This is a genomic window from Azospirillum himalayense (assembly GCF_042657465.1).
Taxonomy (GTDB): domain Bacteria; phylum Pseudomonadota; class Alphaproteobacteria; order Azospirillales; family Azospirillaceae; genus Azospirillum; species Azospirillum himalayense.
This window is the reverse complement of sequence record NZ_JBHSLC010000019.1, coordinates 1-49,048: the sequence shown is the minus strand read 5'-3', so window position 1 is coordinate 49,048 and position 49,048 is coordinate 1. Positions and strand designations below refer to the sequence as shown.

Sequence of the window (49,048 nt, the reverse complement as noted above, 5' to 3'; positions counted from 1 at the left end):
CGCGGCGACCGGCGGCGCCGCCCTGCCGGCGACCGGCCCGGCCGCGGCGCTGGGCGGCGCGCTGGGCGCGGCGGCGGGTGGCGCGATGGGCCGCCCGCTCGACCAGCCGATGGATTAAGCGAAGATCACCCTTTCCAGAACGGCTTGTCCATCTCCTCCCGCGCCGCCGCCTCGTCGAATCCGAGGTCGGCCCAGAGATGCGCGTCCATGCGGGCCAGGGCGCGGCGCAGCGCCCGCCGCTCCCGCCAGCCGGTCAGGCGGTTGAGCCAGGAGCGGGCGGTGGAACCGGCGGCCGCTCCGCCGCTCCGCTTGTCGTGCGTTCCGCTCATGCTCGTCATGCGGCCCTCCCGCCGGTCGGTCATTCCTCGAAGCCGGAAAGTCGCGCGTCGGTGCGTGGACGACAAACCATGCTTTCTCATAAGATGGATGAGCGAAAGTCATCCATGGAGCCTTCCATGCGGCGTGCCCTGCCGCCCCTTCACGCCCTGCGCGCCTTCGAGGCGGCGGCCCGCCACGAGAGCTTCTCCAAGGCGGCGGACGAGCTGTGCGTGACGCAAGGCGCCGTCAGCCGGCAGATCATGGGGCTGGAGGAGTGGCTGGGCGTGCCGCTGTTCCGGCGGCTGACCCGCCGGGTCGAACTGACCGACGACGGGCGCGCCCTGCTGCCGGTGCTGTCGGAATCTTTCGACCGCATCGCCGGGACGGCGGCGCGGCTGGCCGCGCGGGGAAGGGACCTGCGGATCAAGGTGGCCTTCTCCTTCGGCATCCGCTGGCTGATGCCGCGGCTGGTCCGCTTCCAGGCGCGGCACCCCGACGTGCAGGTGCGGGTGACCGTGGCCTGGAGCAGCGGGCTGGAGTTCGACCCGCAGGAATTCGACGCCGCCATCCCCTATTGCCGGGAGGTGCCGCCGGGCTTCTCCGCCGTGGAGGTGCTGCCGGAGCGCCTGACCGTGGTCTGCCCGCCGGCCCTGGCGGAGCGGTTGCGGGTGCCGATGGACCTCGGCGCCATCCCGCTGCTGCACGGCTGTTCGGAGGGGCAGGACTGGCGGGCTTGGCTGGCCGCGGCGGGGCTGCCCTTCTTCGAGGCGCTGCGCCAAGGCGCGGTGTTCGACGCCATGGACCCGGCGATGCAGGCCGCCGCCGCCGGGATGGGCGCCACCGTCGCCGACCGCATGCTGTGCGCCGAGGACGTGGCGGCGGCGCGGCTCGTCCTGCCCTTTCCGGAGATCGAGGCGTCGTCCGGCAGCTACTGGTTCGTCTGCCCGGAAGGGATGCAGGACCGCCCGGCCGTCGCCGCCTTCCGCGGCTGGCTGCTGGAGGAAGCGCGCGGCGAGATGGCGCAACAAAGCGCTGCGGCGGTTGTTTCCCCGGTTTGAGCCGAAATCTTGACCGGAGGGAGCGCCGCCATGGAAGCGCAGGGGGAGCCTGGTCGGGAAGTGCGCCCGGAACTCGACGAGGACACCATCGCCTTCGCCGGCAAGCTGTTCCACTGGGCGCGCTCCGGCGGCACCGCCGAACTGACGGAACTGCTGGAGATGGGCCTGCCGGCCAACCTGCGCAACGACAAGGGCGACAGCCTGCTGATGCTGGCCAGCTACCACGGCCATGCCGAGCTGGCCCGAAACCTGATGCGCCACGGCGCCGATCCGGAGCTGGCGAACGACCGCGGGCAAACGCCGCTGGCCGCCGCCGCCTTCAAGGGGGATGAGGCGGTGCTGCGCGTCCTGCTGGAGGAGGGGGCCTTGGTGAACGGCTGCGGGCCGGACGGGCGGACGGCGCTGATGACCGCCGCCATGTTCGACCGCGTCGCGATGGTGGACCTTCTGCTGGCCCGCGGCGCCGATCCCGACGCGCGGGACGCCCGCGGCCTGACCGCCCGCGAAGCGGCGCTCGCCATGGGCGCCGCGAACGCCGCCGCCCGGTTGGCGCCCGGTGGGAGAGCCGTCTGAGCCGGTCTTCCACGAGACAAACCCGGTTTATCCTGACGATATCGACGCATTCGTACCCGCGGCGGCGCGGGCGCGCTACACTGCGCGTCCCGACGCCCTGTCCATGGGCCAGCCGAACGGATTGTTATGAGCGCCAGCCGCGATTTCTCCCCTGCCACGCTCCAGGAGGCGTTGGCGCAGGCCGTCGTTCACCACCAGAACGGTCGGCTGGCGGAGGCGCGGCCCCTCTACGAGCGGGTGCTGCACGAGATGCCGGAGCAGAGCGACGCGCTGCATCTGCTGGGCCTGTTGACGGCGCAGACTGGCGATCCGGAGTCCGGGATCGTGCTGATCCGCAAGGCCGTGGCGAAGGACGGAACCCAGCCGGTCTTCCGCCTCAACCTCGGCCGCGTGCTGGAGGCGGCGGGGCGCTGGGGGGAGGCTGCGGACGCCTACGGCGACGCCGCCCGCCTCGACCCGCTGACCCTTGATCATCACCGGCTGGAGGCCGCCGCGCACGCCAAGTTGGGCCGGACGGAGGCCGCGGCGCGGGCGTTCCGCCGCCTGCTGGCGGTGGCGCCGGAAGATGGCGAGGCCGCCAACGCGCTGGCCGACGCGCTGTACGATCTGGGGCGCCCAGGCCCGGCGGCGGACTGGTACGGGCGGGCGTCGGCGCTCGCCCCCGGAGACGTGCTGGCTGTCTACAACCAGGGGGCTGCGCTGCGCGACGCCGGGCGCCCGCGCGACGCCCTTACCGCCTTTCGCCGCGCCGCCGCTCTGGCGCCGCTGCTGGTCCAAGCGCAGGAGCAGGTGACCGGCCTGTGCCACGCGCTGGGCGATAGGACGGGCGTGGCGGAGGCGGGGCGGCGGCTGATGGCGCTGGAACCGGGCCACGGCGAGGGCGCGAAGATCCTGGGCGCGGCGCTGGCCGCGGCGGGACCCTGGCGCGAGGGGGCGGCGTGGCTGGAGCGGGCGGCGGTGCTGGCCCCGGCCCCCGACGCCCTGCTGGTGCTCGGCAATCTGTGGCAGGAGCGGGAACATCCCGCGGTGGCGCCGCGCTGCTACCGGCGCGCCCTGGCGCTGGCCCCGGACTCCGCGGCGGCGCTGACCGGGCTTGGCATGGCGCTGTCGGCTTTGGGCCGGGTGGACGGGGCCGCGACCGCCGCCCGCCGCGCCGTCCGCGCCGACCCTGAGGAGGCGGGCCACGCTCTCAACGCCGGGGCCGTCCAGCACCGGGCCAAGCGCCCCGGGGAGGCACGGGCGTGGTTCCGCCGCGCGCTGGTCCTGCAGCCCGACGGCGCCGCCGGCTGGACCAACCTCGGCACCCACGCTATCGACGCGGGCGCCTTCGACGATGCGCTGCCCCTGCTGCGGCGGGCGCTGGCCCTGCGCACGGCGGAGCGGGAGGCGCTGGCCAGCTCCAACCTGGGCGTCGCGCTGATGGCGCTCGGCCGCCATGGCGAGGCGGTGGCCGCCCTGCGCGCCGCGTTGGACCGCGCGCCGCAGGACGCGGAGGTGCGCTCCAACCTGCTGTTCTGCCTGTGCTTCGCCGAAGAGGCGGACCTTGGCGCGGTGTTCGACGAGCACCGGCGGTTCGAGCGCGCCGTGATGCCGCTGCCGCCCGCCGCCCCGCGCTTCGACGCGGTGAATCGCGATCCGGAGCGCCGCCTGCGCGTCGGTTACCTGTCGCCGGATTTCCAGCGCTATCCGGGGCCGGGCTATCATTTCCTGCTGCCGCTGATCGAGCGTCATGACCGGTCGGCGGTGGAGGTGACCTGCTATTACGTGGACCTGCCGAAGGACGCGGCGACGGACCGTTTCGCGGCTCTGGCCGACCGCTGGCGCCCCGTCGCCGCCCTGCCGGACGGCGAGCTGGAACGGCTGATCCGGGCGGACGGCATCGACGTGCTGGTGGACTGCGGCGGGCACATGTCGCGCAACCGCATGCCGCTGTTCATCCGCCGCCCGGCGCCGGTCCAGGTCAGTCTGCCGCTCTACCCGAACACGACGGGGCTGACGGCGATGGACTACCAGTTTTCCGACCACCGCTTCGCCGCGGCGAGCGCCGACGCCCTGCACACCGAGACGCTGATCCGCCTGCCGGGGAGCGTGCTGTGCTACCGCCCCGCGGAGTCCGCCGTCGCGCCGTCCGCCCGGCCACCGGTGGAGACGGCGGGGGTGTTCACCTTCGGCTCCTTCAACAATCTGACGAAGCTGAACGCCTCGACGCTCGCTCTGTGGGGCCGGGTGCTGGCCGCGGTGCCTGAGGCGCGGCTGATGCTGAAATGGCGGGGGCTGTCCGGCGGCGGGGTGGCGCGGCGGGTGCTGGACGCCTTCGCCGCTCATGGAGTCGAGGAGTCGCGGCTGCTGCTGCGCGGCACCGCCCCGGACCCCTACGAGGATTATCGGCTGCTCGATTGCGCGCTGGACCCCGTCTTCGCCAACGGTGGCACGACGACCTGCGACGCGCTGTGGATGGGGGTGCCCGTGCTGTCGATCGCGGGGGAGGCGATGATCTCGCGCTGGGGCGCTACCATGCTGGGCAGCGTCGGGCTGGGCGGGCTCGTGGTGGAGCGCGAGGACGACTACGTGGCGCTCGCCGTCCGGCTGGCCACCGACCGCGCCTTCCTGGCGGCGCAGCGCGCGGGCTTGCGCGAGCGCATGGCGCGCTCCCCGCTGATGGACGAGGCGGGGTACGTCCGGGCGGTCGAGGCCGGCTACCGCATGGCGTGGCGGCGCTGGTGCGCCGGTCTGCCGCCCGCCCGCATCGACATGAGCGCGGTATGACGGACGCCGTCTTCGACCTTTCGTCCGCCCGGCGCATCCTGGTGGTGAAGCTGGACGAGGCGGGCGACTTCGTGCTCGCCACACCCTTCCTGCGTGGTCTGCGAGCCTCGGCGCCGCGGGCGCGCATCGTGCTGGCGGTGCGCCCCGCCGTGGCAGACCTTGCCGAGACCTGCCCGCATGTCGACGCGGTGGTGGCGCCGCATCCAAAGCCGGGCGGCGGCATCGATCTGCGCGGCGTCACGCCGGGCGGCGCGGCGGCCTTCGCGGAGGCGTTCCGCGCCGGCTTCGACCTGACGCTGGTCCCGCGCTACGATTTCGACCGGCATGGCGCCACCGCGCTCGCCGCGGCCAGCCGGGCCCGCGCCGTCCTGGGATTTTCGGAGGCGGTCACGCCCTGGAAGGCGTCGGGCAACGCCGGCTTCGACCGCGCCTACACCCACCGGCTGACGCCCCCGCCGGGGCACCACGAGGTGGAGCAGAACCTCGCTTTGCTGCGCTTCGCCGGCGGTGAACCGGACGGCGACGGGGTGGAACTGCACCTGACCGCGGAGGACCGGGCGGAGGCTGCCCGTCGGCTGGCCGACGCGGCGGGGGAACGGATCATCGCCGTGGCGCCGGGGGCCGCCGCTGCGCGCCGCGAATACCCGCCGGAGCGGCTGGCGGCGGTGGTCGCCGTGGTGGCGATCGCGCTCGGCGCGCGGGTGGCGGTTCTCGGCACGGAGCTGGAGCGGGCGGTGGCGGAGCGGATCGCCGCGGCCCTGCCGGGGCGGGTCACCGACCTCACCGGGCGGACCGGGCTGCGCTTGGCGGCGGCGGTGATCGAGCGGACGGCGGGGCTGATCGCCATGGATTCCGGTCCGGCCCATCTCGGGGCCGCCGTGGGCGTGCCGGTCGCCGTCTTCTCCTGCCATCCGGAGGGCGGGGACCCCAACCACTTCCACGCGCCGGAGCGCTTCCGTCCCTGGTGCGCGCGGGCGCTGGTGCTGCGGCCCGCGGCGGCGATTCCGCCCTGCCCGCCGGAAAGCTGCACGGCGGCGGAGGCGCATTGCATCGCGTCGATCCCGCCGGAGTTGGCGGCGGCGCGCATCCTCGCCCTGTTCGGCGAGAGCGGCGGCGCGTTGCCCTGACCCGCCCGCCCATCGGCCCCTGTGGCGGATGGGCAACCTTTGGCGGTGCCGGCCCGGCGAAGCCCTTTCGGAGTGCCGCTTTCCGGCCTGTGGCGGCGCTGCATCACCTCCCGATATTTCGCGATATGGAAGCCACGCCCCTGGCACGAACGCCCTCGGAAACCGTATCTTATATGCATTGCAATATCAGCCGGTCCGTGAGGGATCATGAAGTCGTTCTTGTCCTCGCTTCAGCGGGATTGGGCGTCCTGGAGTCCGGTCGAGCGTTTCGTCGCCGTCGGCTTCGTCACCGTGGCTCCGGTCGCGTCGCTGGCCTTCCTTTTCATCCGCTGACCGACCCTGAATCCGGCGCCGTCCTTTCGACGCCCGAAGGCGCGCACACGCTTCCCTTGGCCCCGTCCTGCATCCGGTGCGATACAGGAGGAGAGAAGGAACGGACGAACCGTTCCGGCAGGAGAGGGATGACGAATCATGGGCGATAAGGTTGCCATCATCACCGCGGGCGGCAGCGGCATGGGGGCCGCGGCGGCGCGGCGCCTCGCGGCGGACGGATTCAAGATCGCGGTGCTGTCCTCCTCCGGCAAGGGCGAGGCTCTGGCGGAGGAACTGGGCGGGATCGGCGTGACCGGCTCGAACCAGTCCGCCGAGGACCTGGAGCGTCTGGTGAGCCGGACGATGGAGCGCTGGGGCCGCATCGACGCGCTGGTGAACAGCGCCGGCCACGGCCCGCGAAAAGGCCTGCTGGAACTGACCGACGAGGACTGGCACAAGGGGATCGAGGTCTATTTCCTGAACGTCGTCCGGGCGGTCCGGCTGGTGACCCCAGTCATGGTCGGGCAGAAGGGCGGGACGATCATCAACATCTCAACCGCCTGGGCCTTCGAGCCGAGCCCGATGTTCCCGACCTCCGCCGTCGCGCGGGCCGGGCTGGCCTCCTTCACCAAGCTGTTCGCCGACCAGTACGCCGCCGACAATGTGCGGATGAACAACGTGCTGCCCGGCTGGATCGACAGCCTCCCGGCGACGGAGGAGCGGCGCCAGGGCGTGCCCATGGCCCGCTACGGCAAGAGCGAGGAGATCGCGGCGACCGTTGCCTTCCTCGCCTCCGACGGGGCCGGCTACATCACCGGACAGAACATCCGGGTGGACGGCGGCCTCATGCGGTCGGTCTGAGCACGCATAAAAAAACGGTGCGGATGGCGCTCCTTCCGGAACGCCGCCCGCACCGCGAGGTGAAGCGAGGGGGATCGCCTCAGCTCTTGTTGCCGACGATGGCCTGATACTGCTTCCAGACCTCAGGGTAGCGCCGGACATAGTCCTGGTTGACCTTGTTGGCGATCTCGCGGAACTTCGCCTGCTCGGCCTCGGGGGCCACGGCCAGACGCCCGCCCTGGGCGATCATCTGGTCCATGGTCTTCTTGTCGGCGTCGATGGCGCGCTGCCACTGCTTGGCGATGATCTCGTTGGTGGTCGTCTCCACCACTTGGCGCAAGTCGTCGGGCAGGCCCTTCATCCACTTGTCGTCGACCAGGACGGAGTAGGTGAGCAAGCTCATGCCCGGCACCAGCGAGGCGACCTTGGCGGCGTTGGTACCGACCATCTCCCAGCCGCCGGCGGAGGTGTAGATGCCGTCGATCGCCCCCTGCATCAGCGCCGCCGCCATTTCGGAGGCGGGCATCGACACCGGGCTGGCCCCGAAGTCGCGCATCAGCAGCTGCAGGACGCGTCCGCCGGTCAGGCGGATCTTGCTGCCCTTCAGGTCGCCGACGGAGTCGACCTCCTTGTCCTTGAACAGGAAGATCAGGTCGGCGGTGCGCATCAGCCCCATGACGCGGATGCCCTTGTCGGACACCAGCCCGGACAGCAGCTTGGACACCTCCTGCGCGGTTTCCGGCTTGGACATCGCCGCGTCGGTGACGGCGAAGGGCAGGTTCACCACGCCGTACTGCGGGGCGATGCTCTCCAGCTGCACGCTGACCGGCCAGACCATGTGCACGGCGCCCGACCCGAGGGCGGCGACGGCGTCCTTGTCCTTGTAGAGCGTGCCGGAGTGGAAGACCTTTGGCTTGATGCGGCCTTTCGAGCGCTCCTCAATCAGGGCCGCATACTCGTCCATCATCTTGGCGGTCCAGTGGGACGTCGCGATCTCGTCCGTCATCACCATCTCGACCGGCGCCGCCTGCGCGCGGGCCTGCCCCGGCGTCCCGGCGGCCAGCCCGGCCACGGTCATTCCGACCAGCAGCGTCTTCGCCCAGAATGGCCTGAAGAGTGACGGATTGAACATTGGCTTCCCTCCCATTGCTGCGTTCGGACGCTTCTGGCCCGCTTGTCCGAACGATCATAGGGGAAAACAGTGGGGAGTGCCAACATTATTGTACGGACAACTCTGTGCGATGGGTCTGTGACCCCTGCCATCAGGTTTTGCGGCGCGACCAGAACAGGACGGCCGCCGCCCCGGCCAGCGGGAAGGCCATCATCAGGGCGAAGGTCTCGCCGTAGCTGCCGACCGTGTTGAACAGGGTGGCGAACAGCGCCGGCCCGACGACCACGCCGGAGAAGGTGAACATCAGCGCGCCGCCCGTCGCCGTGCTGGCCGTGCCCTTCGGCGCGACCCGCGCCACCTCCGCCAGGAACACGCCGTTCCAGCCGATGGCGGCGATGCCGAACACCGTCAGCACGCCGATCACCGCGGGCACCGGCCAGCTCGGCCCCAGGCTGGCGGTGGCCAATGCGGCGCTGGCGGACAGCCCGCCGATGCCGCCCAGCACCGCCACGCCGGAGCGCAGCCGGTCGGCCAGCAGCCCCCAGCCGATGCGCGCCGCCGCCCCCGCCGCCTGCATCACCGACACGGCCAGCCCGGCCGACACGATGGACCAGTGCAGGTCGTGCACCAGCATGTTCACCGTGAAGGCCATCAGCGACAGCTGGATCGCCGAGAAGAAGAAGCCCATCAGGGCGAAGCCGCGCAGCGCCGGCACCCGCCAGACCAGCCGCGGCCCCTCCATCAGGTTGCCGCGGATCGGCAGGCCGGGGCTGCGGTCGTCGTCCCACACCCGGCGGCCCGGCGCGAAGATGACCAGCAGCAGGGCGAACATGGCGGCCACCGCCAGCGCCGCCCCGCGCCAGCCGGCGATCTCGCCGATTCCCGGCAGGGTCAGCCCGGCCAGCACGCCGGCCAGCGGCACGCCGGTCTGCTTCAGCGAGAAGACCAGATTGCGCCGGGCCGGCGGGGTGAAACGGTTCAGCAGATGGGAGGAAGAGGGGTTCACCAGCCCGTAGCCGATGCCGAGCAGCACCGACGCCAGCGCCGCGACCCACAGGGACCCGGTGGCGAGTCCCAGGCAGCCGACCAGCCCCAGCCCCAGCGCCAGGACGCCCACCGTCCCGGCGCCCCAGCGGCGGACCACCAGACCGGCGAAGGCCGACACCAGGGCGGCGGCGCTGTAGATGACGCTGATCTGGTAGCCGACCGCCTCCGACCCCACGCCCAGCGAGGCCGCGGCCAACGGGGCGACCGTCGCCAGGGTCAGGACCGACAGGGTGGCGACGGTCTGGACGCTGGTCACCTCCGCCAGCAGCAGGGGAAAGGGGGCGGGCGGGGTTTCTTGCGTGGTCATGGGAGTCCGGACAAGTGGCGGTGGCGCGGGGCGCATGAACGGGCAATCCCTGGCTACAGCATTCCGGCGCGGCGGGCCAATGCCAGGATTCGATGGGACCCCAGCACCAGGGGCCGCTCGACCAGCCTGCCGTCGAGCACGCAGACTCCGCCGCCCGCCGCCTCGAAGGCGGCCAGGACCCGCCCGGCGCGGAGGACTGCCTCCGGCGACGGGGTGTAGGCGTCGTGGATGGCGGTGATCTGCTTGGGGTGGATGGCCGAGCGCGCCGTGAAGCCGTGCAGGACGCTGCGCGCCAGCTCCTGGCGGTAGCCCTCCTCATCGTCCAGCGCGATCCACGGCATGTCCAGCGCGTCCAGCCCGAAGCGGGCGGCGGCGTGCACGACTCGCGTGCGGGCCTGGACCAGCGGCTCCCAGGACAGCGGCACGCGCAGCTCCGCCGACAGGTCGCCCCCGCCGAACATCAGAAAGGACAGGCGGGGGGAGGCCGCGGCGATCGCCATGACGTTCTCCAGCCCGTCGGCGCTCTCGATCAGCGCGCCGAGCGCACCGGGCAGATTGCGCTCGTCGAGAAGGCCGGCGGCCAGCCGGACGTCCTCGGCCCCGTCCACCTTCGGCAGCAGGATGCCCGCCCAGCGCGGCGCGGTGCTGTCCGGAAGATCGGTCAAAGCGAGGATGTCGAGCAGGCCGGTGCGGCTGCGCACCGAATTGGTTCGAACGAAAATTGCCGGCCCGCCCGCGCCGGTGTGCTCCCGCAGGAAGGCGCAGACGGCGGCGCGGGCGCTGTCCTTGTCGCCGGGGGCCACCGCGTCCTCCAGATCGATGATGACCGCGTCGGCGCCGGCCCCCAGGGCTTTGACGAAACGGTCGGGACGGGCGCCGGGAACGAACAGGTAGGAGCGGCGGACCGGCGACTCCGGCGCCGTTGCTGCGTTCTGCGGATTGTTGGGCATGAAAACGCTTTCCAAGGGTGAGGGGGCGTGTTATTTGTACGTACAACATGCTATCACACGCGCTGAACATGTCACCTTGAAATGATCGGCGCCCCGCACTCATCCCTCCGATCCGCAGACAAGAGACGCCCGCCCATGCCCGATGTTCAGGAACCGCGGACCATCGTCGCCGACCTTGGCCGCTACCTTGAGGATTTCACCGTCGGCGATGTCTATGAGCACCGCCCCGGCCGGACCATCACCGAAGCGGACAACATCCAGTTCAGCCTGCTGACGATGAACCGCCACCCCATGCACTGCGACCATGCCTTCGCCGAGAAGTCGGAGTTCGGCAAGCCGCTGGTCAACAGCGGGCTGACGCTGGCCATGGTGCTGGGCATGACGGTGGACGACGTCTCCTACAAGTCGGTCGCCAACCTCGGCTGGAAGGAGATCAAGCTGGTCGCCCCGGTCTTCCCCGGCGACACGATCTACGCGCGCTCCAAGGTGCTGGACGTCCGCGAATCCAAGAAGCGCCCGACCCAGGGCATCGTGATCACCTACACCGAGGGCTACAAGGCCGACGGCACGGTCTTCGTGACCTTCGAGCGGGCCAGCCTCGTCCCCAAGCGGGGCCACGGAATCGGCGATTGATCCGGGGCGACTGATCCGGACAACCCGGAACGACCCGATGGCCCGAGAAGAACAAGAGGGAGGAACCATGCCCGCCACCGATCCGACCACCAACTCCATCGCCGCCACGCTGGCGGCCTTCGTTGCCGACACCCCCGACGACGCCATCCCGGCGGAGGTCCGCGCCCGCGCTCCGCACCATATGCTGGACGCCGTGGGCATCGCGCTCGCCTCGACGCGCTACGACTTCGCCCACAAGACGCTGACCGCCCTGCGCGGCCTGGCGGGGGAGGGGCCGGTGCCGGTGATCGGCATGCCCGCCTCGCTGCCCGCCCGCGACGCGGCGACGGTCAACGGTCTGCTCTGCCATGGCCTCGACTACGACGACACTCACATCGGCGGCGTCATTCACCCGACCGCCAGCGTGATGCCCGCCGTCCTGTCGGCGGCGGCGATGACCGGGGCGGATGGCCGTTCCGTGGTCAGCGCCTATGTGCTGGGCGTCGAGGTGGCGGCCCGGCTCGGCGCGGTGGCGCGCGGCGGCTTCCACCAGGTGGGCTTCCACCCGACGGGCATGATCGGCGTGTTCGGCTGCGCGTTGGCTGCCGGCCGTCTGCTCGGCCTGACCCGCGCGCAGCTCGCCGCCGCCCAGGGCATCGCCCTGTCGATGGCGAGCGGCAGCCTGGAGTTCCTGGAGGACGGCGCCTGGAACAAGCGCCTGCATCCCGGCTGGGCGGCGGCGGCGGGCATCACCGCGGCGGCGCTGGCCCGCGAGGGCTTCACCGGCGTCACCCGCCCCTACGAGGGCCGCTTCGGCCTGTTCAACGCCTATCTCGGCAAGGAGGCCGGGCGCGCCGATCTGGGCATCGCCACTGCCGGCCTCGGCGAGACGTGGGAGCTGATGGCGACGGCGATCAAGCCCTATCCCGCCTGCCACTTCACCCACGCCTGCGTCGACGCCGCCCTGGAACTGCGCCGCGACGGCCTCGACATCGCGCGCATCCGCCGCATCGAGGCGCTGGTGCCCGAGCAGGTGGTCAAGACCGTCTGCGAGCCGGAGGCCAACAAGAAGCGGCCCTCCAACTCCTACGACGCGCAGTTCAGCGTGCCCTTCCTGGTCGCCGCCGCGCTGGTGCGCGGGCGCCTGACCCTGGCAGAGCTGGAGAACGACGCGCTGGGCGACACGGCGATCCTCGACATCGCGTCGAAGGTGTCCTACCGCCACGACCCGGACTCGCCCTTCCCGAAGGCCTATTCGGGCGAGCTGGTCATCACGCTCGACGACGGGCGGGAGCTGCGCCACCGCGAGCACATCAACCGCGGCGCCGCCGACCGCCCGCTGTCCAACGCCGAGATCGTGGACAAGTACCGCGGCAACGCCGCCATGACCGTGAACGAGACCGCCGCGGCGCGCATCGCCGACGCCGTCCTCGGCCTCGACGCCAGCCCGCGCGCGGCGGACTCGCTGTCCGTCCTGTCGCCGTCCGTCCGCTGACCATCCAATCCGGGAAAGACGCCATGAGCGAGACCACCACCAGCATGACCGACGCGGAACGCGACGAGCAGGACCGCCTGATCCTCGATAGCGTGGACCGCTTCCTCGACCGCCATGTCCGGCCGGTCGCCCTGAAGCTGGAGCATGACGACGCCTACCCCGACGAGATCGTCGAGCGGATGAAGGAGTTGGGCCTCTTCGGGGCGACGATCCCGGAGGAGTATGGCGGGCTGGGCCTGCGCCCCTCGACCTACGCCAAGATGATCGAGCGCATCTCGTCGGTGTGGATGTCGCTGTCCGGCATCATCAACTCGCACCTCATCATGGCCTTCATCGTCACCAAGACGGGGACGGAGGAGCAGAAGGCCGCCTTCCTGCCGCGCTTCGCCACCGGCGAGCTGCGCGGCGGTCTTGCCCTGACCGAGCCGGATTGCGGCACCGACCTCCAGGCCATCCGCACGGTGGCCAAGCGCGACGGTGACGACTACGTCATCAACGGCTCCAAGACCTGGATCACCAACGGCATCCAGGGAAGCTGCTTCGCCCTGCTGGTCAAGACCGACCCGACGGCGCAGCCCCGCCACAAGGGCATGACGATGTTCCTGGCCGAGAAGGGGCCGGGCTTCAAGGTCAGCCGCAAGCTGGAGAAGCTGGGCTACAAGGGCATCGACTCCGCCGAGCTGGTCTTCGAGGACTATCGGGTCCCGGCCGACCGGCTGATCGGCGGGGTCGAGGGCCGCGGCATGGCCTGCGCCATCTCCGGCCTGGAGCTGGGCCGCGTCAACGTGGCGTCGCGCGGCGTCGGCGTCGCCCAGGCGGCGCTGGACGAATCCGTCAAGTACAGCCAGCAGCGCAAGACCTTCGGCAAGCCGATCCACGAGCATCAGGCCGTGGCGATGAAGCTGGCCGACATGGCGACCCGCGTCTCCGCGGCGCGGCTCCTCGTCCAGCAGGCGGCCAAGGCGCTCGACCGCGGCGAGCGCTGCGACTACGAGGCCGGCATGGCCAAGCTCTTCGCCTCCGAGGCGGCGGTGGAGAACTCCCTGGACGCCATGCGCATCCACGGCGGCTACGGCTACTCCAAGGAGTTCGTGGTGGAGCGGCTCTATCGCGACGCCCCCCTGCTGTGCATCGGCGAGGGCACCAACGAGATCCAGCGCATCATCATCGCCAAGCGGCTGATCGAGCAGAATCCGGTGTGAGGACAAAAGCCCTCCTCTGCGAAAGCGGGGGAGGGTTGGGTGGGGGCCCGCTGCAACCACTCCGCTCCACACCCCGCACACCCCCATCAGGGAGACACCGCGTGCTACCCCTCGAAGGCGTCACCGTCATCGCCGTGGAGCAATACGGCGCCGGCCCGTTCGGCACCATGCTGCTGGCCGACCTCGGGGCCGAAGTCATCAAGGTCGAGAATCCCGCCGAAGGCGGTGAGGTCGGCCGGCATGTCGGCCCCCATTTCTTCGGCCCCGGCAACAGCCACTTCTACCAGTCCTTCAACCGCAACAAGCGCAGCATCACCCTCAACCTGAAGCACCCCGAGGGCATGGCGGTGCTGCACGAGCTGGTGCGCCACGCCGACGCCGTGCTGGACAACCTGCGCGGCGACCTGCCGGACAAGCTGGGCCTGACTTACGAGCATCTGAAGGCGGTCAACCCGAAGATCGTCTGCGCCCACCTGTCCGCCTATGGGCGCACGGGGCCGCGGCGGGCTTGGCCGGGCTACGACTATCTGATGCAGGCGGAGGCCGGCTACCTCTCGGTGACCGGCGAGCCGGACGGCCCGCCCGCCCGCTTCGGCATGTCGGTGGTCGACATGATGACCGGCCTGATGACCGCCTTCGGCCTCGTCTCCGGCGTGGTCGGGGCGCGGGCCAGCGGCAAGGGCTCGGACGTGGACGTCAGCCTGTTCGACACGGCGCTGCACAACATGACCTACCTCGCCACCTGGTACCTCAATGGCGGCCACAACCAGGGGCGGGAGCCGCGTTCCGCGCACCCCTCGCTGACCCCGTCGCAGCTCTACCGGACGCGCGACGGCTGGCTGTTCGTCATGTGCAACAAGGAGAAGTTCTGGCCGGTCTTCTGCGACAAGATCGGCAAGCCGGAATGGGGGGACGACCCGCGCTTCCGCAGCTTCAAGGACCGGCTCGCCAACCGCGAGCAGCTCACCGTCCTGCTGGACGAGGTGCTCGGCCAGCGCGACACGGCGGAGTGGGTGGAGATCCTCGGCGGCGCCGTTCCCGCCGCCCCGGTCCTCGACATCGCGCAGTCGCTGGAGAATCCCTTCGTCCGCGACAGTGACCGGGTGGCCGACTTCGCCTACCCGGACGGGACGGCCCTAGTCGGAGAGGGTAAGGTGCGGATGCTGACCGGGCCCGTGCGCATCGGTGGCGAGACGCTTCCCACCCGCCCCGCCCCGGCGCTGGGCGCCGACACCGAGGACGTTCTGGGCCGCATCGGCATCGGGCCGGAGCGCATCGCCGCCCTGCGCGAGCAGGGGGCGCTGTGAAGTCCGCCGTTCGCCCGGCCTCCGTCCGCCCGTCCGCCACGGAGGGGCCGCGCTTCCAGGAGATCCTGGACGCGCTGCGCGCCGACATCTCGGACGGGCGGGTCGGGGTCGGCGAACGGCTGCCGACCGAGCAGGAGCTGTGCCTGCGCTTCTCCGCCAGCCGCTACACGGTGCGGGAGGCGCTGCGCCGGCTCCAGGATCTCGGCCTGATCGCGCGCCGTCAGGGCTCGGGATCGGTGGTGACCGCCGCCCGGCCCGACGGGCGGTTCCACAACACGCTGTCCAGCCTCGCGGAGATCGGGCAGTACGCCTCCTCCACCCGGCTGGAGGTGCTGGCGGTGGAGAAGATCCTGGTGGAGGGGCGGACGGCGGAGCTTCTGCGCTCCCCGCCGGACACGCCCTGGGTCCGGGTGGTGGCGCTGCGCCGCCAGCCGGGGGAGCGGACGCCGCTCTGCTACACCGAGGTGTTCCTTCCCGCCGCCTTCGACGACGTGGCCCAGGCCATCGGCACCTTTCCGGTCGCCGTCTACGCGGTGCTGGAAAGCCGCTACGGCCTGCGCATCGCGGAGGTCGTGCAGTCCATCGAGGCCACCTCGGCGGACGCCAATCTCGCGTCCCGCCTGTCGGTGGAGGTCGGCACCCCGATCCTGGTGGTGATCCGCCATTATCTGGACGCCGAAGGAAACGCGCTGGAGGTGGCGGTCAGCAGCCACGCGGCCGGACGATACCGCTATGAAATGACGCTGCAACGATCCGGGTAAGGGGGCCATTAAGGCCCTGCCCGCGGCGAACGGCCGGAAGAGCCACGCGGGGACAGCACCGGAAGGGAGGGAAGGAATGACGGAAAACCTCATCGGGGACGCCGCGGCTTGCGCGCGGACCTTGGCCAGGATTCAGGGGGTCACCCTGGACGATGCCGACGCCGCCCTGTGCGGGCGCCTGCTGGCCGCCGTGCCGGGCATCCTGGCGGCGGCGCATCCCGGCGGCTCGCTGTTCGACGTGCCGCTGGGCGCCCATGCCGCGCTCATCGCCGGGGAGCGGGCATGACCGATCCCACATTGTTGACCCTGACGGACGCCGCAAGGGCGGTCCGCGACGGCGCGCTGCGGGCGGAAGCCCTGGCCGACGCCTGCCTGGACCGCATCGCCCGGCTGAATCCGACGCTCAACGCCTTCCTGTCGGTCGAGCCGGAGGAGGCGTTGGCCGCCGCCCGCGCCGCCGACGCGGAGGCGCGGGCCGGGCGGCTGCGCGGGCCGCTGCACGGCGTGCCGCTGGCCCACAAGGACATGTTCTACCGCGCCGGCAAGCGCTGCACCTGCGGCTCCCCGACGATCCGCGGCGGCTTCCGCCCGGAGCGGACGGCCACGGTGCTGGAGCGGCTGGACGCGGCCGGGGCGGTGACGCTCGGCACGCTCCACATGGCGGAATTCGCCATGGGGCCAACCGGGCACAACGCCCATCTCGGGCGCTGCTGCAACCCCTGGGACCCCGACCGCATCACCGGCGGCTCCTCCTCCGGCTCCGGGGCGGCGGTGGCGGGGCGGCTGGCCTTCGGCTCGCTGGGGTCGGACACCGGCGGGTCGGTGCGGCTTCCGGCGGCGCTGTGCGGCGTGGTCGGGCTGAAGCCGACGCAGGGGGCGACTCCGATGGACGGCGTGATGCCGCTGTCGGAAAGCCTGGACTGCGTCGGTCCGCTGGCCCGCAGCGCGGAGGACGCGGCGACGCTGTTCTCGGTCATCACCGGGCGAACGGACGTCGCGGACGGCATCGGCCAGGGGGTCGAGGGGCTGCGGCTGGGCATCCCGCGCCAATTCTACTACGACGGGCTCGACCCCGCCGTCGCCGCCGCGCTGGAGCGGGCGCGGGCGGTGCTGGAGCGCACCGGCGCCCGCATCGTGGAGGTGGACATCCCCGACCACAAGCCCTACGGCGACCTCGCCAACCTCGTCTTCACGCCGGAGGCGGCCGCCGTCCATGCGCCTTGGCTGCGCGAGCGCCCGCAGGACTACGGCCCGCAGGTCCGCGCGCGGCTTCTGCAGGGGCTGATGGTGCCGGCGGCCTCCTACCTCCAGGCGAAGCAGCTTCGCGCGCTTCATCTCCGGGCGATGATCGACGGCCCCTTCGCCCGGTGCGACGCGCTGTTCGTTCCCGCGTTGCGCAGCCGCGTGCCGACCGCCGCGCAGACCGACGTGGGGGCCGGGCCGGCGATGGCCGCGGTGGTCGCCGGGGTGGCGGCGCTGACCCGTCCGGTCTCCTACCTCGGCCTGCCGGCGCTCGTCACGCCCGCCGGCTTCGATCCGGACGGGATGCCGATCCCCATGCAGCTCATCGGCCGCCCGCAGGCGGAAGCCACGCTGCTGCGCATCGCCGACGCCTATGAGCGCGCCACCGGCTGGCTGAGCCGCGTCCCCCAGACACAGGTCATCTCGTGAAGGGAGTTCCACCCATGCCGGGAACCGATACTTTGACCTCCGCGGCACCCCCCGCGGCGCCCCCCCAGACCCAGGCGGTGGACGACGCCTTGCCGCCGGGCCGCGGCCTGCCGGGCTGGTGGAGCTTCATCGAGGACCGTCTCCTCCTGAACATCGCCACGATCCTGATGATGGCGGCCATCGGCATCATGTTCTACGAGGCGTCCAGCCGTTCCCTCCTGTCGGAAAGCCACTGGTGGGCGGAGGAGCTGGTCCGCTTCCTGGTGGTGTGGAGCGTCCTGCTGTCGCTGGGCGTCGGCACGCGGCACGGCCACTACATCCGCATGGACCTGCTGCTGAACATGATGCCGCACCGGGTGCGGCTGGCCTTCGCCTGGCTCAACAGCCTGATCGGACTGGCCTTCAGCGTTCTGCTGGTGATCGCCGGGTTCCAGGAGGTCGCGCATCTCCAGGCCATCGGCATGTTCACCGAATCCAACCTCGACCTGCCGCTGTGGACGGTCCGGCTGGTGCTGCCGCTGGGCGGGGTGCTCTACGGCTTCGCCTTCGTCGGCAACATCATCCTGCTGCTGCGCGGCCATGACCCCGATCCGCCCGTCGAGGGCGAGAATCTCTGAACGACGGCTGAAACAGGGGAGGAAACACTATGACCACCATCATCGCCGTCGTCAGCCTGCTGTTCTTCGTGGCGGCGGGCGTGCACATCGCCCTGGCGCTGGGCGTCATCGCGGTCGGCCTGCTGACCTTCAATTTCAACATCCCGGTCGTCCTGGTCGCGCAGATGGCCTGGGATTCCGTGGACAAATACGCGCTGGTCTGCATCCCGTTCTTTATCTTCGCCGGCAACCTGATGTCGCGCGGCAACCTCGCGCTGGTCATCCTGGAGCTGGTCGGGACGATCATCCGCTACTTCCGCGGCGGCATCGCGCTGGCGCTGGCCATGTCCAGCGTGTTCTTCGCCGCGGTCAACGGCTCGTCGGTGGCCTGCGCCGTGGCGCTCGGCCCGGCGGCGGTGAAGCTGATGCCGAAGGAGGGCTACCCGCCCCGCTTCGCCGCCTCGCTGGTGGCGGTCTGCGGCACGCTGGGTCTGATGATCCCGCCGTCGCTGACCTTCATCCTGATCGGCTCCATCGTCGGCCTGCCGATCACCGACCTGTTCATCGCCGGCATCGTGCCCGGCCTGTTCGAGGCCTTCCTGCTCGCCGTCACCACGCTGATCGTCAGCCGGCTCAAGGGCTACGGCCATGTCGGCGAGCGTCCGGACTGGAAGGGCTTCGGCCAGCGGCTGCCGGGTGCGGCCGGGGCGCTGATGATGCCGGTGCTCATCATCGGCACGATCTACATGGGCTGGTTCACCCCGACCGAGGTGTCCGCTCTGGCCGCCATCTATGCGGTCGTCCTGGTGACGCTGGTCTACCGCACCGCCAACCTCGTCGCGGTGTGGGAGACGGCGCGGGAATCGGTGCTCCAGACCGTGATGATCTACGGCGTGCTGCTCGGCTCCGGCCTGCTGACCGCGGTGCTGACCCGCCTCGGCCTGTCCGCCGAGCTGACTGCCATGCTGAAGGAGGCGCAGGTCTCGCCCTTCGAGTTCCTGCTGGCGGTCAATCTGCTGCTGCTCGTCATCGGCATGTTCCTGGACGGCGTGTCGATGATCGTGCTGCTGGCGCCGATCCTGTTCCCGATGGCGCAGGCGGTGGGGGTGAACCCGATCCATTTCGCCGTCATCATGACCGCTTTGGTCGAGGTGGCGACCCTGACGCCGCCGGTCGGGCTGAACCTGTTCGTGATGAGCCGCATCACCAAGATGCCGCTCCATTCCATCGTGAAGGGGGTGCTGCCCTTCTACGGAATGCGGGTTGTCGCGCTGGTCGCCATCAACGCCTTCCCGGCCCTGTCGCTGGTTCTGCTCACGTAAGCCGTCCCTCGCGGAACATCCTCGTACGCCGGTTGCATCGGCGCCCCGGCTCGTCCATCTTCCGGCATCATGAGGGATGCGATGTCGGACGAAGCGGACAGCCTGAAGGAAACCAGCGGCACGGACAGCGCGGCGGAGCGGGGGGAGACCCCGCTCTACCAGGAGATTGTCCGTACCCTGCTGGAGGAGATCGACGCCGGCGCCTACGCCGTCGGCGACCGCCTGCCGACCGAGCAGGAACTGTGCAGCCGTTTCGCCGTCAGCCGCCACACGGTGCGCGAGGCGCTGCGCCGGCTTCAGGAGATGGGCTACATCCTGCGCCGCCAGGGATCGGGGTCGGTCCTGGCGGCGCGCCGCGCCGACGGGCGCTTCGTCAATTCGATCAGCTCCCTGGACGAGCTGGTGCAGTACGCCACCTCGACCCGGCTGGAAATCCTCTCGGTGGACCGGATCATCGTGGAGGAGGAGCTGGCCGGCCGGCTGGGCTGCCGCCCGGACACGCAGTGGTTCCGCGTCAGCGCCCTGCGCCGCACCCGCGAGACGTCGGAGCCCTTTTCCTACGTCGAGGTTTACATCGACGCCGCCTTTTCCGACGTGGTGCGCAACCTGGAGGTGGTGCAGTACGCCATCTACACGGTGCTTGAGCAGCGCTACGGCGTCCGCATCGCCGAGGTCATGCAGGATATCGAGGCCGCTCCGGCCAGCCTGAACGTCGCCTCGCGCCTGCATGTCCCGCCGCAGTCGCCGATCCTCGTCATCACGCGGCGCTATTTCACCGACGACGGCCGTCTGGTGGAGATCGCCGTCAACACCCATCCGGGCGCCGGTTTCCGCTACACCATGTCCCTGCAGCGGCGCTGAGTTCGCCTCAGCCGCCGCCCGGCGCGCAGCCGCTCGCCCGCCCGCCGGGATGCGGCTGGCAGAGGTCCGCGTTCCCCTGGCAGCAATTCTCGGTCAGGAAGCCGAGCAGCGCCTGGAAGCGCCCGACATCGACGCTGTAGATGATCAGCCGGCCCTGGCGGCGCGACGCGACGAGCCCTGCGTTGCTCAGTTGCGAAAGATGAAACGACAAGGTCGCCGGCGCGAGGCCCAGCCGCTCCGCCAGCACGCCCGCCGGCAGCCCGTCCGGCCCCTGCTGCACCAGTTCCCGGAACGCGGCCAGCCGGTGCTCCTGCGCCAGCGCTCCCAGCCCGGCGATGACATCCTTGACGTTCATGGGGCGCAGCCTATCGGACGGGCACCCCGCCAGCAAGCGCGCCGCCGGTCACACACGAATTCACTCTTCCATATTTTGACAAATATGGAAATATGAAGGCCCCAACGGCCCTGTCGGACATCCCCATGACAGCCATCACCATCTACCACAATCCGGATTGCGGCACCTCGCGCAACACACTGGCCCTGATCCGCAACAGCGGCGCCGAGCCGGTCGTCATCGAGTATCTGAAGACGCCGCCGAGCCGCGACGACCTCGCCGATCTCATCCGCCGCATGGGCGTGCCGGTGCGTGCCGTGCTGCGCGAGAAGGGCACGCCCTACGCAGCGCTTGGCCTGGACGACCCGGCGCTCGGCGACGACCGGCTTCTCGACGCCATGATCGCCCACCCCATCCTCATCAACCGGCCGATCGTGGTGACGCCGCTCGGCGTGCGGCTGTGCCGCCCGTCGGAGCGGGTGCTGGACATCCTCCCCGATCCGCAGCGCGGCGCCTTCGTCAAGGAGGACGGAGAGGCGGTGGTGGACGGCGCCGGACAGCGCATCGGCCACGCCCGGCGCGAGGACGGACCGGCATGACCGCGGACGTCCATCGGGAGCCGGCCCCCCGCCCGGCGATGGGCCTGTTCGAACGCTACCTCAGCGTCTGGGTGGCGCTGTGCATCGTCGCGGGCGTCGCCCTCGGCTCCGTGGCGCCGGGCCTGTTCCGGGTGATCGCGGCGGCGGAGCTGGCCCAGGTCAACCTGCCGGTGGCGGTGCTGGTCTGGCTGATGATCGTGCCGATGCTGCTGAAGATCGACCTCGGCGCCCTCGGGAGGGTGAGGGAGCATTGGCGCGGCGTCGGCGTGACGTTGTTCATCAACTGGGCGGTGAAGCCCTTCTCCATGGCGCTGCTGGGCAGCCTGTTCATTGGCCGTCTGTTCGCGCCGCTGCTGCCGCAGGACCAGATTCCCTCCTACATCGCCGGGCTGATCCTGCTGGCCGCCGCGCCCTGCACGGCCATGGTCTTCGTCTGGTCCAACCTGTGCGAGGGCGAGCCGCACTACACGCTGAGCCAAGTGGCGCTGAACGACCTCATCATGGTCTTCGCCTTCGCGCCGCTGGTTGGCCTTCTGCTCGGCGTCGCCTCGATCACCGTGCCGTGGGGCACGCTGCTGCTGTCGGTGCTGCTCTACATCGTCATCCCGGTGGCGGCGGCCCAGCTGTGGCGGCGCGGGCTGCTGGCGTCGGGCGGGGAGGGGGCGTTGACGCGGACGCTGGGCGTGCTTCAGCCGATGTCGCTGCTGGCCTTGTTGACCACGCTGGTCCTGCTGTTCGGCTTCCAGGGCGAGGCGATTCTGGCGCAGCCGCTGGTCATCCTGCTGTTGGCCGTGCCGATCCTGATCCAGGTCTATCTCAACGCGGGGCTGGCCTACTGGCTGTCCCGCCGGTTCGGCGTGGCCTGGTGCGTCGCGGCTCCAGCGGCGCTGATCGGGGCGTCGAACTTCTTCGAGCTGGCGGTGGCCGCCGCCATCAGCCTGTTCGGGCTGGGCTCCGGCGCCGCGCTCGCCACCGTGGTCGGCGTGCTGGTCGAGGTGCCGGTGATGCTGTCGGTGGTCCGGATCGTGAAGCGGACCCGCGGCTGGTACGAGGGCGGAGCCGCCGCCGGACCGGGCTGACGGAGAGGGCTGGCGGAGAGGGCTGACGCGCCGCCCCCCTTACCGCCGCCGCGGGTCGAGGCTCTCGCGCAGCCCCTCGGCCAGCAGGTTGACGGCCAGCGCGATGGTGGCAACGGTGACCGTCGTCGCGCCGATCAGGTGGGGGGCGGCGCGCAGGTCGACCAGCCCGTCGCGGATCAGGGTGCCCAGCGACACCGCCGGCTCCTGGATGCCCAGCCCCAGCCCGCTCAGCGTCGCCTCCGCCACCATGGCCGGGCCGATGGACAGCGCCGCGCGGATGGCGACCGGCCCGGCGATCGTCGGCAGGAGGTGCCGGGCGACCGTGTGCAGCGGTCCCGCGCCGAGGGCGGTGGCGGCCCGCACATGCTCGGCGGTCCGGTTGGACAGGGCCAGCGCCCGGCACCAGCGGACCTGCGAAGGCCACGCCGCCAGGGCGAGTGTCAGCACCATGGCCTCCGTGCCCGGACCCAGCAGCGCCGACGCGACGATGGCGAGCGACAACTCGGGAAAGCCGTGCAGCAGGTCGGCCAGCCGCAGGACCACGGTGTCCGTGCGTCCGCCGATCCAGCCCGCCACCCCGCCCGACGCGATGCCCAGCCCCACCGCCAGGGCGAGCGCCAGCCCGGCGATGGCGAAGGAGGTGCCCGTCCCGGCGACGAGCCGGGCGGCGACATCGCGGCCCAGCCCGTCGCATCCCAACGGATGGGCGGCGGATGGCCCGGCCCAGGCCTGCCCGAGATCCATGGCGGACGGATCGAGCGGCAGGAGAAGAACGGCCAGGGAGAGCGGCACCGCCAACGCCGCCGCGAGCAGCAGGCCGGCGCGTCCGGCGATTGAGGCCGCCACCCTCACAGCGGCTCACCATCGTTGCGCAGCCGCGGATCGGCGAGGCCGATCAGCAGTTCGGCGGTCAGGCTGATGGCGACCTGCAGCAGGACGAAGACCAGAACGGCGGCCCCGGCCACCGTGTGGTCGCGGGACAGCACCGCCTGGACGGTCAGCCGCCCGAGCCCCGGCAGAGCGAAGACGTTCTCCACCGCCGCGGTGGCGGTGAGAATCGTTCCGGCCACCGATCCGACCGCCGCCGCCAGCGGCACCAGGGCGTTCGGCAGGGCGTGGCGCAGCAGGACGGCGGCCCGCCCCAGTCCCTTGGCCTGCGCCGTACGGATGAAGTCGCGTTCCAGCACCTCCATCAGCTGGGTCCGCGTCAGCCGGGCGATCATCGCCGCCGCCGGCAGGGCGAGCGCCGCCACCGCCCAGGGCGCCGTGCCGGACCCGGCCAGCATCAGCCATGTCGCCAGCGCCAGCGGCGGCACCGACAGGGCCAGCACCGACCCGATGGTGAGGACCGTGCCCGGCCATGCCCGCCGGACATCGGCGGCGGCAAGGCCCAGCGCGAGGCCGAGGGGAAGGGCGAGCGCCGCGGCGCCCGCCATCAGCCCCAGGGTCACCGGCAGGGCGTCGCCCAGCAGCGCCGTCACCGGCACGCCGCCGTAACGCAGCGATTGGCCGAGGTCGCCGCGCAGCAGGTCCAGCGTGTAGGACAGGAATTGCACGGCCAGCGGCCGATCCAGCCCGGCCTCCTCGCGCAGCCGGCGGATCATCTCCGGATCGGCGGCCCGTCCCTCGACCATGAGCATGACAGGGTCGCCGGGAAGCGCCTGGGAGGCGAGAAAGCTCGCCAGCACGGCAGCCCCGGACAGAAGCAGCAATCCCGGAAGGCGCCGGGTCAATCGCCAAGCCAATAGGCGGCGGCCGGGCCGGCGTCCCGTCATGGCAACCGGGCGGCGTGGTAGTCGGTCGTGCCGTCCGGCCGGATGATCACCCCGGTCACCCCCGGCCGCACCAGCGCCACGAACTGCGGCGCCGGCAGGGGCACCGCCACGGCCTGGTCCCGCAGCAGGGATTCGGCGTCCCGGTAGAGCGCGTTGCGGGCGGCGGGGTCGGCGAGGCCGCGCGCCCGCTCCACGAGCCGGTCGAACTTCGGGTTGTGCCAGCGGCTGCGGTTGGTCGGGCTGACGCTGTGCCATTGGGTGGCGAGCTGGTCCATGGGATCGGGGAAATCCGCCGTCCAACCGTTGATGAACAGCGCCTCGCGCCCCTCGTTGATCGCCGTCACGAAGGCCGCGCGCTCCTGGATGCGCACGCCGACCGGAATCCCCAGCACCGCGGTGAGTTGCGCGGCGAAATAGGTGGCCTCCTCGCGCACATTGGGGCCGCCGGCGATCTGGAGCGGCGGCAGGCCGCGCCCCCCGGCGTGGCCCGCCTCCGCCAGCAGCGCCTTGGCCCGGCCCGGATCGGTCGGGGGCAGCGGCACCGCGTCGGGTTGGTAGCCGCCCAGGCCGGGCGTGACGAAGCCGTTCGTCAGCAACGCCCGCCCGGCGTGGAGACCGTCGACCGTGGCGACCCGGTCCAGGGCGAGTCCAACCGCCTCGCGCACACGCCGGTCGCGGAAGGGCGGGTACAAATCCTGGTTCAGCGCGAGATAGCGCACCTGCGCGCGGGCGAAGGCCGCGATCTGCCCGTCGTAGCGCGGCTGGCGGACCACGGTGCGCACGGCGTTGTCGGGAAGCGGAGCCACGTCGAGCTGTCCGGCGTCGTAGCGCGCGAGCATCGTGTTGGTGTCGGGCAGCACCGTCAGCGACACCGCGTCCACGCCGGGAGCGCCGCCCCAATAGGCGGCATGGGCCTCCAGGCGCACGGACTCGCCACGCCGCCACGACGTGAGGCGGAACGGACCGGTGCCGCCGGACGCCCGCTCGTGCCACGCCGGTCCGAACTCCGCGGCCATCCCGCGGTCGACGAACAGGAACGGGTAGAGCGGGAACAGCGCGTCGGGTTCGGTCAGCCGCACGACGAGTGTGTGGGGATCGGGAATGGCGACGCCGGACAGCGCGGTGGCGGTCCCCTGCCGCAGCGCCGCGGCTCCCTCGACGCCGCGCAGGTAGAAAGCGCTGTAGCCGGGCTGGGGTTTGCGCGTCAGATGCTGTTCCCAGGTCCACAGCACGTCGGCGGCGGTGAAGGCGCGTCCCGAATGGAACCGCACGTCCGGGCGCAGCGCGAAGCGCCAAGTCCGGCCGCCATCCGACGTTTCCCAGCGGGTGGCCAGCGCCGGAACGGCGTCGCCGGCGGCGTCGATGGTGGTGAAGCCCTCATAGACCTGCCGCAGGACGCCGGACGAGACCAGTCCGGGAAAGGCGAACGGGTCGATGGTCGTCAGATCATCGGACAGGCCGACCCGCAAGGTGCCCGCCGCTGCCGGAAAAACGGCGCCTGCGCCGCCGGTCACGATGGCCAGAACGGTCAGGAGCAGGCGAAGTGCGGCGAGCAGAGGCATGGCGCGGGACGTTGCAGGGCGGTTGCCGGGGAGTGGGAAAATCAGACGCCCCTGCCTCCTTCATGGCCTCCGGCCAGAGCGGAGCCGGAACCGCGCCGGACGTCCGCCATATGTATGCACAAGAGTGCGTTCATATCCAGGTATTCGCACAGCCGGCGATGCGTCAGGCACCATACCCGGATTCGGTCACGCGCGCGACCCGAAATGCCAGCAGATCGTCGTCACCTGCCGCACGATTCCCGCTTGGTTGCGCAGCCCCGTCTTGCCCAGGATGGACGAGACCTGATTGTAGACGGTGCGCCGCTCCACCCCGCGGTCCTCGGCGATTTCGTCGACGCTCCGCCCGGAGCACAGGGCCAGCGCGATCTCGGCCTCCGAGCCGGTGATCTGGAGAAGCTCCGCGACGGTGCGCGCCGACACGGTGGGCAGCACGTCCGGATCGACGAGGGTCAGAAGCAGGATGCCGTTCATCGGCCCGCCGCTTCCGACGCTCTGGGCCGGCGGCTCCGACAGGGTGGCGAAATAAGGAGCCGGCTGGTCCAGGCGCGACACGCGCAGCGTGATCGGCGTGCGGGTGCGGCGGCGGAAGAAGCCGGCGGCCCGCTTGGAAAGCTCCGCCTGCTCGGTCGGGGCGTCGGGGATGCACAGCCGGCCGCCGACCATGGACAGCCCGTCGCCCCGCGACAGGATGGAGGCGAAGGACGGGTTGCCGTCGATGACCTGGCAGCGCGGCGTCAGCAGCGCCGCCGGGTAGGGCAGGGCGTCGAGAAGCCGGACGACGAAGGATGGGCGGCCGGACTGCGGCAGAACGCCACCGCCGTTGAGGGAGATCAGGCTGTCGTAGCCGCCACGGACGCTTTCCTGGACGTTGCTGGTGACGTCGCGCCGGATCTGGTACCACCAGCCGTCCGTGTCGTCCAAGCGCTCGTAGGTGATCTGGATGACCCGGCCGTCGGAATGGAGCGTGAAGGACTGCCAGAACCGGTTGAAGCGGCGGAGGTCCTCGGCGTAGCCGATCCAGCGCGCCGGGTCGGAATAGATGGTGTCCGAGCTGAATTTCCTGTGCTTCACGCACTCCCACACGATGTCGCGGAAGGTGACCGAGCGTGAGAAGTCGATGAAGGGATAGATCGTCCTCTGCTTGTCGTTGGTCGCCAGCAGCGTGTCGCTCTTGTCGAAGACGGTGAGCGCCGCGTTCATGTCCCTGGCGCGGCTGGAGAGGTCATGGACGAGATCGGACATCAATCTTTCCTCCCTTTCGCTGCCGGGGGTGACGGAACACCCCCCGACCGTGGCCTGGACCGCCGGTCGGGGAGCGTGGAACGCACTGCCGTTTGAATGAATTTAGCAGAAAACCGCCTGCATCATGCAACGGTCAATACGATGGTATGACGTTCAGGCCGCCTCGACCGTGAGATAGCACCCGGCGAGTTCTTCCGTCCGCAGTTCCAGGCCGAGCGTCGCACGGAAGGCGTCCTGGGTGTTGGCGACGGCCTTCTGCCAGGAGGCGGCGTCGGGAGCATCCGGATGATGATGGACGCGGGCGCCGACCAGCCGCTTCATGTCCGCCTCGTAGCGGTCCATGAACAGGATGTGCTCGTGCCACGCCGCGTCCGCCGCCTTCGTCGGCACCAGGATCAGGTTCGGCTTGGCCGCCACCACGACGAGGAACTGGCGGTAGGCCTCGACCGATTCCGTGGCCTGCTCCGGCGTGTAGCCGGCCAGTTCGAGCCGCGCGTTGATGAAGGAGAGGTCCAGGTTCGCCGGCTGCACGGACGGGAGGCGTTCGCTGTTGTCGTTCATTCTCGATGATCCTTTCAGAAGGGAATGAGGTTCACTGCGGTCCTCGATGGCCTCCACCCGATGACGCCGGCCGGTCCGTCGCGGCAGAACGGCGGCCGCCGGCCCGTCCGGACCGGTTCGATCGAGAGGGGGTGACTGGCGGCCTTCCGCCGGCCGGCGCCAGAGCGCGGCGTCGGCCGGTTTGGTCCGGCTGCCGCCGGGTGGCAAACCGCCAAGGCTGCGTTCGTGTGCGCGACGCGCGCCCGTCAGCTGCTGCAACAGGCCCGTCATGCACCCCTCCTGCATACCCGAGTGCATCTTAGTGCCGGTTGTGCAAGTGCTCAAGGGCATATCGCGTATTTGTATTGAATCTGAACGATCAATTCTTCAGGATTGCATGCATATGCACTTTCGTTTCGTGAGAGTCACGGTCGGTGATCCTGTTTCGAGGTTCCCGTGCAAAGCATGGGATTGCGCTGATCCGGCAGGTGTAGCTTTGGTTCGCCGAGGGCGGAAGCAGGGTCGGGGGCAGGGCGGCATCGCTCAACCGTCCAGTGCCACCGCCTCCAGCGCCGACAGGTCGCAGGCGAAGACGTTCGGTGCCCGCTCGATCACGAAGCCCGCGCGCTTGAACTCGGCGATGGTGCGGCTGGCCGTCTCCATGCCGACCCCGAGCATGGCGCCCAGATCCTCGCGGCCCGACAACAGGACCGGTTCGTTCGGACCATCGGCGGCGAGCTTCAGGAACAGCCGGGCCAGCCGCCGTCGGGCGCTGCCGGTGGACAGCTCGGTCAGCCACTCGTCGGCCTGGTGCAGGGATTGGTACCAGCGCTCCATCAGCCGGGCGTGCAGGCGCGGCGTCTCCTTGCTCAATCGTTCGACCACCGCGCGCGGCAGGCGGCAGGTCTCGGCCTCCTGAAGCACGACCGCGGTGTGCTCGTAGGGCTTGCCGACCAGCACCTCCAGCCCGGCCACCGCGCCCTGGCGGAGCAGCCGGACGATGCGCTGCGTGCCGTCGGGGAGAAACTGGACCAGCTTCACCAGCCCGCTGCGGATCGTGTAGAGGGAGCCGCCCTCGTCCCCCGCGCTGTAGAGCGTGGCGCCGGGCTGGAAGCGCAGCTCGTCGATGGGAATGTGGATCAGGTCGAAATCCTGGTCGCGCAGGTCACCGAACAGGACGAGGTCTCGTATGGCGCAGCTGCTGCAGCGCGCGGTGCCCAGCCGCGCGGCGTCGATTCCGTTCCGATGCACCCCTGTCCGCCTTCCGTCCGCCGAAGCCGTTCCGGTTCCGCCCGATGCTCCTGAGCAAATTTTACGCGATCCGGTCGAAAAGTTCCAACCGCGTGGATCCGCCCCGGGCGATCTCCCGTATCCTGTCCTGCCCACTTCCCACATTGCGCGCAACGAAAGGCAATCTTTATGACCAATTGCTTATGCCCTTGTTCCGAAGTGGTATTGTTTCAGTCTACCGCCGTTGGTAACCAAAGAGATGCCCGGCAAGCCAAACATTCGACATTATCTGAATTCATCGAATAGACCGGACAGCGAGCAGGGCATTGAGGAGCGACCTATTGGATTGTCTTTGTTTTTGGAGTGAACGCTGCGGCAAGGACCAGCGCCATGACCGTTGGTGATCTGGATCTCGACGCCTGCAGCCGGGAACCGATCCATCGCCCCGGCAGCATCCAACCCCACGGCATGCTGCTGGCCGTCTCCGGAAGCGACAGCGGCGCCACCCTGATCCAGGCCAGTGCCAACGCCGCGCCGGCGCTTGGCCTGCCGCTGGAGCAGGCGCTGGGTCAGCCGTTGGAGCAGGCCCTGCATCCGCGGATCTTCGGCGCGGTCCGCTCCTTTCTTGCCGCCGGTCCGGTTCCCTCCCGCCCGGTGCCGGTCACCGTGACCGAGCTGCCCGGCGCCGGTCGTCACCAGCTTCTCGCCCACGCCGTCAATGACGCAGCGGGCGAGGGCGTGGTGATCCTGGAGCTGGAACGGCTGGATGGGCTGGAGACCGACCTTCTCGACCACGTCTACCCGCGCATGCGCGAGGCGCTGGAGCGGCTGGACGCGCTGAACGCGCCGGCCGACCTCCTGAGCTGCGCCGCCCAGGAGGTCCGCGCGCTGACCGGCTTCGACCGCGTGCTGATCTACCGCTTCGACGCCGACTGGCACGGCACGGTGGTGGCGGAGGACGGGAACGGGCGGCTGCCCTCCTACATGGACCTGCGCTTTCCCGCTTCCGACATTCCCACCCAAGCGCGCGAGCTGTACCGGCTGAACCGCCAGCGGCTGATCCCCGACGCCGGCTACGCCCCGGTGCCGCTGGTCGCGATGCCACCGGTCGCCGCCGGGGCGCCGCCGTTGGACCTCAGCTTTTCCGTCCTGCGCAGCGTGTCGCCGGTGCATGTGCAATACATGCGGAACATGGAAACCGCGTCCTCCATGTCGGTGTCGATCCTGCTGCACGGCGCCTTGTGGGGTCTGGTCTCCTGCCACCACCACGAGCCGAAGGCGGTGTCCTACGCCGTGCGCTCGGCCTGCGACCTGATCGCCCAGATCCTGTCGGTGCGCATCGCCGCGGTGGAGGATCGGCGCGACGCGGAGCACCGCATCGCCCTGCAGGCCATCCAGGCGCGGCTGCTCGCCGCCATGGCCCAGGCCGATCCCTTCATCGCCGGCCTGACCGAGCATCCCGACGACCTGCTGCGCTTCGTCAACGCCAGCGGGGCCGTCGTCGTCTTCGAGCGGAGCTGCACGCTGGTCGGCGACACCCCGACGGAAGAGCAGGTGCGCGGCCTCGTGGACTGGCTGGCCACCCAGGGCGAGCCGGAGCAGTTCGAGACCGACAGCCTGCCCGCCCTCTACCCGCCCGCCGCGGAGTTTGAAGGCAAGGCGGCGGGGCTTCTGGCCATCGCCGTGTCGAAGCTGCACGCCAGCTACGTTCTGTGGTTCCGGCCCGAGGTGGTCCGCACCGTCCGCTGGGGCGGCGACCCGCGCAAGCCCCTCGGCCGCGACGGGCAGGGGCAGGGGTTGAGCCCGCGCGCCTCCTTCGAGACCTGGAAGGAGACGGTGCGCCACCGCGCGCTGCCCTGGACCGCGGCGGAACGCGACACCGCCGCGGCGCTGCGCCACGCCGTCATCGGCATCGTCCTGCGCAAGGCGGAGGAACTGGCCGCCCTGTCGCGGGAACTGGCGCGCTCCAACAAGGAGCTGGAGTCCTTCTCCTACTCCGTCTCCCACGACCTGCGCGCCCCGTTCCGCCACATCGTCGGCTATGCGGAGCTGCTGCAGGAGTTGGAAGCGGATCAGTTGAGCGACACCGGAAAACGCTATCTGGACGTCATCGTCGACGCGGCCAACAGCGCCGGCACGCTGGTGGACAATCTGCTGCACTTCTCCCAGATGGGGCGCAGCGAGCTGACCCCCGTCTCGGTGGACATGAACGCCCTGGTGGCGGAGGTGCGGGAGACGCTGGCGCCCGACACCGCCGGGCGGGCCATCGAGTGGGACATCGCCCCGCTGCCCACGGTGCGCGGCGATCCGGTGATGATGCGGCTGGTTCTGCAAAATCTCTTGTCGAACGCCATCAAATATTCCCGCGGGCGGGAACCGGCGCGCATCGCCGTGGGTTGCGAGGACCGACCCACCGAAACCCTATTCTTCGTGAGGGACAACGGGGTCGGTTTCAATCAAGCTTACGAAAAGAAGCTGTTCGGGGTGTTCCAACGGCTGCACCGCAACGAGGAGTTCGAAGGCATCGGCATCGGTCTGGCCAACGTGCGCCGCGCCGTGGACCGCCATGGCGGACGGACCTGGGCCGACGGGCGGCTCGACAAGGGGGCCATCTTCTACTTCACGCTGCCGAAGGCCGGAACGGCGAAACCGGATCTGCGAGACCTCGATGAGTGACCTGAAACCCATCCTGCTGGTCGAAGACAACCCGCGGGACTTGGAACTGACCCTGGCGGCGCTGGAGAAATGCCAGCTCGCCAACGACGTGATCGTCGCCCGCGACGGCGAGGAGGCGCTGCGGATGCTGACCCGCCGCGATCCGGAGACCGGAAAGCCGACCCAGCTTCCCGCCGTCGTCCTGCTCGACCTCAAGCTGCCGAAGATCGACGGGCTGGAGGTGCTGGAGCGGGTGAAGAGCGACCCGGAGACCCGGCACGTCCCTATCGTGATGCTCACCGCGTCGCGCGAGGAAAGCGACCTCGTGCGCAGCTACAAGCTGGGCGTGAACGCCTTCGTGGTGAAGCCGGTGGACTTCAAGGCCTTCTTTCAGGCGATCCGCGACCTGGGCGCCTTCTGGGCGATCCTGAACGAACCTCCGGTCGGCTGCGCCCGCCGTCCGGCGGGAACCTCGCCCGCGGGAAAAGGCGCCTGAAGGAATGCCCTCCGGAATGCCCGCCGCCATGCCCGCGGCCGTGACCATCCTGCATCTGGAAGACAGCCCGCTGGACTGCGAGCTCGCCTGCGCGCGCCTGCGGAAGGCGGGAATTTCCTGCGACGTGACCCGCGTGGACACCCGCGCGGCCTTCGAGACCGCTCTGGACGGGCGGCGCTTCGACCTGATCCTGGCCGACTTCTCCCTGCCCGATTTCGACGGGCTGGAGGCGCTGGGCATTGCCAAGGCGCGCGTCCCGGAAACCCCCTTCCTGTTCCTGTCCGGGCGCATGGGGGAGGAGACGGCGGTGTCGGCGCTGAAGATGGGCGCGCGCGACTATGTGCTGAAGCAGCGGCTGGCCCATCTGCCCGCCGCGGTGGAGCGGGCGATCCTGGAGGCGCGCACCCTGGCCGAGCGGCGGCTGGCCGAGGAGAATCTGCGCCGGCTGCGGCAGGCCATCGACGACATCCGCGACTACGCCATCGTCACGCTGGACCTGGAGGGCCGCATCACCTCGTGGAACGAGGGCAGCCGCCGCCTGTTCGGCCACACCGAGGAGGAGGCGCTGGGCCGTCCGCTCTCCCTGCTGTTCGCGCCGGAGGAGCGCTGCGCGGAGAACATCCGCGACCTGCTGGCCGGGGTGGCGGAGAAGGAGCGCTGCGAGGGCGAATGGATCCACGCGGCGCGCGACGGGCGGCGCTTCTTCGGCTCCACCGTGCTGACCGTGGCGCGCGACGCCACAGGCCGGCCGGCCGCCTATTCGGTGGTGGTGCGCGACATCACCGACCGCCGCGCCTCGGAAATCGCGCTGCGCGACAGCGAGGCCAAGTTCCGCGCCATCGCGGAAAGCATGCCGCAGCTCGTCTGGTCGGCCCCGCCGGACGGGCTTCCCGATTATTACAACCTGCATTGGTTCGCCTACACCGGCACCCGGCCCGAGGCGATGACCGGAACGGCCTGGATGGAGGTGGTGCATCCGGACGACCGGGCGCGGACCGCCGCCCTGTGGACCGCCGCGGTGCGGTCGGGCGATTTCTACGAGGTCGAGTACCGGCTGCGCGAGGCCGGGGGCCGGTACCGCTGGTTCCTCGGGCGGGCGGTGCCGCTGCGCGACGGGGACGGGCGGATCACCCGCTGGTTCGGCACCTGCACCGACATCGATGACGCGGTGAAGGCCCGGGCCGCCCAGGCCGACGCCCGCGAGGACCTGGAGCGCCAGGTGGCCGAGCGCACGGCGGAGCTGGTGGCCGCCAACCGCCGCCTGCTGGGCGAGGTGGCGGAGCGGCAGCGCGCCCAGGCCGACCTCAGCGCGCTCTACACCAAGACGCCGGTGCCGCTGCACTCCCTGGACGCCGAGGGCCGGCTGCTCAGCGTCAGCGACCGCTGGCTGGAGTTCATGGGGTACGAAGGGCGTGGGCAGGTGCTCGGCCGCAACATCACGGAGTTCATGCCGCCGGACGTCGCGCGGGAGCACCGGGAACACCTCTGGCCGGAACTGCTGAGGCTCGGTGCGTTCCAGGACATGCCCTACCGGCTGGTCAAGCGGTCGGGGGAGGTCGCCGACGTGCTGGTCTCGGCCCGCATCGAGCGCGACGGGTGGGGGGGCTTTCTGCGCACCATGGCCGCGGTGGTCGACGTCTCCGCCCGCCTGCGCGCCGAGGCGGAGCGCGAGCGGGCCGAGGAGGCGCTGCGCCATTCCCAGAAGATGGACGCGCTGGGCCAGCTCACCGGCGGCATCGCCCATGACTTCAACAACCTGCTGACGGCGATCTCCGGCAACCTGGACCTGCTGCTGTCCCGATTGGATACGGCGGAGCGGGCGGACCTGCGCGATTACGCCAGCCACGCCAAGGTCGGGGCAACCCGCGCCGCCGGGCTGACGCAGCGCCTTCTCGCCTTCGCGCGGCGGCAACCGCTCCGCCCCGACGCGACGGAACCCTGTGTGCTGGTCCAGGGGATGGAGGACCTGCTGCGCCGCACGGTCGGCGAACAGGTATCCATCGCGACCGACTGCCCGCCGGACGCTTGGGCGGCTTGGTGCGATTCCAACCAGCTGGAGATCGCCCTGCTGAATCTGGTGGTGAACGCCCGCGACGCCATGCCGGACGGCGGGCGCATCACCATCACCGCCGCCAACGCCCATCTGACGGCGGCCGACGTGGCGGGCGACGCCTCCGGTGCGGCGCCCGGCGATTATGTGGTCCTGACCGTCGCCGACACCGGCATGGGCATGCCGCCCGACATCATCAAGCGCGCTTTCGATCCCTTCTTCACCACCAAGCCGATCGGGCAGGGGACCGGGTTGGGCCTGTCGCAGGTCTATGGTTTCGTCAGCCAGTCGCACGGGCTGGTGCGCATCGACAGCGAGGCCGGTCGGGGCACCGCCGTGCGCCTCTACCTGCCGCGCTGCGATGGGGAGGAGGGCGCCAGCCTTCCGCCGGGGGCCGCCGTGGTGCCCGTCGCCGACGCGGCGGTGGACAACACCGCTGGAACCGTTCTGCTGGTGGAGGACGAGGCGCTGGTCCGCATGGTCGCGGTTCAGGCGCTGGAGGACGCCGGTCTGGACGTGGTCGAGGCGTCGGACGGGACGGAGGCGCTGGAGCTGCTGGACGGCGGGCTGCGCGCCGATCTGGTGGTGACCGACGTCGGGCTTCCCGGCATGAACGGGCGGCAACTGGCCGAGGCGGTGCATGAGCGGCGGCCCGAGCTGGGCGTGCTGTTCATGACCGGCTACGCCTACGACGCCACGCTCGGCACCGGCATCCTGGAGCCGGGCTGCGAGGTGCTCCAGAAGCCCTTCGAGACGACGGCCCTGGTCGCCCGCGTCACCGGCATGCTGGCCCACACGCGGGGCGGTGGCGGCGGCGGTGGCGCCCTGCGCGAATCTGTCCCGGAACGCCACTGCGACTGACGCGTTACTCTTCTCCAAGGACGAGTCCGGCCCCGCGCACGGACTCCGCGCGGGGGGAGGACGGGCGATGCTTCAGGTCTCCGAATCGCAGGTGCGCCTTGGGCTCTCCGCGCCGGACAAGACGGAGGCCATCCGCATCGCCGGAAGGGCGATGGTCGACAGCGGCCTGATCGACCCCGGCTACATCGACAGCATGCTGGGCCGCGAGGCGGTGTCCGGCACCTACCTCGGCAGCGGCATCGCCATCCCCCACGGGCTTCCCGACGCGCGCGATCTGGTGCGGCGGACCGGCGTGGTCGTCGTCCAGTTTCCGCAGGGTGTGGATTGGGGCGGCGGGGAGCCGGCGCGGCTGGTCGTCGGCATCGCCGCCAAGTCGGACGAGCACATCGCCGTGCTGCAACGGCTGACCGGCGTGCTGGGCGACCCGGCGGAGGCCGCGCGGCTGGGCGGCACGGGCGACCCGCGCGCCATCATGGCCGTCCTGAACGGCGAGGCACCCGCCGCGCCCGTGAGTGAGCCGGTCGGGGTTCCCATTGATGGGGACTCCATAGAAGTCACCGCCCCCTCGCCCCACGGGCTGCACGCCCGCCCGGCGACGGCGCTGGTCGAGGTCGCCAAGCGCTTCCGCGCGGAGATCGCCGTCCGGCACGACGGCACCACGGCCAACGCCAAGAGCCTGATTTCCCTGCTGCGGCTCGGTGCGTCGGGTGGGCAGCCGTTGACCGTCACCGCCTTGGGAGAGGACGCGGCGGCGGCGCTCCAGGCCATCCGCGCCGCTTTCGAGGCGGGGCTGGACGAGCCGGTTTCCACGGCGGCGCCCGCGGAGGAACCGGCGCCGCGGGCCGTCCCGGCCGACCTTGATTACGACGGGCGGGTGATCGCCGGCATCTCCGCCTCTCCCGGCGTCTCCACCGGCCCGGTCTGGAAGTTCCAGCGCGAGGAGCTGACGGTCGCCGAGACCGCCCCCGACCCCGAAGCCCAGCACCGCCGGCTGGATCAGGCGCTCGCCGCCGCCGCCGCCGACCTGCGCAACCTGCACGAGGCGTTCTGGAAGAAGGCCGGGGCCGCCAAGGCGGCCATCTTCAAGGCGCATCAGGAGCTTCTCGACGATCCGGAGATGGTCGTCGAGGCCCACGCCCTGATCGACCGGGGCAAGAGCGCCGGCTGGGCGTGGCGCGCGGTCTACGAGGAGCGCGCCGGCACGCTGGCCCAGCTCGCCGACCCGCTGCTGGCCGGGCGGGCCGCCGACCTCAGCGACGTCGGGCGCCGGGTGCTGCGCCTGCTCGCCGCGGTGACGGAGACCATGGCGGCCCTGCCGGACCACCCGGTCATCCTGCTGGCCGAGGATCTGGAGCCGTCCGACACGGCGAAGCTCGACCCGGCCAAGGTGCTGGGGCTGTGCACGGCGGGGGGCGGCGCCACCTCCCACACGGCGATCATCGCGCGCTCGCTCGACATCCCCGCGGTGGTCGCCGCCGGGCCGTCGGTGCTGGACCTGGAGAACGGGCGCGCGGCGATCCTCGACGGCGACGGCGGCGTGCTGGTCGCCGACCCCAGCGAGCGCGACCGCGGCCGCGCGGCCGAGGCCCGGATCAAGGTGGGCGAGCGGCGCGAGGCCGAGCGGCTCGACCGCTACAAGCCGGCCATCACCACGGACGGCCGGCGCGTCGAGGTCGCCGCCAACATCTCCGACCCGGCGGAGGCGGTGCAGGCCGTGGAAGCGGGCGGCGAGGGCGTCGGGCTGATGCGCACGGAGTTCCTGTTCCTTCAGCGCGACCTGCCGCCGGACGAGGAGGAGCAGTTCGCCGCCTACCAGACCATGGTGCGGGCGATGAACGGTCTGCCGATCATCCTGCGCACGCTGGACATCGGCGGCGACAAGAACGTCCCCTACCTGCGCATGCCGGCGGAGGGCAACCCCTTCCTGGGGGTGCGCGGCATCCGCCTGTGCTTCGAGCGGGAGGACCTGTTCCGCACCCAGCTCCGCGCCATGCTGCGCGCCTCGGTGGAGGGGCCGGTGCGCATCATGTACCCGATGATCGCCGCGCCCGCGGAGCTGGAGCGCGCCAAGATGATCACCGAGGCGGTGCGGCGGGAGCTGGACGTTCCGCCCGTGGAACTTGGCATCATGATCGAGGTGCCGTCCGCCGTGATGATGGCCGACCGGCTGGCGCGGGAGGTGTCCTTCTTCTCCATCGGCACCAACGACCTGACCCAGTATGTGCTGGCGATGGACCGGCTGCACCCGGTCCTGGCTCCGCAGGCCGACGGGTTGCATCCCGCCGTCCTGCGCATGGTGGAGCGCACGGTGGACGCCGCACGCCGCGCCGGAATCTGGGTCGGCGCCTGCGGCGGCGTGGCCGGCGACCCGGCCGGGGCGGTGCTGCTGTCCGGGCTGGGCGTTGCCGAGCTGAGCGTGGCCATTCCGGCCGTTCCCTCCGTCAAGGCGCGGCTGCGCGCCATCGCCATGGCCGACGCCGAGCGCACCGCCCGCGAGGCGCTGGACTGCGCCGACGCGGCCGAGGTTCGGGCGCTGGTTCGTCACCGTTTCGCCGACGCCGGAGGCGTGTCATGACCGCACCGTCCACCCCACGTCCCGGTGTCGTCACCGTGACGCTGAACGCCGCCATCGACCAGACGCTCGACGTGCCGGGTTTCGCCGCGGGAGCGGTCAACCGGGCGGTCGCCGAGACGCGGACCGCCGGCGGCAAGGGCATCAACGTCGCCGCCTTCCTGGCCGGAGCCTCCTTGGCGGGGGGCGCCACACCCGTCACCGCCACCGGCTTCCTCGGCGAGGAGAACAGCGCCGTGTTCGACGCGCTGTTCCGCCGCCGGGGCATCCGCGACCGCTGCCTGCGCTTGGCCGGCCGCAGCCGGGTGAACATCAAGCTGGTGGACCGCGAGGGCCGCACCGTCACCGACATCAACCTGCCGGGCCTGCATGTCCCGGCGGAAAGCTGGCGGGGGTTGCTGACCGTGGTGGACGACCTCGCCGTCACCAACCGGACCTTCGTCCTGTCGGGCAGCGTCCCGGCGGGCGTGCCGGACACCGCATACGCCGAGATGGTCACCGCCCTGCACCGGCGCGGTGCCTTCGTGGTGGTGGACGCCAGCGGTCCGCCGCTGCGCCACGCCGTGGCCGCCCGCCCCGACATGGTGAAGCCCAACGCGGCGGAACTGGCCGAACTGCTGGGCCGCCCGCTGAAGGATCGGGCCGAGGTGGTGCGCGCCGCCCGCGAGCTGTCGGAGTCCGGCATCGCGCTCGTCGTCGTGTCGCTGGGCGCCGAGGGCGCCGTCTTCGTGGAGGGCGGCCGCGCCCTGCTGGCCGTGCCGCCGCCCGTGGAGGTCGCCAGCACGGTCGGCGCCGGGGACGCCATGGTGGCCGGGGTCGTCGCCGCCCGGCTGGAGGGCATGGGGTTGGAGGAGTGCGCTCGGCGCGGCACCGCCTTCGCCGCCGGCACGCTGTCCCGCCTCGGCCCCGAACTGCCGCCGCCGGAGCGCCTCGCCGAGCTGATGCGGGCCGTTCGGGTGGAAGAACTCTAAGGGTTTCAGCGCCGGAGGGATCGCGATGGCAAAGCTCGTGGCTGTGACCGCCTGCCCGACGGGGATCGCCCACACCGTCATGGCGGCCGAGGCGCTGCGCCGCACCGCCGCGCTGATGGGCCACGCCATCGCGGTGGAAACCCAGGGGTCGAACGGTGTGCAGACACCGCTCTCCGCCGCCGACATCGCGCAGGCCGACGCGGTGATCCTGGCCACCGACATCGCCGTGGACGATTCCCGCTTCGTCGGCAAGCCGATCCTGCGCACCTCGACCGCCGCCGCCATCCGCGACACCAAGTCTGTGATCGGCAACGCCCTGGGCCATGCTCCCGGTGAGCACATCGAAACCGCCGCTCCGCAGCCAGCTCCGAAGCCGACACCCACCGCGGTGCGCAGCCCCGGCCTGCTGGTCGCCATCACCGCCTGCCCGACCGGCATCGCCCACACCTTCATGGCGGCCGAGGCGCTGAAGCAGGCCGCCCAGGCCAAGGGCTACCGCATCAAGGTCGAGACCCAGGGCTCGGTCGGCGCGAAGAACGCGCTGACGGAGGAGGAGATCGCCGAGGCCGAGGCCGTCATCATCGGCGCCGACACCCACGTCGCCACCGACCGCTTCGCCGGCAAGCGGCTGCTCAAGACCTCTGTGGGGGAGGCGCTGAAGCAGCCCGCCCGCGTGATCGACGAGGCGCTCGCCCTGCCGGCCCCGGCCGCGACGGGGAGCGCCGCCGCTCCGGCCTACGCCGACGCGGTGTCGGGCGCCAAGGCGCGGCAGAAGGAGGTGCAGTCCGGCCCCTACAAGCACCTGCTGACCGGCGTGTCCTTCATGCTGCCCTTGGTGGTGGCCGGCGGCCTGATCATCGCCTTGTCCTTCGTCTTCGGCATCGAGGCCTTCAAGGAGCCGGGGACCCTGCCGGCGGCGCTGATGCAGATCGGCGGGGAGGCCGCCTTCGGGCTGATGGTGCCGGTGCTGGCGGGCTACATCGCCTATTCCATCGCCGACCGGCCCGGCCTCGCCCCCGGCTTCATCGGCGGGATGCTGGCGGCCAAGATCGGCGCCGGGTTCCTGGGCGGCATCGTGGCGGGCTTCCTGGCCGGTTACATCGCCCGCTGGCTGCGCGACACCATCCGGCTGCCGCAGACCCTGGAGGGGCTGAAGCCGGTGCTGATCATCCCGCTTCTGGGCACGCTGGCGGTCGGCTTGCTGATGATCTACGTCGTCGGCACACCGGTCGCCGCGATCATGAGCGGGCTGACCGCCTTCCTGCAGAGCATGACCGGGGCCAACGCGGTTGCGCTCGGCGCGCTGCTCGGCGCCATGATGGCGCTGGACATGGGCGGGCCGGTCAACAAGGCGTCCTACACCTTCGCGGTCGGGCTTCTGGCCTCCAGCACCTACACGCCGATGGCCGCGGTGATGGCGGCGGGCATGACGCCGCCGCTCGGGCTGGCGCTCGCCACCCTGGTCGTGCCCAGCCGCTTCACCCTGCAGGAGCGCGAGGCGGGCAAGGCCGCCGGCGTGCTCGGCCTCGCCTTCATCACGGAAGGGGCGATTCCCTTCGCCGCCAAGGACCCGCTGCGCGTCATCCCCGCGGCCATGGCCGGGTCGGCGGTGGCCGGCGCCCTGTCGATGTGGTTCGGCTGCGGGCTGCGGGCGCCGCACGGCGGCGTCTTCGTGCTGGCGATTCCCAACGCGGTGGCGCCGCTCGGCCCCTATGTCCTGGCCATCGTCGCCGGGACCATCGTCACCACGCTCGGCCTGATGATCCTGAAGCGCCGCGTCGAGGCGGACCCGGCCGCGGCCTCGGCCCTCGACACGGCGTCCCCGACGTCGACCAGCCCCGCGCCCAGCGGGGCGGGGCGCTGACCAGCGGTGATCGCCACACCCGCTGATTGCCGGTCATACCGCAAATTAGTTTTAATTTTCGCCAAAATTGAAAGAACTCGACAACTCCAGAGTGCTATCGCTAGCTTTGCGATGTTCCGCCGCCGGCCTGTTCCGCAGTCCCCTGGAGGAACGGCAGCCGGCGGAGCCTGATGAGGATCTCGTATCGCATAGCGACGGTGGGGGGAATCCCGGTGGTCATCGCGGCCCTGATCGCGGTGTCCGCGTGGATCCTGCTGGAGCGCGCCGGTCGCTCGCGTGAGGCCGCGGTCCTCGCCGGCACCGTCTACCGCGAGATGATCGCCGCCACCGCGGCCCGCAACGATTTCATCCATTCCCCCGCGGAAGGCCGGCTTCCCCATGAGGTCACCTTCCGCCGCGCCACCCACGGCGCTCGGGCGGCGTTGGACGCGCTGGACGGGCTGGCGGACCGGGGCTCCCAGGCCGACGCCGTAGCGATCGCCCGCCACGCGTCCGATCGTCACGCCGCCCGGCTGGAGGAACTGGTGAACGCCATCGCCTTCAGCGACGCCCGCGCCCGCGGCATGGCGGAGCAGGAGGCGCGGCTGCTCGCCCTGGCCGAACAGGCGCGTCAGCGGCAGCACGCCGTCAACGCGGCGCTCGTCGCCTCCCTGACCAAGGCCGACCGGCAGTTGCGCGACAGCCGCGATCTTGTGGATGGCCTGCACAGGCTGCGGGAAGCGATTCTGAATGCCAGGCTGGCCGCGAAGGACGAGGCGGTCATTCCCGAACCACCCGACACGTCAGCCGAGTCGCCACCCAACGCGGCGGCGCGGCCCGATGCCCTGGCCCTCTGGCTGGACCGGGTGGAGCGAGCCGCCGAGGGTCTTGCCGCGTCCCTCGCCGCCGACACCGTGCATGGGACGGCGCTGGACGAACTGACCCGGTTGCGGGCCGAACGGCTGGACCGGACAACGCTCCCGCAACTGACGCCCCGCTACGACGCGCTCGCCGAGCGGGTGCTGAAAGCCGCCGACACCGGCTACAGCGACATCCAGGACGAGGTGGCGGAGCTTTTGCGCCACACTGTGTCGGCCCACGCCATGGAGCAGGAAACCCAGACGCTCGCCATGACCGCCCTGACCCTCAGCGGGCGGACCCTGAGGGCGCTGGAGCGGCGCGACTCCCGCAGCCTGCGCGACGTCGCCACCGACAGCGGGCGGCTGCGCGATCGGGTGGCCGGGCTGACCATATCCCCGATGATCCAGGACGGAATGCTGGCCGCCATCACCGCGTGGCGCGACGGGCTGGAGCGCGCCACCGACGGGCTCGCCCGACAGAACGGGGCCATCGCCGCGATGGACATGGATGCCGCCGCGGTGATGAACACCGCCCGCCGTCTGAACGACCTGTTCCAGGACAGCGCGGTGCGCAGCGCCGATCTGCTGCGGTCCACCCTGCTCATCGGGGCGACCATCGGCCTGCTGTTCGCCGCCGGGGCGGCGCTCCTGGTGGCCGGTGGCATCACCCGGCCCCTGCGCCGTCTTCAGAATGCCACGCGGCGGCTGGCCCGCGACCCGCGCGACGGGTTGGTGACCGACCTGGAACGGCGGGACGAGTTGGGCGACATGGCCCGCGCCGTCCACCACTTCGCCGCCGAAATCACCCGCCGCGAGGACGAGTTGCGCCGCGCCAAGGAGCAGGCGGACTCCACTCTGGCGGAGCTGCGGCGGACCCAGGCCCATCTGGTGCAGGCGGAGAAGCTGGCCGCGCTGGGGCAGGTGGTGGCCGGGGTGGCGCACGAGATCAACACGCCGCTTGGCATCACGCTCACCACCTCGACCCTGATCCGCGAGAAGGTGCCGAAGATGAAGCGCCTTCTTGACGCCGGCCAGTTGCGCCGCCGCGAGCTGGAACGCTTCCTGGCCGACATGGGCGACGTGTGCGAGCTGCTGGTCAACAACACCGTCCGCGCGGCGGAGCTGGTTCAGCGCTTCAAGGAACTGGCGGTGGACCCGGCGGGGGAGACGCGCAGGAGGTTTGACCTCCGCCTCTGCCTGATTCAGGCGGTCGAGGCGCTGGGACCCTTTTGGGAGCCGGCGGAACACCGGATTGTCGTGGATTGCCCGCCGGGATTGATGATGGACGGTTACCCGCAGGCCATCGCGCAAATCGTCTCGCACCTGCTGCTGAACGCCGTCAATCACGGCTTCGCGAATGGCGAAGGGGAGGCGGACGACGGGGGGCGCGGCACCGTGACGGTCTTTGCCCGCAAGGTGGCAGCGGAGGTCGTCGAACTGGTCGTCGCCGACGACGGGCAGGGCATTCCGGCGGAGCTGCGGACGCGGATCTTCGATCCGTTCTTCACCACGCGCCGCGACCGGGGGCACGCCGGGCTCGGCCTGCACATCGTTCACAACGCGGTCAGCCAGCTCGGCGGCACCATCGCCCTGGAGGACGGAGAGGAACGGAAGGCCGGGGCCCGCTTCGTCGTCCGCTTGCCCCCAGCAGCGCAGGAGAAGGATAGCGCCTGAGGCAGGCGGATGGTCATTCCATCTCGCGAATGCTTGCGCGCCGACCTTTTCAGGTTTACTGGAAAGGGATTTTTCTTTCCTGATGCAATTGGGGGTGGAGGCATGGCGACGATCGAGGAAGCCTATGCAATCGCCATCGACCACCATCAGGCCGGGCGGCTGGACGAGGCAGCGATCATCTACCAGCGCATCCTGGACGCCGATCCGGAGCAGGCCCACGCCTCGCATCTGCTGGGCATCGTCGCCGGGCAGCGGGGCCGTCCCGCCGAAGCCGTCGCGCTGATCGCCGCCGCGGTGGCGCGGGATGGATCAAACACCGATTTCCTCGGGAATCTGGGCGCGGCGCTGAAGGCCGCCGGTCGCTACGACGAGGCCACCCGTCATTTCGCCCGCGCCCTGGCGCTGGAGCCGGCGGCGCGCGGCGTTCCGGGCAATCTCGGCTCCGCCCTGGCCGCCGATGGCCGGATCGGCGAGGCCGTGCCCTGGCTGGGACGCGCCGCTGCCCTCGACCCGGTGCATTTCGAGACGCTTCTAAACCTGGGCATCGCGTTGCGCGACGCGGGCCGGTTCGACGAGGCGGAAACGGCGCTGGAAACCGCCAAGGCCCTGCGCCCGGACCATCCGCACCCGGTCTGCGAGCTGGCGGTGCTGAAACTGGCGCTCGGCGATTTCGAAGAGGGGTTGGCGCTTTACGAACGGCGCTGGGACTACACCGGCCAATCCGCGGCGGTGTCCGGCAAGCCGGTGTGGCGGGGCGAGAACATCGCCGGCAAGACCATTCTCCTCTATTACGAGCAGGGCCTGGGCGACACCCTGCAATTCGTCCGCTATGCGCCGCTGCTGGCCGACCGCGGCGCGCGGGTGCTGCTGATCGTCCAGCCGGAGCTGCGCCGTCTGCTGGCCTCGGTGCGGGGCATCGACCGGCTGACCACCTACGACGACGCGGCGGGACTTCCGGATTTCGACCTGTGCTGTCCGCTGATGAGCCTGCCCTTCGCCTTCGGCACGCGCATCGACGGGATACCCTCCGGCGGCCCGTACATCACGCCGCCCCCCGATCTGGTGGCGGCCTGGGCGGAGCGGCTCGGCTGGAGCCAAGTTGGAGAGTCCGCCGGAAAGCGCCCGTTGCGTGTGGGATTCGTCTGGTCGGGCAACCCGCGGCGCCACGACCCCACCTCGCACGCGATGGACCGTCGCCGCAGCGTGCCCTTCGCGCTGATGGAACCGCTGCTCTCCGTACCGGGGGTCGAGGCCGTCAGCCTCCAGGTCGGGGATGCGGCGGAGCAGGCGCGGACGGCCATCGCGGCAGGCCTGCTCGCCGATCCCATGGCGGGCGCGACCGACTTTGCCGACACCGCGGCCATCGCGGCGCATCTCGACCTCGTCGTCACCGTGGACACGTCGGTCGCCCACCTCGCCGCTGCCATTGGGCGCCCGGTGTGGATGCTGTCGCGCGCCGACGCCTGCTGGCGCTGGTTGCGCGGGCGCGACGACAGCCCCTGGTACGCGACGATGCGCCTCTACCGGCAGGACTCGCCCGGCGACTGGGGGCCGGTCATGGCCCGCCTGGGCCATGACCTTGCCTCCGTGGCGCTGGGTTAGAACTGCGCCGAGGCGCTGAGCAGGAAGGCACGGCCCGGCTGGTAGAGCGGGGTGACGGTGCCGAACTCCTGCCCGTAGGTGGCGCGGTCGGCGTAGGTCTCGTCGAAGAGGTTGCGGACGTCGAGGCGCAGCGCCAGGTTGGCGTGCTCCGGCAGCCGGTGCTCCACGAACAGGTTGGCCGTCTGATAACCCTTCAGCGGCCGCTGCCCGGCCTGCACCTTGTCGTAGTCGAACACGAACTCCAGGTCGGCGCCCAGCGTCAGGTTCCAGGACGGCACGGTGTGGGCGCCGCCGACGGTGAAGACCTGACCGATGGGCGTGGCGAGGTAGGTTCCGGTGTCGGAATCCGCGGGCTGCCCGTCGATCTTGACGTCGATGTCGGCGTATTTGGCGCGGATGAAGCCGTTCGTCCAGGCGTAGCCGAGACCCAGCTCATAGCCTTCCGAGCGCACGTCGCGGGCGAGGGTGGCGCTCGTGGCGGCGAAGCGTGCGGCGCGGGCGTCGTCCAGCTTGGTGCGGAAGATCCGGCCTTCCGCGGTGAAGCCCTCGTAACGGGCCTCCAGCCCGGCGGTGCTGTTGTAGGCCGTCACCGGGCGCGGGCCGGCGCCGTAGTTCCAGGCCGGGTTCATGATGTAGTTCTCGGCCATCTGGACGCCGCCCCAGCCGCGGGACACGCCGGCCTTGGCGGTCAGGAAGCGGGGCAGCAGGTCGAACTCGCCCGAGAGGTTGTGGCTGAGGCCGTGGTTGGTCCACTCCCGCCCGGTCGTCCCCTCGAAGGTCTGGCGGTCGCCGCGCAGGCCGAAGGACAGGCGCAGCCGCTCCATGGGCTCCAGCCGGGCCTGACCGTACAGGCCGTTGTTGCGCGCCCGCTCGGTCGCGGTCATCGTCCGGTCCCGGTAATTGGCGCGGTCCACATAGAAGTCGGTGCCCGTCGTGACGGTGCCGATCCGGAAGCCGAAGCTGTTCTCCAGCTTGCCGTTGAAGGAGCTGGTCGCCCCCTTGCCCGGGTAGCTCCCCGGCACGGTGCTGCTGCCGACCGGGCGGGTGAAGATCGGCGTCTCCACGTCGGTGCGGCCATAGGCGATCACCAGCTTGGGGTTCCACAGCTCCGTCGGCAGGGCGTCGGTGTAGGTGAAGACCATGTTCTGGCGGTCAAGCGAGTAGTCGCGCACGCGCGGCTCCCAGGCCGGGCGCCCGGCCAGCGACCCGATGTTCGCGCGGAAGGGCCGGGGCGCGTCGTCGTAGACCCGCTCGTAGCTGGCCTGGAAGCGGTGGCCGCTCTCCGTCTGGACCGCCGCCTTGCCGAGGCCGCTGACCACGTCCGTCTCGGTGCCGTCCACCTTGCGCCCGTTGCCCGCGGTGTATTTGCCACCCTTGCCGTAGGTCACGGTGCCCAGCGCCTCCAGCCCCTGGTGGCGCCCGAAGCCGGCGAGGTTGGTGGTCAGGCCGGAGCCGTTGGTGTTGAAGGTGGTCTTGCCGAAGGCGCCGATGCCGTCGCTCGCCAGGAAGTCGCTGGCGTCCTTGGTCTCATAGGCGATGGAGCCGGCGAGCGCGCCCGGCCCGGCGTCGGCGGGGGCGACACCGGCGTCCACGCGTGCCACCTTCAGCAGCGCCGGGTCGATCAGCGTGGTGCCGTTGTGGTGGAAGACCTTGTTGTTCTGGCGGCTGCCGTCGATGGTGACGGCCAGATTGGTTTCCTCGACGCCGTTCACATAGACCTTCTGCGACATCGGCACGGAACTGCCCACGCGGATCGTCGGCTCACCGGAGAAGACGTCGCGGAGGTCGCTGGGATTCTTGCGCTCCAGATCCTCCTTGGTGATGGTGATGTTGCCGCTTGCGCTGCCGGCGCCGGTCGAGGCGGTGACCGACACCGGCGCCAGCATCGTGACGTCGCCGGTCGGGGCCGGAACCAGCGTCGCGGAGCCGGTGCCGGTCGTGCGGTAGCCGACGCCCGTCCCGGACAGCAGCGTGTCGAGCGCCTGGGCGGGCGTCATGCTGCCCGACACCGGGCGGGAGCTGCGCCCGGCGGCCAGATCGGCGGCGTAGCCGATCTGCCAGCCGGTCTGGCGCGCGAAGGCGTCGAGCGCCGCGGGCAGGGGCTGCGCCGGCAGCGCGAAGGCCATCGTCTGCGCGGCGCCAGGGGCGGGAGCGGCCTGCTGGGCCAGGGACGGGGAGGGGAGGGCCAGGACGCCGCCGAGCGCGGTGGTCGCCATCAGGGCCAGGATCAGATGCCGGGCGGCGGTTCCCCGCGCGCACACCAAGAACTTGCCTGTCGAAACCGTCCGGCCTTCCATTCCTCACAACTCCCGTCTGCGCTGGTGGCGGGGGCGTGATTACCGGTGTATGGACCGTGCCCCCTCTTTTCGGCAGACGCACGGGGGCGTGGCGTCTCACAAAAAAATCCCGAAAGAAGGACAAAGCCTATCGAAGCAGGATGATTCCGGCAGGAAGCTCGGTCAGGCGGGCGCCCACGACGTCGGCCAGCGAGCGGATCGCCGCGATGGGATCGTCCAGCCGGTAGTTTCCGCTGACCCGCGCGCCGGCCAGCCGGTCGCCGATCAGGACGATCGGTGCGCCATGGTAGCGCCGGATGGTGTCGATGACCGCGGCGAAGGGCTGGTCGTGGAACACGTAGCGCCCATCCTTCCAGGCAAGCGCAACCGCCGGGTCCGGCCGGGCGGGCGCCGACAGGCCGTCCACCGTGGCCGTCACCCGGTCACCCGGAACGAGGGACACCGTCTGGTCCGGCGGTTCCCGCCGGCTGACCGACACCCGCCCGCGCTCCAGGAAGACGGCGTCCCGTCCGCTGTCCGACCGCACGGTGAAGGCGGTGCCGGTCACCTCGACCTCGCTGAAGCCGGCGGTGACTCGGAAAGGGTGGGCGGGGTCGCTGACCACATCGAAGTAAGCCTGCCCGCGCAGCAGCCGGACGTGGCGCCGGCCCTCGGCGAAATCGAGCGCGACCGCGGAGTCGGTGTCGAGGATCAGCAGGGACCGGTCGGGCAGGGCGATCTCCCGCCGTTCCCCGGCGGCGGTGCGGTGGTCGGCGGTCAGGCGGAGCGCCAATGTCGGCTGGAGATGGACGCCGATGGCCAGCAGCAGAGCGGCGGCGGCCAGCGACGCCCGCCACCCGCCGAACCGCCGCCTCGTCGCGGACCGGGGGGCCGCCGGCGAAGGGGCCGACCGCGGTTGGTGGGCGAACGTCGCCGCCTGCAACTCGGGCATGGCCCCAAGCGACGACAGACGGTCGAACGCTGCGGCGTGGCGCGGGTCGCGGTTCCGCCATGCCTGATAGGCGGCTCGGGTGTCCGGGTCCACGGGCGCGTCGAGAAGCGTCACGAACCAAGTGAGCGCCTCGTCCGTGATCGGGTCCGCATGCCGGTAGGGCCCGGCATCCTGTCCGCCGTCTGCCTTGTCCTGCTCCACGCTGGTCTTCCACTCTTCCTTGACCGGTCCCACGCACAGTTGAGACGTTTTATCGCTCGCCAGGTCACAATTCGCAAACCGCAGCCCATGGCCCGCAGATGGCGATCGTTCCCGCGTCCGTCCAACCGGCTTGACATCTGAAATTGAGAATCATTATCAATCTCGATGTTGCAAGGCCGCCGTTGTCGCACCGACCACGGTGGTGTCCTTTTCGCCGCCGCACCGACAGGGCTATCATGTCCGCAAGCCTGATTGCGATCTATCTCGATCACCGCCGCTCGTTGTTCGGGTGCGCGATGAAGATCGTGCGTGATCTTCAGGTTGCCGAGGATCTGTTGCAGGAAAGCTACCTGCGCGCCTGCAAGGCGGTGGAGAGGGGACCCATCGACAACATCGGGGCGTTTCTTCACCGGACGGTCCACAACCTCGCGCTGGACCATCTCCGGCGTTGCCGGACCCAGGAGCGGTTCGAGGCCGGTCCGGCGGACACCGTCGAGGCGCTGGGCATCGCATCGGAAACCCCTTCGGCGGAAGAGCGCCTTCTGCACCGCGAGCGGCTGTCGTGCTTCATGGACGCCCTGGACCGCCTGCCGGCGCGGGCCCGGCAGGTGTGGCTTCTGAACCGGGTCGAAGGCCTGTCCTATCCCCAGATCGCCGCCCATCTGGGTGTGTCGCAGGGCACGGTCTTCAACGACATGAAACTGGCGATGGGCCATTTCGTGGACACCATGGCGCGCCGCGACCGCCCCGAGCCGGCCTTGAGCCGGTCCGGCGGGACGCCTTAGCCGTGGAACACGCTCCCGATTGAGACCGGAAGGGGCAGGCCAACCCCCGGATCACGGGGAGCAGATGCACGGATCCGGTGCCGGGTTCATGTGTGATGGCGTGCCCTTCGGAACGGCCCATGAATCCCATAAGGTGTCTTATGGAAAATATATGAGTGAGACTTGCGCTGCACGCCGTTGCCCACAGGGTGAAGCTGCTGGGGCCGCTCAGCTATCGGAAGGCTGACGGCACCCTTCGAGCCAAACGTCACTATGCCCTTCGGGAACACACGCTCCTGCCACCAAGCGTTCAATCCGCCTGACACGTTCGTTGAGCGCAGGATCATTGTCACGAAGCTTGAAGGATGCTGGTGAGATGAGAACGGCAACCAATCGAGCAAATTCCGTACTGCTTAACTCAGCCGGCGGCCGCCCATAGATTGCTGAACTTGCCTTATGAAAGCCAGTCACCCAGCCTTCCGGACCTTCACCCATTTCCAGTGTATCAAGCCAAACGGCAAGAATCTGATCCTTGGAGAGTCGGCTCTCCAGGCCCATCGCGTACCCGGTTTGTCGGTAAGCGTTACGAACGCCCCCTTCTTCCCGAACCGGGTTCCGTGATCGAGATTGCGCGCGGGCTCACGGGACGCGGAGGGTACGATGGAGGATGGCGC

At 70.7% G+C, this 49,048-nt stretch carries 40 protein-coding genes and 1 pseudogene; 27 read left to right on the top strand and 14 right to left on the bottom strand.

The genetic code is table 11. The annotated features are described in order from the left end of the window. Positions 1 to 125: 125 nt before the first annotated feature. Entirely contained in the window at positions 126 to 338 is a 213-nt protein-coding gene (locus tag ACFPMG_RS11855; protein WP_376995336.1) for a YjiS-like domain-containing protein, read from the bottom strand. Between the two features lie 117 nt (positions 339 to 455). Between ACFPMG_RS11855 and gcvA the strand changes: the two genes are divergently transcribed. The 6 genes from gcvA to ACFPMG_RS11825 all read left to right on the top strand — a co-directional run bounded on the left by gcvA (position 456) and on the right by ACFPMG_RS11825 (position 7,015). Next, positions 456 to 1,376, top strand: coding sequence for a transcriptional regulator GcvA (gene gcvA, locus ACFPMG_RS11850; protein ID WP_376995335.1), 921 nt, complete (start codon positions 456 to 458; stop codon positions 1,374 to 1,376). A gap of 30 nt (positions 1,377 to 1,406) precedes the next feature. After that, positions 1,407 to 1,949 (top strand): ankyrin repeat domain-containing protein, encoded by a 543-nt coding sequence (locus tag ACFPMG_RS11845; protein ID WP_376995334.1) that lies wholly within the window; start codon positions 1,407 to 1,409, stop codon positions 1,947 to 1,949. A 126-nt stretch (positions 1,950 to 2,075) separates the two neighbouring features. Then, on the top strand, positions 2,076 to 4,715 hold the full coding sequence (locus tag ACFPMG_RS11840) for a tetratricopeptide repeat protein (RefSeq protein WP_376995333.1): 2,640 nt from the start codon (positions 2,076 to 2,078) through the stop codon (positions 4,713 to 4,715). Next, the gene (locus tag ACFPMG_RS11835) at positions 4,712 to 5,842 is read left to right on the top strand and encodes a glycosyltransferase family 9 protein (RefSeq protein WP_376995332.1); all 1,131 of its coding nucleotides are present in this window, start codon (positions 4,712 to 4,714) and stop codon (positions 5,840 to 5,842) included. Before ACFPMG_RS11840 ends, ACFPMG_RS11835 begins: the two co-directional genes overlap by 4 nt. A 207-nt stretch (positions 5,843 to 6,049) precedes the next feature. Beyond that, the gene (locus tag ACFPMG_RS11830; protein ID WP_282190437.1) at positions 6,050 to 6,175 is read left to right on the top strand and encodes a hypothetical protein; all 126 of its coding nucleotides are present in this window, start codon (positions 6,050 to 6,052) and stop codon (positions 6,173 to 6,175) included. Between the two features lie 138 nt (positions 6,176 to 6,313). Then, on the top strand, positions 6,314 to 7,015 hold the full coding sequence (locus ACFPMG_RS11825; protein ID WP_200776722.1) for an SDR family oxidoreductase: 702 nt from the start codon (positions 6,314 to 6,316) through the stop codon (positions 7,013 to 7,015). Between the two features lie 79 nt (positions 7,016 to 7,094). Here the strand turns inward: ACFPMG_RS11825 and dctP are convergent, their stop codons facing one another. The 3 genes from dctP to ACFPMG_RS11810 form a co-directional block, all read right to left on the bottom strand. Beyond that, positions 7,095 to 8,126, bottom strand: coding sequence for a TRAP transporter substrate-binding protein DctP (dctP, locus tag ACFPMG_RS11820; protein WP_376995330.1), 1,032 nt, complete (start codon positions 8,124 to 8,126; stop codon positions 7,095 to 7,097). Positions 8,127 to 8,256: 130 nt separating this feature from the next. Beyond that, positions 8,257 to 9,459 (bottom strand): MFS transporter, encoded by a 1,203-nt coding sequence (locus ACFPMG_RS11815; protein WP_376995329.1) that lies wholly within the window; start codon positions 9,457 to 9,459, stop codon positions 8,257 to 8,259. 53 nt (positions 9,460 to 9,512) lie between these two features. Next, positions 9,513 to 10,409 (bottom strand): HpcH/HpaI aldolase/citrate lyase family protein, encoded by an 897-nt coding sequence (locus ACFPMG_RS11810; protein WP_376995328.1) that lies wholly within the window; start codon positions 10,407 to 10,409, stop codon positions 9,513 to 9,515. Between the two features lie 135 nt (positions 10,410 to 10,544). Between ACFPMG_RS11810 and ACFPMG_RS11805 the strand changes: the two genes are divergently transcribed. The 10 genes from ACFPMG_RS11805 (at position 10,545) to ACFPMG_RS11760 (ending at position 20,236) form a co-directional block, all read left to right on the top strand. Further along, positions 10,545 to 11,042 carry a MaoC family dehydratase gene (locus ACFPMG_RS11805; protein WP_376995327.1) on the top strand — a complete coding sequence of 166 codons (498 nt, stop codon included), beginning with the start codon at positions 10,545 to 10,547 and terminating at the stop codon, positions 11,040 to 11,042. A 67-nt stretch (positions 11,043 to 11,109) separates the two neighbouring features. Next, a complete protein-coding gene (locus ACFPMG_RS11800; protein WP_376995326.1) occupies positions 11,110 to 12,516 on the top strand; it encodes an MmgE/PrpD family protein in 1,407 nt (468 codons plus the stop codon). Between the two features lie 23 nt (positions 12,517 to 12,539). Further along, entirely contained in the window at positions 12,540 to 13,718 is a 1,179-nt protein-coding gene (locus ACFPMG_RS11795; RefSeq protein WP_376995325.1) for an acyl-CoA dehydrogenase family protein, read from the top strand. Between the two features lie 101 nt (positions 13,719 to 13,819). After that, positions 13,820 to 15,025 (top strand): CaiB/BaiF CoA transferase family protein, encoded by a 1,206-nt coding sequence (locus tag ACFPMG_RS11790; RefSeq protein ID WP_376995324.1) that lies wholly within the window; start codon positions 13,820 to 13,822, stop codon positions 15,023 to 15,025. Then, entirely contained in the window at positions 15,022 to 15,786 is a 765-nt protein-coding gene (locus ACFPMG_RS11785; RefSeq protein ID WP_376995323.1) for a GntR family transcriptional regulator, read from the top strand. The genes ACFPMG_RS11790 and ACFPMG_RS11785 overlap by 4 nt, the downstream gene beginning before the upstream one ends. Positions 15,787 to 15,862: 76 nt before the next feature. Beyond that, positions 15,863 to 16,072: a hypothetical protein gene (locus ACFPMG_RS11780; protein WP_376995322.1), complete on the top strand. Its 210-nt coding sequence runs from the start codon at positions 15,863 to 15,865 to the stop codon at positions 16,070 to 16,072. Then, complete coding sequence (locus ACFPMG_RS11775) at positions 16,069 to 17,457, top strand: amidase (RefSeq protein ID WP_376995321.1); 1,389 nt, start codon at positions 16,069 to 16,071, stop codon at positions 17,455 to 17,457. The genes ACFPMG_RS11780 and ACFPMG_RS11775 overlap by 4 nt, the downstream gene beginning before the upstream one ends. A 14-nt stretch (positions 17,458 to 17,471) precedes the next feature. Continuing rightward, complete coding sequence (locus ACFPMG_RS11770; RefSeq protein ID WP_376995320.1) at positions 17,472 to 18,074, top strand: TRAP transporter small permease; 603 nt, start codon at positions 17,472 to 17,474, stop codon at positions 18,072 to 18,074. Positions 18,075 to 18,103: 29 nt separating this feature from the next. Further along, positions 18,104 to 19,375 (top strand): TRAP transporter large permease, encoded by a 1,272-nt coding sequence (locus ACFPMG_RS11765; RefSeq protein WP_376995319.1) that lies wholly within the window; start codon positions 18,104 to 18,106, stop codon positions 19,373 to 19,375. An 81-nt stretch (positions 19,376 to 19,456) separates the two neighbouring features. Continuing rightward, on the top strand, positions 19,457 to 20,236 hold the full coding sequence (locus tag ACFPMG_RS11760) for a GntR family transcriptional regulator (protein ID WP_376995318.1): 780 nt from the start codon (positions 19,457 to 19,459) through the stop codon (positions 20,234 to 20,236). A gap of 7 nt (positions 20,237 to 20,243) precedes the next feature. Here the strand turns inward: ACFPMG_RS11760 and ACFPMG_RS11755 are convergent, their stop codons facing one another. Then, on the bottom strand, positions 20,244 to 20,591 hold the full coding sequence (locus ACFPMG_RS11755) for an ArsR/SmtB family transcription factor (protein WP_376995317.1): 348 nt from the start codon (positions 20,589 to 20,591) through the stop codon (positions 20,244 to 20,246). Between the two features lie 125 nt (positions 20,592 to 20,716). Here ACFPMG_RS11755 and arsC point away from each other — a divergent pair, with 125 nt between their 5' ends. After that, complete coding sequence (arsC, locus tag ACFPMG_RS11750; RefSeq protein WP_376995316.1) at positions 20,717 to 21,169, top strand: arsenate reductase (glutaredoxin); 453 nt, start codon at positions 20,717 to 20,719, stop codon at positions 21,167 to 21,169. Next, positions 21,166 to 22,248 (top strand): ACR3 family arsenite efflux transporter, encoded by a 1,083-nt coding sequence (gene arsB, locus ACFPMG_RS11745; protein ID WP_417281702.1) that lies wholly within the window; start codon positions 21,166 to 21,168, stop codon positions 22,246 to 22,248. Before arsC ends, arsB begins: the two co-directional genes overlap by 4 nt. 39 nt (positions 22,249 to 22,287) lie before the next feature. Here arsB and ACFPMG_RS11740 read toward each other — a convergent pair whose 3' ends face one another. The 6 genes from ACFPMG_RS11740 to ACFPMG_RS11715 form a co-directional block, all read right to left on the bottom strand. Continuing rightward, positions 22,288 to 23,094: an ABC transporter permease gene (locus tag ACFPMG_RS11740; protein WP_376995315.1), complete on the bottom strand. Its 807-nt coding sequence runs from the start codon at positions 23,092 to 23,094 to the stop codon at positions 22,288 to 22,290. A gap of 2 nt (positions 23,095 to 23,096) precedes the next feature. Then, a complete protein-coding gene (locus ACFPMG_RS11735) occupies positions 23,097 to 24,023 on the bottom strand; it encodes an ABC transporter permease (protein WP_376995314.1) in 927 nt (308 codons plus the stop codon). Further along, positions 24,020 to 25,585: an ABC transporter substrate-binding protein gene (locus ACFPMG_RS11730; RefSeq protein WP_376995313.1), complete on the bottom strand. Its 1,566-nt coding sequence runs from the start codon at positions 25,583 to 25,585 to the stop codon at positions 24,020 to 24,022. Before ACFPMG_RS11730 ends, ACFPMG_RS11735 begins: the two co-directional genes overlap by 4 nt. Before the next feature lie 186 nt (positions 25,586 to 25,771). Beyond that, entirely contained in the window at positions 25,772 to 26,827 is a 1,056-nt protein-coding gene (locus ACFPMG_RS11725; protein ID WP_376995312.1) for a helix-turn-helix transcriptional regulator, read from the bottom strand. Between the two features lie 153 nt (positions 26,828 to 26,980). Beyond that, positions 26,981 to 27,388 (bottom strand): glycine-rich domain-containing protein, encoded by a 408-nt coding sequence (locus tag ACFPMG_RS11720; RefSeq protein ID WP_376995311.1) that lies wholly within the window; start codon positions 27,386 to 27,388, stop codon positions 26,981 to 26,983. Positions 27,389 to 27,910: 522 nt separating this feature from the next. Next, positions 27,911 to 28,618 carry a Crp/Fnr family transcriptional regulator gene (locus tag ACFPMG_RS11715; RefSeq protein WP_376995310.1) on the bottom strand — a complete coding sequence of 236 codons (708 nt, stop codon included), beginning with the start codon at positions 28,616 to 28,618 and terminating at the stop codon, positions 27,911 to 27,913. Between the two features lie 369 nt (positions 28,619 to 28,987). Between ACFPMG_RS11715 and ACFPMG_RS11710 the strand changes: the two genes are divergently transcribed. From ACFPMG_RS11710 to ACFPMG_RS11675, 8 genes are all read left to right on the top strand, one after another. Beyond that, on the top strand, positions 28,988 to 31,273 hold the full coding sequence (locus tag ACFPMG_RS11710; protein ID WP_376995309.1) for an ATP-binding protein: 2,286 nt from the start codon (positions 28,988 to 28,990) through the stop codon (positions 31,271 to 31,273). After that, on the top strand, positions 31,266 to 31,748 hold the full coding sequence (locus ACFPMG_RS11705; protein WP_376995308.1) for a response regulator: 483 nt from the start codon (positions 31,266 to 31,268) through the stop codon (positions 31,746 to 31,748). The genes ACFPMG_RS11710 and ACFPMG_RS11705 overlap by 8 nt, the downstream gene beginning before the upstream one ends. A 28-nt stretch (positions 31,749 to 31,776) precedes the next feature. Beyond that, a complete protein-coding gene (locus ACFPMG_RS11700) occupies positions 31,777 to 34,659 on the top strand; it encodes a PAS domain S-box protein (RefSeq protein WP_376995307.1) in 2,883 nt (960 codons plus the stop codon). Positions 34,660 to 34,726: 67 nt separating this feature from the next. Next, positions 34,727 to 37,234 (top strand): phosphoenolpyruvate--protein phosphotransferase, encoded by a 2,508-nt coding sequence (gene ptsP, locus ACFPMG_RS11695; RefSeq protein WP_376995306.1) that lies wholly within the window; start codon positions 34,727 to 34,729, stop codon positions 37,232 to 37,234. Next, entirely contained in the window at positions 37,231 to 38,202 is a 972-nt protein-coding gene (gene pfkB / locus ACFPMG_RS11690) for a 1-phosphofructokinase (RefSeq protein WP_376995305.1), read from the top strand. The genes ptsP and pfkB overlap by 4 nt, the downstream gene beginning before the upstream one ends. 25 nt (positions 38,203 to 38,227) lie before the next feature. Beyond that, positions 38,228 to 40,066, top strand: coding sequence for a PTS fructose-like transporter subunit IIB (locus ACFPMG_RS11685; protein ID WP_376995304.1), 1,839 nt, complete (start codon positions 38,228 to 38,230; stop codon positions 40,064 to 40,066). A 170-nt stretch (positions 40,067 to 40,236) separates the two neighbouring features. Next, entirely contained in the window at positions 40,237 to 42,579 is a 2,343-nt protein-coding gene (locus ACFPMG_RS11680; protein WP_376995303.1) for an ATP-binding protein, read from the top strand. A gap of 102 nt (positions 42,580 to 42,681) precedes the next feature. Next, a complete protein-coding gene (locus ACFPMG_RS11675; RefSeq protein WP_376995302.1) occupies positions 42,682 to 44,181 on the top strand; it encodes a tetratricopeptide repeat protein in 1,500 nt (499 codons plus the stop codon). On the opposite strand, the gene ACFPMG_RS11670 is transcribed toward ACFPMG_RS11675, so the two are convergent. Beyond that, a complete protein-coding gene (locus ACFPMG_RS11670) occupies positions 44,178 to 46,478 on the bottom strand; it encodes a TonB-dependent receptor (RefSeq protein ID WP_376995301.1) in 2,301 nt (766 codons plus the stop codon). The two genes, ACFPMG_RS11675 and ACFPMG_RS11670, sit on opposite strands and share 4 nt — an antisense overlap. Before the next feature lie 127 nt (positions 46,479 to 46,605). Next, positions 46,606 to 47,610, bottom strand: coding sequence for a FecR family protein (locus ACFPMG_RS11665; RefSeq protein ID WP_376995300.1), 1,005 nt, complete (start codon positions 47,608 to 47,610; stop codon positions 46,606 to 46,608). Between the two features lie 236 nt (positions 47,611 to 47,846). On the opposite strand from ACFPMG_RS11665, the gene ACFPMG_RS11660 reads away from it, so the two are divergent. Next, on the top strand, positions 47,847 to 48,395 hold the full coding sequence (locus ACFPMG_RS11660) for an RNA polymerase sigma factor (RefSeq protein ID WP_376995299.1): 549 nt from the start codon (positions 47,847 to 47,849) through the stop codon (positions 48,393 to 48,395). 207 nt (positions 48,396 to 48,602) lie between these two features. Here the strand turns inward: ACFPMG_RS11660 and ACFPMG_RS11655 are convergent. After that, positions 48,603 to 48,953, bottom strand: a pseudogene (locus ACFPMG_RS11655) (transglycosylase domain-containing protein); the annotation flags it as partial. Positions 48,954 to 49,048: the final 95 nt, after the last annotated feature.

What these genes read in the sequence shown, in the direction of transcription:
- pfkB (WP_376995305.1), top strand. Translation starts at nt 37,231, where the DNA reads ATGACCGCACCGTCCACCCCACGTCCCGGTGTCGTCACCGTGACGCTG.
- ACFPMG_RS11730 (WP_376995313.1), bottom strand. Translation starts at nt 25,585, where the DNA reads ATGCCTCTGCTCGCCGCACTTCGCCTGCTCCTGACCGTTCTGGCCATC.
- ACFPMG_RS11855 (WP_376995336.1), bottom strand. Translation starts at nt 338, where the DNA reads ATGACGAGCATGAGCGGAACGCACGACAAGCGGAGCGGCGGAGCGGCC.
- ACFPMG_RS11685 (WP_376995304.1), top strand. Translation starts at nt 38,228, where the DNA reads ATGGCAAAGCTCGTGGCTGTGACCGCCTGCCCGACGGGGATCGCCCAC.
- gcvA (WP_376995335.1), top strand. Translation starts at nt 456, where the DNA reads ATGCGGCGTGCCCTGCCGCCCCTTCACGCCCTGCGCGCCTTCGAGGCG.
- ACFPMG_RS11725 (WP_376995312.1), bottom strand. Translation starts at nt 26,827, where the DNA reads ATGTCCGATCTCGTCCATGACCTCTCCAGCCGCGCCAGGGACATGAAC.
- ACFPMG_RS11700 (WP_376995307.1), top strand. Translation starts at nt 31,777, where the DNA reads ATGCCCGCGGCCGTGACCATCCTGCATCTGGAAGACAGCCCGCTGGAC.
- ACFPMG_RS11835 (WP_376995332.1), top strand. Translation starts at nt 4,712, where the DNA reads ATGACGGACGCCGTCTTCGACCTTTCGTCCGCCCGGCGCATCCTGGTG.
- ACFPMG_RS11775 (WP_376995321.1), top strand. Translation starts at nt 16,069, where the DNA reads ATGACCGATCCCACATTGTTGACCCTGACGGACGCCGCAAGGGCGGTC.
- ACFPMG_RS11840 (WP_376995333.1), top strand. Translation starts at nt 2,076, where the DNA reads ATGAGCGCCAGCCGCGATTTCTCCCCTGCCACGCTCCAGGAGGCGTTG.
- ACFPMG_RS11815 (WP_376995329.1), bottom strand. Translation starts at nt 9,459, where the DNA reads ATGACCACGCAAGAAACCCCGCCCGCCCCCTTTCCCCTGCTGCTGGCG.
- arsC (WP_376995316.1), top strand. Translation starts at nt 20,717, where the DNA reads ATGACAGCCATCACCATCTACCACAATCCGGATTGCGGCACCTCGCGC.
- ACFPMG_RS11780 (WP_376995322.1), top strand. Translation starts at nt 15,863, where the DNA reads ATGACGGAAAACCTCATCGGGGACGCCGCGGCTTGCGCGCGGACCTTG.
- ACFPMG_RS11720 (WP_376995311.1), bottom strand. Translation starts at nt 27,388, where the DNA reads ATGAACGACAACAGCGAACGCCTCCCGTCCGTGCAGCCGGCGAACCTG.
- ptsP (WP_376995306.1), top strand. Translation starts at nt 34,727, where the DNA reads ATGCTTCAGGTCTCCGAATCGCAGGTGCGCCTTGGGCTCTCCGCGCCG.
- ACFPMG_RS11680 (WP_376995303.1), top strand. Translation starts at nt 40,237, where the DNA reads ATGAGGATCTCGTATCGCATAGCGACGGTGGGGGGAATCCCGGTGGTC.
- ACFPMG_RS11770 (WP_376995320.1), top strand. Translation starts at nt 17,472, where the DNA reads ATGCCGGGAACCGATACTTTGACCTCCGCGGCACCCCCCGCGGCGCCC.
- ACFPMG_RS11765 (WP_376995319.1), top strand. Translation starts at nt 18,104, where the DNA reads ATGACCACCATCATCGCCGTCGTCAGCCTGCTGTTCTTCGTGGCGGCG.
- ACFPMG_RS11760 (WP_376995318.1), top strand. Translation starts at nt 19,457, where the DNA reads ATGTCGGACGAAGCGGACAGCCTGAAGGAAACCAGCGGCACGGACAGC.
- ACFPMG_RS11830 (WP_282190437.1), top strand. Translation starts at nt 6,050, where the DNA reads ATGAAGTCGTTCTTGTCCTCGCTTCAGCGGGATTGGGCGTCCTGGAGT.
- arsB (WP_417281702.1), top strand. Translation starts at nt 21,166, where the DNA reads ATGACCGCGGACGTCCATCGGGAGCCGGCCCCCCGCCCGGCGATGGGC.
- ACFPMG_RS11805 (WP_376995327.1), top strand. Translation starts at nt 10,545, where the DNA reads ATGCCCGATGTTCAGGAACCGCGGACCATCGTCGCCGACCTTGGCCGC.
- ACFPMG_RS11825 (WP_200776722.1), top strand. Translation starts at nt 6,314, where the DNA reads ATGGGCGATAAGGTTGCCATCATCACCGCGGGCGGCAGCGGCATGGGG.
- ACFPMG_RS11675 (WP_376995302.1), top strand. Translation starts at nt 42,682, where the DNA reads ATGGCGACGATCGAGGAAGCCTATGCAATCGCCATCGACCACCATCAG.
- ACFPMG_RS11660 (WP_376995299.1), top strand. Translation starts at nt 47,847, where the DNA reads ATGTCCGCAAGCCTGATTGCGATCTATCTCGATCACCGCCGCTCGTTG.
- ACFPMG_RS11710 (WP_376995309.1), top strand. Translation starts at nt 28,988, where the DNA reads ATGACCGTTGGTGATCTGGATCTCGACGCCTGCAGCCGGGAACCGATC.
- ACFPMG_RS11810 (WP_376995328.1), bottom strand. Translation starts at nt 10,409, where the DNA reads ATGCCCAACAATCCGCAGAACGCAGCAACGGCGCCGGAGTCGCCGGTC.
- ACFPMG_RS11795 (WP_376995325.1), top strand. Translation starts at nt 12,540, where the DNA reads ATGAGCGAGACCACCACCAGCATGACCGACGCGGAACGCGACGAGCAG.
- ACFPMG_RS11670 (WP_376995301.1), bottom strand. Translation starts at nt 46,478, where the DNA reads ATGGAAGGCCGGACGGTTTCGACAGGCAAGTTCTTGGTGTGCGCGCGG.
- ACFPMG_RS11705 (WP_376995308.1), top strand. Translation starts at nt 31,266, where the DNA reads ATGAGTGACCTGAAACCCATCCTGCTGGTCGAAGACAACCCGCGGGAC.
- ACFPMG_RS11845 (WP_376995334.1), top strand. Translation starts at nt 1,407, where the DNA reads ATGGAAGCGCAGGGGGAGCCTGGTCGGGAAGTGCGCCCGGAACTCGAC.
- dctP (WP_376995330.1), bottom strand. Translation starts at nt 8,126, where the DNA reads ATGTTCAATCCGTCACTCTTCAGGCCATTCTGGGCGAAGACGCTGCTG.
- ACFPMG_RS11800 (WP_376995326.1), top strand. Translation starts at nt 11,110, where the DNA reads ATGCCCGCCACCGATCCGACCACCAACTCCATCGCCGCCACGCTGGCG.
- ACFPMG_RS11755 (WP_376995317.1), bottom strand. Translation starts at nt 20,591, where the DNA reads ATGAACGTCAAGGATGTCATCGCCGGGCTGGGAGCGCTGGCGCAGGAG.
- ACFPMG_RS11735 (WP_376995314.1), bottom strand. Translation starts at nt 24,023, where the DNA reads ATGACGGGACGCCGGCCCGGCCGCCGCCTATTGGCTTGGCGATTGACC.